Origin of the sequence: Chryseobacterium piscicola (assembly GCF_900156685.1) — a bacterium.
GTDB classification, from domain to species: domain Bacteria; phylum Bacteroidota; class Bacteroidia; order Flavobacteriales; family Weeksellaceae; genus Chryseobacterium; species Chryseobacterium piscicola.
The window spans coordinates 173,015-230,685 of the sequence record NZ_FTOJ01000005.1; the positions used below are offsets into that span (position 1 = coordinate 173,015).

General features: G+C 34.5%; 46 protein-coding genes (2 of these 46 running past the window's edge). 23 read left to right on the forward strand and 23 right to left on the reverse strand.

Going from position 1 to position 57,671, the window contains the following annotated elements:
- Window positions 1-59, reverse strand: partial view of an HU family DNA-binding protein gene (locus BW939_RS09605; protein ID WP_076451814.1) — the beginning only. Its footprint begins 229 nt before the window's first position; the window shows 59 of its 288 coding nt (coding positions 1-59); it begins with the start codon at window positions 57-59; its stop codon lies off the left edge, out of view.
- A gap of 396 nt (window positions 60-455) precedes the next feature.
- Between BW939_RS09605 and panD the strand changes: the two genes are divergently transcribed.
- Both panD and BW939_RS09615 read left to right on the forward strand, forming a co-directional pair.
- Entirely contained in the window at window positions 456-806 is a 351-nt protein-coding gene (panD, locus tag BW939_RS09610; RefSeq protein WP_056033595.1) for an aspartate 1-decarboxylase, read from the forward strand.
- Window positions 807-810: 4 nt separating this feature from the next.
- A complete protein-coding gene (locus tag BW939_RS09615) occupies window positions 811-1,890 on the forward strand; it encodes a lysylphosphatidylglycerol synthase transmembrane domain-containing protein (RefSeq protein WP_076451815.1) in 1,080 nt (359 codons plus the stop codon).
- 286 nt (window positions 1,891-2,176) lie between these two features.
- Here the strand turns inward: BW939_RS09615 and BW939_RS09620 are convergent, their stop codons facing one another.
- Genes BW939_RS09620 through BW939_RS09635 form a run of 4 tightly spaced genes read right to left on the reverse strand, consistent with a single transcriptional unit; the run spans window position 2,177 to window position 5,433 of the window.
- Complete coding sequence (locus tag BW939_RS09620; RefSeq protein WP_076451816.1) at window positions 2,177-3,517, reverse strand: UDP-N-acetylmuramate--L-alanine ligase; 1,341 nt, start codon at window positions 3,515-3,517, stop codon at window positions 2,177-2,179.
- 2 nt (window positions 3,518-3,519) lie between these two features.
- The gene (locus BW939_RS09625; protein ID WP_076451817.1) at window positions 3,520-3,960 is read right to left on the reverse strand and encodes a hypothetical protein; all 441 of its coding nucleotides are present in this window, start codon (window positions 3,958-3,960) and stop codon (window positions 3,520-3,522) included.
- 12 nt (window positions 3,961-3,972) lie between these two features.
- Window positions 3,973-4,776 carry a lysophospholipid acyltransferase family protein gene (locus tag BW939_RS09630; protein WP_076451818.1) on the reverse strand — a complete coding sequence of 268 codons (804 nt, stop codon included), beginning with the start codon at window positions 4,774-4,776 and terminating at the stop codon, window positions 3,973-3,975.
- A 27-nt stretch (window positions 4,777-4,803) separates the two neighbouring features.
- Complete coding sequence (locus BW939_RS09635; protein WP_076451819.1) at window positions 4,804-5,433, reverse strand: NUDIX hydrolase; 630 nt, start codon at window positions 5,431-5,433, stop codon at window positions 4,804-4,806.
- Window positions 5,434-5,663: 230 nt separating this feature from the next.
- Here BW939_RS09635 and BW939_RS09640 point away from each other — a divergent pair, with 230 nt between their 5' ends.
- From BW939_RS09640 to BW939_RS09665, 6 genes are all read left to right on the forward strand, one after another.
- Window positions 5,664-7,049: a hypothetical protein gene (locus BW939_RS09640; RefSeq protein WP_076451820.1), complete on the forward strand. Its 1,386-nt coding sequence runs from the start codon at window positions 5,664-5,666 to the stop codon at window positions 7,047-7,049.
- 284 nt (window positions 7,050-7,333) lie between these two features.
- Window positions 7,334-7,741 (forward strand): hypothetical protein, encoded by a 408-nt coding sequence (locus BW939_RS09645; RefSeq protein WP_076451821.1) that lies wholly within the window; start codon window positions 7,334-7,336, stop codon window positions 7,739-7,741.
- 1 nt (window position 7,742) lies between these two features.
- Window positions 7,743-8,468: a CsgE family curli-type amyloid fiber assembly protein gene (locus BW939_RS09650; RefSeq protein ID WP_084566638.1), complete on the forward strand. Its 726-nt coding sequence runs from the start codon at window positions 7,743-7,745 to the stop codon at window positions 8,466-8,468.
- 11 nt (window positions 8,469-8,479) lie between these two features.
- Window positions 8,480-8,899, forward strand: a complete 420-nt coding sequence (locus BW939_RS09655) for a curli production assembly/transport component CsgF (RefSeq protein ID WP_076451822.1) — start codon at window positions 8,480-8,482, stop codon at window positions 8,897-8,899.
- 6 nt (window positions 8,900-8,905) lie between these two features.
- Window positions 8,906-10,306 (forward strand): CsgG/HfaB family protein, encoded by a 1,401-nt coding sequence (locus tag BW939_RS09660; protein WP_076451823.1) that lies wholly within the window; start codon window positions 8,906-8,908, stop codon window positions 10,304-10,306.
- Window positions 10,303-11,802, forward strand: a complete 1,500-nt coding sequence (locus tag BW939_RS09665) for a carboxypeptidase-like regulatory domain-containing protein (RefSeq protein ID WP_076451824.1) — start codon at window positions 10,303-10,305, stop codon at window positions 11,800-11,802. Before BW939_RS09660 ends, BW939_RS09665 begins: the two co-directional genes overlap by 4 nt.
- 97 nt (window positions 11,803-11,899) lie before the next feature.
- On the opposite strand, the gene BW939_RS09670 is transcribed toward BW939_RS09665, so the two are convergent.
- The 3 genes from BW939_RS09670 to BW939_RS09685 all read right to left on the reverse strand — a co-directional run bounded on the left by BW939_RS09670 (window position 11,900) and on the right by BW939_RS09685 (window position 14,942).
- The gene (locus BW939_RS09670) at window positions 11,900-12,547 is read right to left on the reverse strand and encodes a response regulator transcription factor (protein WP_076451825.1); all 648 of its coding nucleotides are present in this window, start codon (window positions 12,545-12,547) and stop codon (window positions 11,900-11,902) included.
- Between the two features lie 183 nt (window positions 12,548-12,730).
- On the reverse strand, window positions 12,731-14,290 hold the full coding sequence (locus tag BW939_RS09680) for an Rne/Rng family ribonuclease (protein WP_076451899.1): 1,560 nt from the start codon (window positions 14,288-14,290) through the stop codon (window positions 12,731-12,733).
- 349 nt (window positions 14,291-14,639) lie between these two features.
- Entirely contained in the window at window positions 14,640-14,942 is a 303-nt protein-coding gene (locus BW939_RS09685) for an HU family DNA-binding protein (protein WP_228417445.1), read from the reverse strand.
- Between the two features lie 773 nt (window positions 14,943-15,715).
- Here BW939_RS09685 and polA point away from each other — a divergent pair.
- Both polA and BW939_RS15840 read left to right on the forward strand, forming a co-directional pair.
- Complete coding sequence (gene polA / locus BW939_RS09690) at window positions 15,716-18,550, forward strand: DNA polymerase I (protein WP_076451827.1); 2,835 nt, start codon at window positions 15,716-15,718, stop codon at window positions 18,548-18,550.
- Between the two features lie 214 nt (window positions 18,551-18,764).
- Window positions 18,765-18,941: a hypothetical protein gene (locus tag BW939_RS15840; RefSeq protein ID WP_159439263.1), complete on the forward strand. Its 177-nt coding sequence runs from the start codon at window positions 18,765-18,767 to the stop codon at window positions 18,939-18,941.
- 63 nt (window positions 18,942-19,004) lie between these two features.
- On the opposite strand, the gene BW939_RS09700 is transcribed toward BW939_RS15840, so the two are convergent.
- Entirely contained in the window at window positions 19,005-19,391 is a 387-nt protein-coding gene (locus tag BW939_RS09700) for an immunity 22 family protein (RefSeq protein WP_076451829.1), read from the reverse strand.
- Between the two features lie 549 nt (window positions 19,392-19,940).
- Window positions 19,941-20,492: a DUF4256 domain-containing protein gene (locus tag BW939_RS09705; RefSeq protein ID WP_076451830.1), complete on the reverse strand. Its 552-nt coding sequence runs from the start codon at window positions 20,490-20,492 to the stop codon at window positions 19,941-19,943.
- Window positions 20,493-20,657: 165 nt separating this feature from the next.
- On the opposite strand from BW939_RS09705, the gene BW939_RS09710 reads away from it, so the two are divergent.
- Entirely contained in the window at window positions 20,658-23,522 is a 2,865-nt protein-coding gene (locus BW939_RS09710; protein ID WP_076451831.1) for a M16 family metallopeptidase, read from the forward strand.
- Window positions 23,523-23,612: 90 nt separating this feature from the next.
- Here BW939_RS09710 and BW939_RS09715 read toward each other — a convergent pair whose 3' ends face one another.
- The 3 genes from BW939_RS09715 to ligA form a co-directional block, all read right to left on the reverse strand.
- Complete coding sequence (locus BW939_RS09715) at window positions 23,613-25,742, reverse strand: S46 family peptidase (RefSeq protein WP_076451832.1); 2,130 nt, start codon at window positions 25,740-25,742, stop codon at window positions 23,613-23,615.
- A 365-nt stretch (window positions 25,743-26,107) separates the two neighbouring features.
- Complete coding sequence (locus BW939_RS09720; protein WP_076451833.1) at window positions 26,108-26,752, reverse strand: MgtC/SapB family protein; 645 nt, start codon at window positions 26,750-26,752, stop codon at window positions 26,108-26,110.
- A 619-nt stretch (window positions 26,753-27,371) separates the two neighbouring features.
- The gene (gene ligA, locus BW939_RS09725; RefSeq protein ID WP_076451834.1) at window positions 27,372-29,372 is read right to left on the reverse strand and encodes an NAD-dependent DNA ligase LigA; all 2,001 of its coding nucleotides are present in this window, start codon (window positions 29,370-29,372) and stop codon (window positions 27,372-27,374) included.
- A 244-nt stretch (window positions 29,373-29,616) separates the two neighbouring features.
- Here ligA and BW939_RS09730 point away from each other — a divergent pair, with 244 nt between their 5' ends.
- The 8 genes from BW939_RS09730 to BW939_RS09765 all read left to right on the forward strand — a co-directional run bounded on the left by BW939_RS09730 (window position 29,617) and on the right by BW939_RS09765 (window position 42,806).
- Entirely contained in the window at window positions 29,617-32,706 is a 3,090-nt protein-coding gene (locus BW939_RS09730; protein WP_076451835.1) for a TonB-dependent receptor, read from the forward strand.
- Between the two features lie 66 nt (window positions 32,707-32,772).
- Window positions 32,773-33,519, forward strand: coding sequence for a glycerophosphodiester phosphodiesterase family protein (locus tag BW939_RS09735; protein WP_076451836.1), 747 nt, complete (start codon window positions 32,773-32,775; stop codon window positions 33,517-33,519).
- 281 nt (window positions 33,520-33,800) lie between these two features.
- A complete protein-coding gene (locus BW939_RS09740) occupies window positions 33,801-36,779 on the forward strand; it encodes a SusC/RagA family TonB-linked outer membrane protein (RefSeq protein ID WP_076451837.1) in 2,979 nt (992 codons plus the stop codon).
- A gap of 10 nt (window positions 36,780-36,789) precedes the next feature.
- Window positions 36,790-38,238, forward strand: a complete 1,449-nt coding sequence (locus BW939_RS09745) for a SusD/RagB family nutrient-binding outer membrane lipoprotein (protein ID WP_076451838.1) — start codon at window positions 36,790-36,792, stop codon at window positions 38,236-38,238.
- A 28-nt stretch (window positions 38,239-38,266) separates the two neighbouring features.
- Window positions 38,267-39,850, forward strand: coding sequence for a calcineurin-like phosphoesterase C-terminal domain-containing protein (locus BW939_RS09750; protein ID WP_076451839.1), 1,584 nt, complete (start codon window positions 38,267-38,269; stop codon window positions 39,848-39,850).
- 155 nt (window positions 39,851-40,005) lie between these two features.
- Window positions 40,006-40,719, forward strand: coding sequence for a 3-ketoacyl-ACP reductase (locus BW939_RS09755; RefSeq protein WP_076451840.1), 714 nt, complete (start codon window positions 40,006-40,008; stop codon window positions 40,717-40,719).
- A gap of 308 nt (window positions 40,720-41,027) precedes the next feature.
- Window positions 41,028-41,855, forward strand: coding sequence for a 50S ribosomal protein L11 methyltransferase (prmA, locus tag BW939_RS09760; RefSeq protein WP_076451841.1), 828 nt, complete (start codon window positions 41,028-41,030; stop codon window positions 41,853-41,855).
- A gap of 108 nt (window positions 41,856-41,963) precedes the next feature.
- Complete coding sequence (locus tag BW939_RS09765; protein ID WP_076451842.1) at window positions 41,964-42,806, forward strand: SH3 domain-containing protein; 843 nt, start codon at window positions 41,964-41,966, stop codon at window positions 42,804-42,806.
- A gap of 59 nt (window positions 42,807-42,865) precedes the next feature.
- On the opposite strand, the gene BW939_RS09770 is transcribed toward BW939_RS09765, so the two are convergent.
- From BW939_RS09770 to BW939_RS09785, 4 genes are all read right to left on the reverse strand, one after another.
- Entirely contained in the window at window positions 42,866-43,168 is a 303-nt protein-coding gene (locus tag BW939_RS09770) for an NIL domain-containing protein (RefSeq protein WP_076451843.1), read from the reverse strand.
- Window positions 43,169-43,299: 131 nt separating this feature from the next.
- The gene (locus BW939_RS09775) at window positions 43,300-43,941 is read right to left on the reverse strand and encodes a YiiX/YebB-like N1pC/P60 family cysteine hydrolase (protein WP_076451844.1); all 642 of its coding nucleotides are present in this window, start codon (window positions 43,939-43,941) and stop codon (window positions 43,300-43,302) included.
- Window positions 43,919-44,374, reverse strand: a complete 456-nt coding sequence (locus BW939_RS09780; RefSeq protein WP_076451845.1) for a DUF1801 domain-containing protein — start codon at window positions 44,372-44,374, stop codon at window positions 43,919-43,921. The genes BW939_RS09775 and BW939_RS09780 overlap by 23 nt, the downstream gene beginning before the upstream one ends.
- A 96-nt stretch (window positions 44,375-44,470) precedes the next feature.
- Window positions 44,471-47,059 (reverse strand): T9SS type A sorting domain-containing protein, encoded by a 2,589-nt coding sequence (locus BW939_RS09785; RefSeq protein WP_076451846.1) that lies wholly within the window; start codon window positions 47,057-47,059, stop codon window positions 44,471-44,473.
- A 266-nt stretch (window positions 47,060-47,325) separates the two neighbouring features.
- Between BW939_RS09785 and BW939_RS09790 the strand changes: the two genes are divergently transcribed.
- From BW939_RS09790 to murB, 3 genes are read left to right on the forward strand one after another with little or no spacing between them, the layout of a single operon-like run.
- A complete protein-coding gene (locus BW939_RS09790; protein ID WP_076451847.1) occupies window positions 47,326-48,525 on the forward strand; it encodes a pyridoxal phosphate-dependent aminotransferase in 1,200 nt (399 codons plus the stop codon).
- A 26-nt stretch (window positions 48,526-48,551) separates the two neighbouring features.
- Window positions 48,552-49,022, forward strand: coding sequence for a hypothetical protein (locus tag BW939_RS09795; protein ID WP_084566639.1), 471 nt, complete (start codon window positions 48,552-48,554; stop codon window positions 49,020-49,022).
- A 1-nt stretch (window position 49,023) separates the two neighbouring features.
- Window positions 49,024-50,037, forward strand: coding sequence for a UDP-N-acetylmuramate dehydrogenase (gene murB / locus BW939_RS09800; RefSeq protein WP_076451849.1), 1,014 nt, complete (start codon window positions 49,024-49,026; stop codon window positions 50,035-50,037).
- Between the two features lie 86 nt (window positions 50,038-50,123).
- Here the strand turns inward: murB and BW939_RS09805 are convergent, their stop codons facing one another.
- From BW939_RS09805 to tsaE, 6 genes are all read right to left on the reverse strand, one after another.
- Window positions 50,124-52,406, reverse strand: a complete 2,283-nt coding sequence (locus tag BW939_RS09805) for a cation:proton antiporter (protein ID WP_076451900.1) — start codon at window positions 52,404-52,406, stop codon at window positions 50,124-50,126.
- 374 nt (window positions 52,407-52,780) lie between these two features.
- A complete protein-coding gene (locus tag BW939_RS09810) occupies window positions 52,781-53,491 on the reverse strand; it encodes a LytR/AlgR family response regulator transcription factor (RefSeq protein WP_076451850.1) in 711 nt (236 codons plus the stop codon).
- A complete protein-coding gene (locus BW939_RS09815; protein WP_076451851.1) occupies window positions 53,469-54,239 on the reverse strand; it encodes a histidine kinase in 771 nt (256 codons plus the stop codon). Before BW939_RS09815 ends, BW939_RS09810 begins: the two co-directional genes overlap by 23 nt.
- Before the next feature lie 21 nt (window positions 54,240-54,260).
- Complete coding sequence (locus BW939_RS09820) at window positions 54,261-54,632, reverse strand: hypothetical protein (RefSeq protein WP_076451852.1); 372 nt, start codon at window positions 54,630-54,632, stop codon at window positions 54,261-54,263.
- Window positions 54,633-55,826, reverse strand: coding sequence for an alanine dehydrogenase (locus BW939_RS09825; RefSeq protein ID WP_076451853.1), 1,194 nt, complete (start codon window positions 55,824-55,826; stop codon window positions 54,633-54,635).
- A 71-nt stretch (window positions 55,827-55,897) separates the two neighbouring features.
- A complete protein-coding gene (gene tsaE / locus BW939_RS09830; RefSeq protein WP_076451901.1) occupies window positions 55,898-56,305 on the reverse strand; it encodes a tRNA (adenosine(37)-N6)-threonylcarbamoyltransferase complex ATPase subunit type 1 TsaE in 408 nt (135 codons plus the stop codon).
- Between the two features lie 158 nt (window positions 56,306-56,463).
- Between tsaE and dnaG the strand changes: the two genes are divergently transcribed.
- A protein-coding gene (dnaG, locus tag BW939_RS09835) for a DNA primase (protein ID WP_076451854.1) crosses the window boundary here: on the forward strand, window positions 56,464-57,671 show its 5' portion. It continues 754 nt past the right edge of the window; the window shows 1,208 of its 1,962 coding nt (coding positions 1-1,208); its start codon is at window positions 56,464-56,466; its stop codon lies off the right edge, out of view.

Consider the following 57,671-nt stretch of genomic DNA (forward strand, 5'->3'; position numbering starts at 1 on the left):
GCAACCTTTGTGATACCTGCGTCTTTTGCAATTGCGTCGATTAATTCAGACTTGTTCATAATTTGTAATATTAAAAGTTAGTTTGTTATAAAGCAAATTTAATACAAATTTCATATTGTGCAAATTTTTTGATAAAAGTTATTGAAATTTTCATAAAATTCAAATAATCGTTACAATATGGTAATTTTTAAATTCGTGTAAAATACGTATTTAAAGTGTCTAAAATTGTGCCAATCGCCCTGTTTGTAATGTTTTATGATTTTGTTTTATTTTATTTTCTATTTTATTAAATCCTAAATTTGTTTTAGGTGTGAAGTATAATCAGATATGATTGAATATTTACTAAAATAAATTAATTATACTTCAAAATTCGCTAATTTCTGTATACTTAAAATTAAAGTATTTGGTATACCTCAAAAACTTTCATTTCGGAAAATTATTAATAAATTTGTGGCATGTTTATAGAAGTTTTCAAATCTAAAATTCATAGGGTAAGAGTTACGGCTTCAGACCTTAATTATATCGGAAGTATTACCATCGATGAGGACCTTATAGATGCTGCTGGTTTGGTAGTAGGAGAAAGGGTTTATATTGTGAATGTGAACAATGGTGAACGTTTTGATACTTATGTCATTAAAGGTAAAAGGAAATCAGGAGAGGTTTGCTTGAATGGTCCTGCAGCGAGAAAAGTACAGCGAGATGACATCATCATCATTATAGCTTATGCTCAAATGAGCCCTGAAGAAGCAAGAGATTTCCAACCTAAAATTGTTTTCCCTGACGAAAAAACAAATCTTCTTACCTAATATAATGGAAGAGAAGAAAAAAAATACAGTCAAAAGTTTTTTAACAATTATTATTTCTCTGGGTTTTGCCGCTTTCTTTTTGTGGCTCGCTCTCAAAGATTTTGATTTTAAAACTTTTAAACAATCTATTTCTAGAGCCAATTATTGGTGGGTGGCTTTTGCAGGAGTTTTTGGCTTGTTGGCCTATTGGTTTAGAGCTGTAAGATGGAATCTTTTATTGGAGCCGATGGGTTATACTACCTCCAGCTCAAATGCGCTTTGGAGTATCTCTTTCGGATATCTAATGAATTTAACCATCCCCAGAAGTGGAGAACTGGCCCGTGCAACAGCTTTGTATGGTGTGGAAAAAGTGCCTGTAGATAAATCTTTCGGAACAATTATTCTAGAAAGAGTGATTGATTTGGTTTGCATGATGGTTTTCTTATTACTTACAGTGATTTTTAAGTTTGATGCTATTGTATCATTTTATGATTATGTAACTGCAAAAAAAGAAACGAGTACAGAAGAGCACATTCCTACTGGTTTTGAGAAGTTTTTGATGTCATTCGGAGTTCATGATTTTGCATCTTTCTATTTGGTAGTAAAAGTTTTAATTTTACTTTTAATTGTTGCAGTAATTTTTTACTTAATTAAATTTAAAAGAAATAAACTCATTAATTTTGCTAAAGGAATTTGGGACGGAATTGCATCTATTTCAAAATTAAAACAAAAAAGCAAGTTTATTTTTTACACCATTGCTATTTGGAGTTCCTATTATTTTGCGGCGTATTTGGTTTGTTTTGCTCTTCCAGAAACTTCTGATTTCAGCTTTGCAGACGGATTTTTTATTATAGCAGTGGGTACTATGGGTATGATTATTCCCGCTAGTGGTGGAATTGGCGCATTCAATTTAGCGATGCAGTATGGTTTTATGATACTCTTTATTGCCATGGGAAAAGATGGTAATCTGGGGGGAGAACTTGGTCTTACATACTCTTTTATTTCTTTGCCACTGCAATTGTTTTTAACGCTTGTGATGGGTACAATATCAATTGTTATGCTCGCAAAAGAGAGAAACCGAATGGTTGAAACAGTAGAAAATTGAAGTAGTAGAAAAGTAATACTGCGATGTTATTTTTAATAAAAAGATAAAACTTATTTCTAAAAAGTCAAAAAAAATCCTTTTCAAATACTGAAAAGGATTTTTAATTTTATAGTTAATTTTAATTAAAAACTTTAAACCGTTGAGGTAATAAATGTTTAAGATAAAAAAAATTCAGATGTTTTTTTAAGATTAGCGAAAGATGAAATAACAATGTTGTATGCTTAAATCCCGAATAGTAATCCTTCTGAATTCGTACACTTTCTTACTATTAAAAAAAACGTTGAAACTACTTCGTTAAATCAAGTCCACCGAAATTTCCCGAACTCATCATTAGAAAAACTCCGCTTGTTTTGTCTAAGCTATTCCAATATTCATGAAGGTCTTCAGCGTTGGTAAAAACTTTTAGATTTTCATTTTTAAATTTCTCTTTAATCAATTCAGGAGAAATAGCTTCCATTCTTTTGATTTTCAAAGCATCTTCAGAATAAAAAACAATTGCATCTTCTGGGCCATCCATCGCATGGTTGTACTGTTCCAAAAATTCAGGATTCAAACTAGAATAGGTGTGAAGCTCTAGGAAGGTATGTTTTTTTTCATTTTTAAATTGCTCACAAAATGCTTTTACCACAGCTTTTACTTTGCTAGGAGCATGGGCAAAATCTTTATACAAAATAGCTCCGTCTTTTCTCTCTACTTTCTCTAGACGTTTTGAAGCGCCTTTGAAACTCATGATTGCTTCGTAGAATTCTTCATCCATAATGCCTAATGTGTGACAAATATTTCTTGCACCCTCAAGGTTTAATAAATTATGAGCTCCAAAAATAGAAAGCGGAACATCGCCCATTATTTCGGTTTTCAAAAGAACTTTACCGTTGCTAATCTCGTATTCAGGAGTTTTATAAGGTATCTTTCTGAAATAATTTTCGGCATTTTCAACTACTTTTACTACTTCAGAATCTTCTTCGTTATACACCAAAACACCTCCTGGAGTAATACTTGCAACAAATTTTTTGAATTGCTCAATATAATCATCAAACGTTTTAAAAACATTAATATGATCCCATGCAATGCCGCTCAAAATTGCAATATTCGGTTGGTAAAGTAAAAATTTTGAACGCAGATCGATAGGGGATGAAAGGTATTCATCGCCTTCCAAAACCATAAAATCATTGTCTTGGGTAAGTTTTACCATACAGTCGAAGCCTTCCAATTGTGCGCCAACCATATAATCTACATCTTTCTGATGAAAATTGAGAACGTGAAGAATCATAGATGTAATCGTGGTTTTCCCATGCGATCCTGCGATTACTACTCTTGTTTTATTTTTAGATTGTTCGTATAAAAATTCTGGGTAAGAGTATATTTTTAAACCTAATTCTTTTGCTTTTGCCAATTCTGGGTTGTCACTATGAGCGTGCATTCCCAAAATAATAGCGTCTATGTCTGACGTTATTTTTTCGGGAAACCATCCCATTTCTTCAGGTAAAATACCTTTGTTTTCCAGTCTTGATTTTGAAGGTTCAAAAATAGCATCGTCTGAACCGGTTACTAGATATCCTTTATCTTTTAAAGCGATGGCTAAATTATGCATCGCACTTCCACCAATGGCAATGAAATGGGTTTTCAAAATTATTTTGTGTTATTTACGTTGTTGTCTATTATTTTTTGGAAAACTTCTACAATGTTTTCCCATTTTCTTTGGTCTACAGCCATGATGAGGCTTGCGTCTGACTTGCTTCCGGTATTTTGCCCTTTATTTACAGTAATTGTTACTGAAGCACGATCATAGATTTTTTTACGATCCTCAATTATTTTTCTGAATTGGTTATCGCTTAAAGTTTTTTCAACACTTTGAGCCTCAGCCTCAGATATTTTAAATCTTTTTTTTGTTTTTTTATCCTGAGAATGTATAGAATAATATACTTTATTGTCTTTAATTAAAAGATTTTCATAGGTTGGCATATGGCCACCGCTTTTGGAGTAGCTAAAATCAAATTCTGAAAACGCTTTTTGCGTATTACAAGAAATGAGAAAAGTCAGTATCAGTAAAACTGAGAGTATTTTTTTCATTTTTATAAAAATTTAAGGATTATTCTGCTGCGTTTTTTTAGCTGCTTTCAGCTCTTCGTCGTAAGTATGAAGCAGATTAAAATCTTCTGTTTGCTCAATAGCAGTCATGATTTTGAGAAGGATATCGTGAGAATTTTCTTTGTCGTAATCTATATCAAGAGGCGCTTTAAATTCCATTGTAGGTTTTACTCCGGTTACTTTTACACGAAGACCTTTTTTATCAAACGCTCTTCTGAAGCCATTTATTTTAATAGGGATCACAATGGGTCTTTGGTTTTTTACCAATTTTGCTGTTCCTCGTCTTCCTTGTGCAAAAGCCGCCGTTGTGCCTTGTGGAAAGGTCGCCACCCAGCCGTTTTGTAAAGCTTTCATGATATTGTCTACCTCGGTAAGATCTACCATTCTATTGACGTTTTTTCCTTCTGCTCTCCAGGTTCTTTTTACGGTAACTGCGCCGGCGATTTTAAAGATTTTAGGAAGAATACCTTTATTCATCGTTTCTTCAGCGGCTACGTAATAGAAGTCGATTTTAGGATTGAGTAGGTAGATAGGGTTTTTTATTGAATCTAAATACCCATTATTCACTGCACAAAATGCATGATACATAGCAGCAACATCAGCAAAATAGGTCTGATGGTTTGATACGAAAAGCACATTCGAATCCGGGAGGTTAACAAGATGCTCTGTTCCTGAGATTTTTAGTTTATTAAAACCATTAAATCTTCTATAGGAAACAAAACCGAGAATAAGGATAATCAACCTTTTCAAAAAATAAGGGGTTCCGAATGCATCGGTAAAGATATTTTTTTTGGCCATATTGGGTAAGCAAACGATTATGCAAAGTTACATTTTTTTAAGTAACTGGCTGAATTCACTCAATATCATTGCAGTTGCACCCCAAATGATGTATCCGTTGAAATTAATCACAGGAACTTCTTTTCCTGCTGCGGACGGAAGTGTCATCAAATCTGGTTGGTCTGGAAGATTGAGAAATGAACTGATGGGAAACTCTATTACTTCTACAGCTTCGGTTGCTTGTAGTATGAATCTAGGATTTTTTGTGGTGTACGAAATGTATGGGTATACGTAAAAATTACTTGGTGGAATGTAGATGGGCGACATTTCACGAATAATTCTTACGTAATGTTGTTCTAGACCTATTTCCTCTGATGTTTCCCGAATCGCGGTATGAGAAAAATCTCTGTCTAATTCCTCTCTTTTTCCTCCAGGAAGAGAAATCTGACCGCTATGTCTGTCATGTTTATTTTCCGTTCTCTGGATGAGCGGAAAATGCCATTCATTATCTTTTAAATATAAGACAATATTAACAGCCGCGAATTTTGGATTCTTTTCTAAAACCTGCTCGTATGTGAAAACTGGTCTGTAGGGTGGAGAAAAAACACCATGCGCATTTTCGCCATCAAGCGTTGCTTTTTTTATTTTATTTAGAAGGTCTTTTCCGAAACTTTTCATAAGCCAAATTTACTAATATATAAAAGAAATAGATAAAGAAAGTTTTCAAAAAACATACCGTATTTCCACGGTATAATATGTAATGGTTTATAGGGAGTGGGGTATGACTGAATTATTGATGTAAAGTAACTGAAATCATGATTTTTAAAATTTAGTGTTTAGTCGTGATTTTTCGTGTAGTGTATAAAAGTAGATTTGTAGAAGTTTAAAACCATAAAAAATTAAAAAAAATGAAAAAATTAGTAACCGGTGCATTTGCACTATTAGCAGGAAGTGTAATGTATGCACAGTCATACAGTAATACAAGTAACTCAACACAGGGAAGTAGCTATAACCAAGCTAACTTAACGCAAACCGGAACAAATCTATCGAGCAACATCGATCAGAAAAACACAGGTATAACAGCGGCGAATTCGCTTGCAGACGGAAACAAAGTTACTGCAAAACAGGTAGGTAACGGCGCTTCATTCGTTTTAAAACAAGACGGAATTAATAATTCCTCAAACTCTACACAAGGTATGTCGGGAGTTATCGGAACCTTAAATATGGGATCATATTATTCTGAAGTAGATCAAATGCAAAAAGGTACTAACAACCAAGTTACGGTATTGCAAACTTCTACACAGGCAGCAAGAATTGCTCAGAAACAAGATGGTAACAGCAATCAGGCTACTGCTAACCAGACGAAAGGTGTAGGTTTAATTTCAGGATTCACGCCAATCACGTCTGTTATTCAACAAACTCAGACAGGAAACAGTAATATTGCTAACGCAACCCAAGAAGGTATTTCAACAACCAATTTGGTTGCAAACAGTTACATTACTCAGATCCAGACAGGGAACAGTAACAATTTTACAGCTAACCAAAAAAGTGTTGTAGGTAATGTTGCTTCAAACTCTACAGTTTATCAGGAATCAATGGCTGGAAACACCAATACTTTGGTAGGTAACCAAGAAGGTGGTTCTAACATGATTTCTCAGATTGTAACGGGTACAGGTGGTGATTTGAATACTATGTCAGTAATACAGACAGGTTCTGGTAACTCTGCAACACAGAGAACTACAGGAGACTCAAATAGTAATAATACATTACAGACAGGAAATACAAATACAATAACAATGTCTGTACAAAACGGAGACAATAACGTTGCTCAGGTTAATCAAACAGGAGGAAACTCAAATATGTTTGAAATGATTTCTCAAACTGGAAATACAAATGTAATCACTGCAAATCAAATTGGTAACTCAAACTGGGGTAAAATTGTGCAAGATGGTGGAAATAAAATGGCGACTTTGTCTCAGCAGGGAGATACCAATAAAGCAAATATGATACAGTCTGGTGGTTCTATACAAACAGCAACAGTTACTCAATTCGGAAACCGAAATGATGTACAGACATTAACTCAGAGCGGAAATTCTCAGATTGCTGTGTTAACTCAAACAGGGAGTGATAACTTAATCACGAATCTTACGCAAACGGGTGCTTCTCACAATGCTAATATGACTCAGTCTGGTGATTGGAATTCTGCAACGTTAACTCAGAGTGCAGGAGTTTCAAGCTCACATGTCAGCATTCAGGCTGGAAATTATAATACACTTAACGTAGCCCAAAATTAATAATTGGGATGCATGTAGATTAGTGTCTTAATTGAAATTTACTTTTAAAACTAAATATAATGCATCAACATCTGTCAGGCTTCCTTTCGAAAACCACAGTGTACCACTTGTTTCGAAACTATAGTGGAAGCCAGAACAAGACAAATGTTGAGCAAAAAGATACTAATCATGCTTTGATTTACAGCAAGGTAGTGGAAATTCTATTGTAGTAACACAATCAACTATTAGAGTTTCTTCAAATGTATAGGAGAGCAATCTCCTATACATTATCTTATTTTTTTGAGATGAAAAAATTTACTTACATATCAATACTCCTTTTTCTCTGCACCTTTTTTAAGGCACAGAAAAATATATCATTCGAAGAGCTAAACTCTCAGAATGTTTTGCAGCTGTTTGGCAGTGCCAATTCTACTGTGAATGCAACTACAGGTTTCAAATCTAATGTTGTACAGATAGGGAATAATAATGAAGTACAGATCTACGACCTCAATCCTAAAAAGGTTTCTATAAGCCAGATTGGGAACGATAATAAAACTGTTTTTATTAATACCAGCAACAAACCAAGTACGGCAACAATTAATTCCGTAGGTAACAAAAACTATATAGATATGGTAGGAAGCAACAGTATCTCAGAGAAAATGAAAATCAATATCAACGACAGTAACATGATTATTTTTATAAGAAATTATTAAAATGAAGAATAAATTTTTATGGATAATCTCAATATTTTTTTTCTGTAATTTTTTCTCACAAAATAACATTGAGAAAGGGCTTAAAGCCAAAATAATTACAGAAAGCTCAGACGGTCTTTACAATATCATTGCTACAGCAGAAAACCAATCAGATTTCCATTACCCAATAAATTATATTCTGCTATCAATTAAAAGAGGAGCCACAGGAAACACTTCTTCTAATAAACAAGAAGGAAAATTTGTCGTAAAACCGAAGGAAACCTTAAAGCTTTCTGAGGTAAAAACTAATCTCGACAAAAAAGATGTTCTCAAGGTTTTTCTTTTTATCAAAAACGAAGAAAGCGATAAGATAATTTCTAAAGACAGTTTAGAGATACAACCAGATAAAATTGCTAAAAACAGTACAAAAGCAATTTCTGAAAATGATATAGAGCTATCGGGACTTACCATAGACGATACCAGAAGCAGAAACGGAAAGTACTATTACGATCAGTTTTATATGAAGTATCTTCAAACTGATGAGAAGTTTCCCGGAACCGTAAAAATCGTTGAGATACCTGGATTAGGTCAAAGTACTAGGATTTCTGTAATGTACAATGAGCAAGAGATTTACCTCTTCAATGCATCTCCGGATGAAGAAGTGATGAATCAAGAAGCTCAGACGACATTAGAGATTCTCAAAGAAATGATTCTTCCAAAGAATGAATTGTTAAGAAGTTCAACTTAAAAACTTTAATTATGAAACTCTTTTATACAACTACAATAGTATTTCTATCAGTAATTGGCTTTACCCTAAAAGCACAACAACTGGTCTACAAACCCATAAATCCCGCGTTTGGCGGAGATACATTCAATTATCAGTGGCTATTAAGTTCGGCAGCTGCACAAAATCAATTTGACAACAAAAGCACGTCATCCTTTACATCCAATTCAAATTCACTTTCAAATTTTACAGAGAGTTTAAATAGGCAGCTCTTGAGCCAGCTTTCTAGCAAACTTTTTGGCAACCAGTTTGGTGAAGGAGAGCTGAAACCGGGTACTTATGTTTTCGGATCGATGTATCTAGAGGTGACGCAAGCAAACGGAGGACTTTTGATAAAAATTCTCAATACCAGTACGGGAGAACAATCTGAAATTATAATTCCGGGACAAAACTAATTTACCATGAAAAACACATATAAATATCCCAAATTTTGGGTTGCATTTCCTATGTTTTTTTTGGTAATTATAGGATGTAATTCTTTATTAAATTATCCATCCCATAGCGAAAAATCTACTTTAGGAGAAACAACCAACTTTACTTCAAAAATTAAAAATCTCCCATTACCTACAGATAAAGTAGTGGTTGGAGTTTACAAATTCCGTGATCAAACCGGGCAATATAAAGCCGCTGAAAACGGAGCCAGCTGGAGTACAGCAATCCCACAAGGAACAACTACTATCCTTATCAAGGCGCTTGAAGACAGTCGCTGGTTTAGACCTATCGAAAGAGAAAACATAGGAAATCTCTTAAACGAAAGACAAATCATAAGATCTACAAGAAAAGAATACATGCCCAACCAAATCAACGAATCGGGAAACCTTCCGCCGCTTTTGTATGCAGGGATTATTCTAGAAGGAGGTGTGATTTCTTATGATACCAATGTGGTTACTGGAGGTTTGGGAGCAAGATATTTCGGAATCGGTGCTTCTACTAATTACAGACAAGACAGAATCACGGTTTATCTTCGGGCTGTTTCTACACAAACCGGAGAAATCCTTAAAACCGTTTATACCTCAAAAACAATTCTTTCTACAGCCATCAGTGGAAGTTTTTTCAGATATGTAGATACAGAAAAATTGATGGAAGCTGAGGTGGGCATTACCCAAAACGAACCTGTGCATTTAGCAGTTACTGAGGCTATAGAAAAGGCAGTCTATGGATTGATTGTGGAAGGTGTAAAAGACAATATATGGGGAAGTAAAGTAGAAAATCCAACTCAGTTTACTAAGATAATTGAAGATTACAATGCCGAGAAAAGCGATAATGATCTCAATGTTTTAGGTAAAAAAATAGCAGATAATCAACGTGCAAAATTTTCTATGTACGGTATGGCGGAAGCAACTCAAATAAGAGGAGATTATGTAAATCCGGAAATGCACCCTGGAGCCAAAGGCGGGATGAAATATTTTTTCAGCGACCATTTTAATATCGACGGGAACGCAAGTTATTTCATTTTCGAAAACAAAAAACTTTTTTGGAGACGAGCCATATCAGCTGATGTAAATATTGAATACCTGCTTCTTCCAAAAAGTAAATTTACACCTTATGTTTATGGTGGGGTAGGATCTGTATTTTATCGTGATAAAAATTTCTTTAAATCACAAGTGGGAGGAGGGTTAGAATATCTCGTTAACCGCACTTTTGCTCTGCGCCTAAATACTCAATATGATCTAGGATTTAATGATGATTGGGATTTCAAAGTACAAGGAACTAGAAAAGACCAAAGTGTAAGAATTGGTTTAGGCATCAATGTTTACCTCAATAGAAAAACCGCTCAACCTTTAAAAACAACGAATCCATGAAAAACATACTAAAATATTTAATGATAGTAATGCTTGGTGTATTGGCAAGCTGTAGCGAAGACCTCATAGGCGAAAGCACAAAAGGCATTATCAAAGGAACAGTGGTAAAGAAAGGAACGAATACACCTCTTTCCAATGTGAAAATATCTACAAGCCCCACCACTACCACTACTTTTACGGGAACAGACGGTAGCTTTGTGATTAACGATGCACCTACGGGAGATTATTCGGTGAAGGCAGAATACAGCGGGTATGTCACCAGTTATCAAGGTGTAAATCTCCAAAGTGAGGGGCAAACTGTAACGGTTGTTTTTGAGCTGTCGGATGATACAAGTCTCAACTCGGCTCCTTCAATACCGGTTTTAGTAAGCCCGGCAGACAATTCTACAGAACAGCCTTTGTCTTTAAATTTATCTTGGACTTCTACCGATCCTGATAACGATAGTTTGAAGTTTGATTTAATCTTAAAAAACGCGAATAATACAATAGTTCAGAACATCAACGGAATCAAAACTAAAAATTACAATGTAACCAATTTGCAGTACAACAATACTTATTTTTGGCAAGTTTCGGTTTCTGATGGGGTTAATCCGAAAGTATTTAGTGAAACAAGACAATTTAAAACTATTGTAACACCTACCAACAGATTTCATTACACAAAACGTGAAAACGGAAACTACTTTATCGTTTCTGCCAACGAATCTAATGGGAGTTTTAATTTAACGAGCGCTTCTCAAAACTCTTTCAGGCCAAGATTGAATAATGATGCCAATAGACTCGCATTTTTAAGGAATGTAGCCGGAAATTTTCAAATCTTCACCTCAAAAAGAGATGGATCAGATATAATGCAGGTTACAAACTTGCCAGCCACAGGATTTAGCAACGCTGAAATTGATTTTTCTTGGAACAAAGTTGGTAGCCAATTGATTTATGCTAATTTTGATAAATTATATCGTATCAATTCTGATGGAACGGGTCTTTCATTAATCTATTCTACCCCAGACGGCAGCCTTATTTCAGAATGTGATTGGAGTTATGACGGAAGCAAAATTGCCCTTAAAACCAATAATCTGAGTGGTTATGGTGTTAAAATTTTCATCATCAATATGTCTGGTAATATTGTTCAAAGTGTTTTGAGTGGAGTAAACGGTGGCGCTGGAGGGCTCAATTTCTCTGCCGACAGCAAAAAGCTGTTGTATACGAGAGATATTGCTGGTTTTGAAAGCATTCAGTATAGGCAACTAGATTCAAGAATTTTTATTTATAATCTTGAAGACAATACGCAACAGGATATTTCGGCTATGAGTCAAAAAATAAACGGAACTAATGATTTAGACCCGAGATTTGCTCCTAATGATGCTGAGGTTATTTTGGTTAATACTTCCAATGATAATATGTCTACCAGAAACATAGTGAAAATTTCATTAACCATGAATAATGGTAATTACCCCAGAGCTGTACTTTTCACCGATGCAGAAATGCCGGATTGGGAGTAAGTAAATCACAAATGCTTTACAGATAAAAAAAGTCAAAACCATTTTCGGTTTTGACTTTTTTTTTACATGCGATGAAATAATGATATCAAGATTGAATTTAATCTATAATATTATTCTCAAGTGCATATTTTACAATGCCCACAGAATTTCTTACATTGAGTTTTGTAAGGATTTTTTTGCGGTGAGTTTCTACCGTATTGATGCTTATAAAAAGTTTTGCAGAGATATCTTTACTGCTAAGTCCGTCGCAGATTAATTTTAATATTTCAGTTTCCCTTTTTGTTAGCGAATCTTTAATCTGGCTAGATTCGAAATTTTTTCCGTTGCTTACAAAACTGATCATTTTTTCTTTGGCATGAGCGCAAAGAAAAATATTACCCTCAATGACTGCTTGTAAACAGCATATAAACTCGTCAAAAGTACTTATATTATCAAGATAAGCTGTAATGCCTTTGTTGAATAGTTTACGGATAGAAGTTACATCATAATCATTGCCTATAATAATGATTTTGAGATGAGGATGTTTTTGTTTTATTTCTTCTGCAGCTTGGTATATTTCAGAAAGCATCATGATATTTGAACTAAACATCAACAAATTGAAGTTTCCAATATTTATGCAATCTAGAAGATTGAGGTAGCAACTACAAACCTCAATGTTGTCAACAATTTTAGTTTGTGATAAAAGTTTGGATAAGCCTTCGGCGTACAGAACGGGTTGATCAAAGATTATTAAATTTGATTTCATCTTGGTGTGTTAGAATGCTTAAAAGTATGAAAAATTATTTGAAATTCAAATTTTAATAAACATATTTCTGAAAAATAGCCTTTTTGGGGTATTTTTTTGAGTTTAAATAGAATTAAAGCAGAATATTTTTTTAAAGAAAAAGCAAAAAAAAACCTTCCAGTATGATTACTGAAAGGTTTGTTCTTAGTTTGAGTAGCTTGCAAGCTCTTCTTTTTTTGAGTTATAAACCCTATATTCAAGATACTTGAAAGAGTCTCTAGGGATTATGGTGACCCATTTTTTGTATTTTATAAACCATTTCATCTGGATGCTTTTGAGACCTTTTGTAAGGTAAGCTTCCACGAAAGGGTGTACATGAAGAAACAATTTTCCTTTTTCTTTTTGTAAAATCGTTCTCAGGGTGTCACCCATTTTTTCTACGATTACAATAGGAGCGACGATTTCTCCGTCTTTGTTAGGATTTTCTTCCTTTGTTTCAATTTGCTTTTCAGGGCGGTTTCTTTGTCTGGTAATTTGTATGAGCCCAAACTTGCTCGGAGGAAGAATTTTGTGGCGGGCTTTATCTCTCCCCATTTCTACACGCAGATGTTCGTAGAGATCTTTTCTGTGCTCAGGATTGGTCATGTCAATAAAATCTATTACGATGATTCCACCCATATCGCGCAATCTCAGCTGTCTTGCGATTTCTGTAGCAGCCATTTTATTCACATTCAGCGCATGTTCTTTGCTTGCAGAAGTTCCTAAAGTAATATTGTTTCCAGAGTTTACATCTACCACATGCAGTGCTTCTGTGTGTTCTATCACAAGATAAGCACCTTTAGAACTTGGGATATTTACATGTTTTCCGAAGCTCTGCTTCATTTGTTTTTCAACATTGTAATATTCCAAAAGAGGAATGTGCGTGCTGTGATATTGTACAATGTTTTTTCTTTCTGGGGCAATTACTTCAAGATACGCTTTCATTTCAGAAACCATTTGTTCATCATCACAAATGATATTCACAAAATCCTGATTAAAGTTGTCTCTGAGGATTGCTGAAGCTTTATCGTCTTCACTCAAGACCTTTGCAGGAACTTTATTTTTCTGAATATTTTTAAAAGTACTTTCCCATTTCTGAACCAGCTGATTCATATCATTGTGCAAATCTGCAACCTTTTTACCTTCTGCTACCGTACGGATAATTACCCCGAAACCTTCAGGCTTTATGCTGTCTATTAAGGTTTTAAGGCGGTCTTTTTCTTCGGTAGTTCTTATTTTTTTAGAAATAGAAACTTTGTTGTCGAAAGGGATGAGGACCAAAAAACGTCCGGTAAGTGAAATTTGTGTAGAAATTCTAGGACCTTTTGTAGAAATAGGTTCCTTGGTGATTTGCAGCAGAACAACGTCGTCTTTTGCAATAACCTTTTCTATAGTTCCGTTTTTGTCTATTTCTGGTTGAATCTCAAAATTCTTTAGACTCGAAGAGCTTTGGCTTTTTGAAATGCTGTCTTTCAGAAATTTTTTATAGGTGAGAAGTTGTGGCCCGAGATCTTGATAGTGAAGAAACGCATCTTTATCATAACCAATGTTTACAAAAGCTGCATTAAGGTTCGGAGCTAATTTTTTTACTTTTCCGATGAATAAATCGCCTACTACAAAGTCATTTTTGTCTTCTTCCTCATGAAGTTCGCATAGTTTTCCGTCTTCTAGCAAAGCAATTTTGGTAAAATCGTCTTCATGCGAAACCAACAGTTCTTTCTTCATTTTGTTGTAAGATAATTTTTTTAGATTGAGGAAGTGTTTTTTTTTGAAATCCTGATTTTTTAAAATTACTAATAAAATCAATATATCGTAATAAAATCTTTAAAAGATATTATTTCTTCTTCCTCCGAATCACACTTTGTACAAATAAAAATATAGTCGGTGGTTATTAAATAATTTAAAAAACACCAACTATATTATTATATTAAAAATCTCATGTGAGATTATTTTTTCTTATGTCTGTTTGCTCTTCTTCTTTTCTTTCTCTTGTGTGTCGCAACCTTGTGTCTTTTTCTTTTCTTTCCGCTTGGCATAATTTTAATTTTTTAATACGAGTTAATATTCTATTAATTTATTTTACTGCAACTTTAGTTTTTACTTTCTCCACAAAAGATTTTGATGGCTTGAAAGCAGGAATATTGTGTGCAGGTATTTCGATTGCAGTGTTCTTAGAGATGTTTCTTCCCGTTTTTGCTGCTCTGGTTTTAACGATGAATGATCCAAAACCTCTTAAGTAAACATTATCCCCATTGTACATAGAAGTTCTGATCTCCTGCATAAAAGCTTCTACAACTTTCTGTGTTTCATTCTTTTCTGTTCCCAATTTATTTGAGATGGTGTTTACCAATTCTGCCTTTGTCATTTCCTGTATAATTTTAAATTTTAGGTGTGCAAATTTAGTTAAAAAAATTGAATATTAGCAAATTAGTAAAAATATTTTTATGTTTAGAATATGAATATCTGGTAAAGAAAATGTGAAATAATCTTTAAATATTACATGTTGCGATTGTAACATCCTTTCTCTATAAAGAATCTTATGAGGTAAAGTCTGGTTTTAAGGCCTAGTTTTTCAGTTTATCTGTTGATATAAGTATTGATTGTACAGGTGTTGAAATAGATTTTTTTACCGAATTCTTTCTTATTAAACCCTTTGTAGTAAAATTTCAGCAACTGAATTTCGGGGGGAAAGAATTTGTGCTGACTGTTTTTTTTACTTGTTATCTATTGTTGTACAGAAAATGTTGCCGTGTTAATTGTTCTGTATAATCAGCAATGTGATCTAAGGTATTAGTATCGGCTTTCCTTTATTCTTATTTCTTTTATAAGAGAGCTTTTTTTTACAATAAGATATAAAAAGTATGATCCAGCAATGGTTTTTCTAATTTTTTTTTTGAAAAATAGTAATCACTATCGATTATAGAAAACCGAACAATGTAGTTTGTAATTTTGTTTATATAATGTGTACCCATAGCAACTACGGACACAATCTAAAGTAAAAGATTTTATTAGTACAAGATTACTTCAACTGTAAAGCTTTACAATTTAGCAAAGAGAAAATTAATTTATAACCAACAACAATTCTTTTTTACGTCATAAAAATCTATCCAAAACAATCCCATTTTCTTATATTTGTTGATTATTCAAAATATGGACGCAATACAAGACAAAAGGCTTTTTCTTATCGATGCTTATGCAATGATTTTTAGAGGATATTATGCGTTAATCAGGAGTCCGAGAATTACAAGCGCAGGAGTTGATACCTCTGCGATTTTTGGTTTTACAAACTCTTTGATTGAGCTAATAAGACGTGAAAGACCAACCCACTTGGCGGTGGTTTTTGATGTCGGACAAGCAAGTGTAAGAACCAACGATTTCGCTGAGTACAAAGCCAATCGTAGCGAAACCCCCGAAGCTATAAGAATTGCCATTCCATATCTTCATAGAATTTTAGTTGCTATGCATATTCCGCATTTGGGTGTAGAAGGTTATGAAGCGGATGATTTGATTGGAACACTTGCGTGCAAAGCAGAAAAAGAAGGATACACTACCTTTATGGTAACTCCAGATAAAGATTTTGCACAATTAGTTACCGATAAAATAAAAATGTATAAACCAGGATTAAAAGGAGGTGACATTGAAATTCTGGGAGTTGAAGAAGTTAAAGCAAAATACGGAATCGAAGATCCAAAACAGGTGATAGATTTCCTTGCAATGATGGGTGATGCAGTAGATAATATCCCAGGATTGGATGGTGTTGGTGAAAAAACAGCCATGAAGTTTTTGCAGGAATACGGAAATATCGAAAATCTTTTAGCCAATACAAATCAATTAAAAGGTAAGTTAAAAGAAAAAATTGAAGCCTCAGCAGAACGTGGAATTTTATCTAAAAAATTAGCCACCATTATTTGCGATGCCCCAGTAGAATTTCATCAAGAACAGTATGACCTTGAAACTCCTGATTTTATAAAAGTAAAAGAGATTTTCGATGAAATTGAGTTCACAAGACTGTATGAAAATCTTTATCGTGCATTTGCACCTGCTGAAATAGTTACTTTAAAAACCACAACGGTAGAATCTAATGCCGACAACCAAAAAACGCCAACCAGTAACCCAAGCGGTCAACTCGATCTTTTCGCAAATTTTGAAGAACTTGATCAGGCAACTTCTACCAAAGAAACCATTATAGGAAAAGATCACTTGTATCAGTTTGTAGATAATCCTAAAGCGCAGAAAATATTAGTTCAGAACCTTTTAAAACAGAAAGCCGTTTGTTTTGATACCGAAACCACTTCTTTAAACGAATTGGAAGCTGAATTGGTGGGAATGAGTTTCTCCTACAAAAAAGGTTTAGCCTATTACATTCCGCTTTCGGAGGATAGGGATGAAGTTGTAAAGACACTCGAAATTTTCAGACCTTTTTTTGAAAAAGAAGATATAATTAAGATTGCCCATAATTTGAAGTACGATTATAAAGTGCTGAAGCAATACGATATTACCGTGAAAGGTGCCATGTTTGATACCATGATTGCCCACTATCTTCTAAATCCTGATGGAAGACACGGAATGGATTATCTTTCTGAAGTTTATCTCAATTATAAACCCGTTTCCATAGAAACTATTATAGGGAAAAAAGGAAAAAATCAAGGGAGTTTCAGAGATGCAGATCTTAGAACACAGACAGATTATGCCGCAGAAGATGCAGATGTAACTTTCCAATTATACGAATTATTTTCGCCACAGTTAAAAAAAGAAAACCTCGAAGATCTTTTCTACAACATAGAAATGCCCTTAATGGAAGTTTTGGCTAAAATGGAACTCGAAGGAATTTCTTTAGATGAAAAATGGTTAGCTCAAGAAAGCATCGACCTTGAAAATGATTTAAGACAATTAGAATCCAAAATATTTGAAATTTCTGGTGAAGAATTTAATATGAATTCGCCAAGACAGTTGGGTGATGTATTGTTTGATAAAATGCAGCTTGACCCGAAAGCAAAAAAAACAAAAACCGGACAGTATGCCACTTCAGAAGATGTTCTTCAGAAACTATCCTCAAAACACGAGATTATTCAGCATATTTTAGAATACAGAACTTATCAGAAATTGAAATCAACTTACGTTGATGCCTTGCCGTCTCAGATTGATAAAGACGATAATCGTGTACATACCAATTTTTCACAAACTACGGCCGCAACAGGACGTTTGGCGAGTGTAAATCCTAATTTACAGAATATTCCGATACGTACCTTGAGAGGTCAGCAAATCCGGGGAGCTTTTGTTTCCGCTGAAGGAAAAAAAATTATCTCTGCAGATTATTCTCAAATAGAATTGCGTCTGATTGCTGAAATTTCCGGTGAAGATAATATGATAAAAGCATTTCAGGAGGGTGAAGATATTCACGCTTCTACCGCCGCAAAATTATTTAATATCCCGTTGGAAGAAGTTTCAAAAACGCAAAGAAGCCAGGCAAAAACCGTCAACTTCGGAATCATATATGGGCAAGGAGCTTTTGCTTTGGCGGAGCAAACCGGCATGTCGAGAACAGAAGCTAAACAGATGATTGAAGCCTATTTTGAAACCTATCCGAAATTGAAATTATATATGGCGGAACAGGTAAAAAAAGCCAGAGAAATAGGTTATGTAGAAACGATTTTGGGAAGAAAGCGTCATTTGAAAGATATTAATTCTGGAAACTTTGTCGTTCGTGGTCACGCGGAAAGAAATGCTGTAAACGCTCCGGTTCAGGGAAGTGCTGCAGATGTAGTGAAAATGGCAATGATTAAAATTCAAAAAGAACTAGAAAAAGAAAAGCTAAAAACAAAAATGCTGCTCCAAGTACATGATGAATTGGTTTTTGAATCTCCAATAGATGAGGTAGAAGTAGCTACAAATATTATAAAAACCGAAATGGAAAACGCTATCGAAACGCAGGTTCCCTTATTGGTAGAGGTTGGAGTAGGGAAGAATTGGCTGGAAGCGCATTAGTAATGTTTTTAAAATAACATTTATTAGAAATGTCGAGGAAATTCAGCAGAAAAATTTAAAAGTAGAAACCTACCGCATTATTAAAAACAAAACTGAGAAGGATAATGTTTTTAATAGAGCACATTTATTCATTAATGATTTTGAATTGACAATTGTAGTGCAAGCTATTAAATTTGGAATATTCAAAAGTAAGGTGATTAATTAGATGGTGGATATGAGTTTGAATCTTATAATTATCACAGATAAGTTTTTGGCTCCCATGAATGAAAAAATGATAACACAAGTTATTGATTATCAGCTTAATATTATTTTAGGATCTAATGCGGTTTTGAAAATCTACGACATTAATGAAGATATAAAAGATACATTAATGAAGTTTATTAATTCTTGAAATAGTTTGATGAATCTGGTTTCCTAAAAATAAATTATAGTATCAAAATGATACTATAAAATCCTAATATTCAAACTCAACTCCGCCCAAATACACCAAAGAAAAATCATCAGTTTCTACAGAACTAGGCTTTGGAATTTGCCCTTGGCTCACCAAAACAAGCGAGTTGATTTCAAATGTAAGATTCATATCATTGATTCTGTTGTACAATATCGGCAGCCATTGTTCGGCAAAAGAATATTCTGAAAAATGCTGGATGCTTTTTTCAAAGCCATATTCCATCAAATCCTGATCAAACCAAACAGTTTCCTGCGACTCTGCAAATTTTGATATATAGGTGTCATCAGATTCTTCTTCAATATAGTAATTCTCATCTTCATCCACAAAGTGGTAAAAATCTTCCTCCGTTTTGAAATTCCCTACCCAAAAATCTAAAATCTGTTTATTCATAAAAGTATTCTCAAAAATTTAAAGCCCAAAGATAATACTTTAGGGTTTGGTTTCAAAACAACAATCATTGACAAATTTTTATAGGTAAGAAAGCGTAGTACTTTGTTTTTTTTATTATTAATCTCATTAAAACTAGCCTCTAATATTGTGAGATAAATGTAAATTTGAAAGTGTAATGCAATGTATTTCGTACTATATTATTAAATTTTGTGATATTGATTTTGTTTAAATTAAATTCTTGTTTGGTTATTGTTAATTCTTAGTTAAATATTTTTAAATATTTTATGTTTAAAATCACAAAATATTTGTAAATTTTTGCAAATAGAGTATTGTTTGCTAAGATTATTTTTGCATCAACAAGTTTATTCTAAAAAAGATTCTAAAAACACAACAATTAGTGATTAAACTGATGTTGAATAACTGTTAAGAATCTACTTGTTTTGAGTTTTAAAGAAATGTTTTTTTAGATAAAGTTTTTAAATAATTAAAATTTATAAACTTTAGTTTTTAGTTGGGGCTGCGTTGTAGAACGCAGCTTTTTTGTTTACTTTAAACCCTCAGTATTCCTCTGAACCCTCTTGATGCATAGTATGATTGTACACCATTGTGATACAGAAAAACAAAGTTGAATCTTCTATCACAGAAAAATGCGCCACCCAATTTTCTTATGTCTTCAGGGGTTTTTATCCAACTTGATGTTTTTTCGTCAAACTGAGCCAAAGATTGAAGTTCACGATATTGTTTTTCATCCAAAAGCTCAATACCCATTTCCTCTGCAGCATTTACTGCAGAATCTTTTGGCTTGTTTTCTTTTCTTGCATCAAGCGCTTGGTGATCATAGCAAAAACTTCGTCTACCAGAAGGGCTTTCTTTTGAGCAATCGCAGAAAATGATTTCAGATTCTATTTTTATTACATCGGGTTCGCCACCTGTTTGTTCCATTTTATAGAGACTTAGAAGTTTTGCAGAATCTTTTTTGAGTTTATTCTCAATAACATTCCAACTGAGATCTTTTATTTGAAATCTGTTTTTTTCTATCCTTTTTTTTAGAATATTTAAAAACTCATGACTCTCTTTGTCTGACAATTTCTCCGTTGCCATATAGCTAATTGTTTTAAAATAAAAATTATTCAATTTTTCATCTACGTGAATTTAGTGAAATATAGCTCAAAATGGAGTCATCTTATATTGAATTTTCCAATTGATTGTGAATTACCATTGTTACTTTATCTATTATATTAAAACTTTTTTAGGTAAATTTGTTTTATGCATACAGAAAAGCAAACACAAACACCTTCTATACAAGAAGAATATAAATATAAAAGTGTAAAAGGTGACGACAATAATGTACGAATCTACATACTAAAGAATGGTTTGGAGGTATTTTTGGCTCAAAATTTTGATGCACCAAGAATTCAGACTTTTATTCCTGTAAAAACGGGTAGTAATAATGATCCGGCAGATAATACAGGTTTAGCACATTACCTTGAGCACATGATGTTTAAAGGAACTTCAAAAATTGGAACACAAGATTGGGAGAAAGAAAAGATTTTGCTAGACAAGATTTCTGACCTTTATGAACAACACAAAGCGGAGCAAAACCCAGAAATTAAAAAAGAAATCTACCGCAAAATTGATGAAGTCTCTCAGGAAGCTAGCAAATTTGCTATTGCCAACGAATATGATAAGGCAATTTCTTCTCTAGGAGCCTCAGGAACCAATGCTCATACTTGGTTCAACGAAACTGTTTATAAAAATATTATCCCAAATAACGAACTTGAGAAATGGCTTAAAATTGAAAAAGAAAGATTTTCAAGTTTAGTACTGCGACTTTTTCATACAGAGTTGGAGTCTGTTTATGAAGAGTTTAATCGTGCGCAAGATAATGATTCCCGTTTGGTAAATTATGAATTGATGGACGCTCTTTTTCCTACACATCCTAACGGACAGCAAACCACACTGGGAAAAGCCGAACATCTTAGAAATCCTTCTATGAAAGCTATTCATAAGTATTTTGAGGAGTATTACGTTCCTAATAATTATGCGCTTGTGTTGGTAGGAGATTTAGATTTTGATAAAACAATCAGATTAATTGATCAGTATTTTGGAAGTATTCCCTACCGTGAGCTGCCTGTTAAAGAGAAAATTATAGAAAAACCACTTACTGAAATCATTAAAAGAACAGTTCATAGTCCTACAACACCAAGAGTTCAGTTGGCTTGGCGTACTGATAGCTACGGTTCGAAAGAGGCGCTTCTGGCAGATATTCTTGCCAATATATTAAGCAATAGAGGAGAGGCTGGGCTTTTGGATTTAAATATTAATCAAACTCAAAAAATGCTTTGGGGGCAGGCTTATTCTTTAGGTTTAAAAGAATATGGATATTTCTCACTCGTTGCAGTGCCAAAGGAGTCTCAGACTTTAGATGAAGCTAAAGATTTAATGCTCGAGCAGCTAGATTTAATAAAAAAAGGAGAATTTCCAGACTGGATGCTTCCAGCGATTATCAACGATTTTAAACTTCAAAGAATGAAAGCGTTGGAAACTGCGGAAGGATTGGCAATTAATCTTTATGATACCTATATAAAGGGCAGAACTTGGGAGCAAGAACTCAATGAAATGGATGATTATGCTGCTATAACGAAAGAGGAAATAGTGAACTTTGCAAATGAATTTTTAAAAGAAAATTATGTTATCATTTACAAAGAAAAAGGTATTAATGAAAAACTTTTGAAAGTAGAAAATCCTGGAATTACACCTATAAAGATCAACAGAGACGCGCAATCTGATTTTCTTAAGGAAATTCTGAACGATAAAACCGAAGATATAAAACCTGAGTTTATTGATTATGAAAAGGAAATTTCTGTAGAATTAGTACATTCAAAAAAACTAAGTTGCGTTAAAAATAAATATAACGAAATTGCCCAACTGTATTTTATTTTTCCAATAGGAAGCGATCACGACAGAGATTTGGGGCTTTCTATGCAAATTCTACAATATCTTGGTACAGATCGTTTTTCTGCAGATGAATTAAAAAAAGAGTTCTACAAAATAGGCATCACAAATGATTTCAAAACAAGCACAGATCAACTTACCATTACTTTAGCAGGTCTTGAAGAAAATATTGAAGAGGGAGTGAAATTGCTTCAGCATTGGATGAAGAATGTGCAACCCAATCAAGAAATTTACAATCAGTTTGTAGAAACGGTGCTGGAAAACAGAACGGCTGTAAAGAAAGATAAAAGTAGAATCATGCAGGCACTTACCAATTACACAAAACTGGGCCCGGTATCAAGATTTACCCAAGTTATTTCAAAAGAAGAATTGGAAAGTGCAGATGTAGAAATCTATACAAAAAGGATCAAAAATATGTTTGATTATCCTTATCAAATTTTTTATTACGGAAAAAATACTAAAGAATTTAAAAACTATATTGCACAATATATCACTCCAGAAACTCTGGAAATCCCTATTAAAAAAGAATATACCGAAACAGAAACAGGCGGAAATGTGTATTTCGTAAACTATGATATGGTGCAGGTAGAAATGAGTAAAATTGCCAAAGGAAAAGATGTAGATACTACGCAGTTTGGCAAAATCAATGTTTTTAATGAGTATTTTGGTAGAGGATTGTCTTCTATTGTATTTCAGGAAATCCGAGAGAGTAAAAGTTTGGCTTACTCAGCCTATGTTTCATATTCTCCAAATTCTGAGCTTTATCATCCAGATTACGTTACTTCTTACATTGGTACACAGCCAGATAAACTGCAGATTGCAGTTGATACAATGTCTGATTTGATGTCTGAACTTCCAGAAATTCCTGCTCAGTTTGAAAACGCAAGAAATGCTGCCCTGAAGCAGATTGCTTCAACTAGAATTACAAGAACAAATATTTTCTTTAATACGTTGAGGCTTCAGAAATTAGGGGTGAATTACGATATCAGAAAAGATGTTTACAGCCAGATTGAAGATTTAGATTTTAATGAAATGAAAAATTTTTATGATAATAATGTAAAAACACTCAACTTTAATACCGCTTTGATGGGTAATAGAGAAAGCATTAATCAGGAGGCGATAGAAAAAATGGGGGTGTTTCAGGAGCTAAGTCTGGAAGATATTTTTGGATACTGATTTAATTATTCCCGGTTTTTTAATTATTTAAAAAAAATATGCTTAAAAAAACATTTTTTAAGCATATTTTTTGCGTATCAGTTAAAAAAATTACTTCACAATCTTCATCTCATCAACCAACCATTTAGAGTCGGCAAATTTATCGATGACGAAGAGAATGTATTTTGTATCAACCATAATATTTCTGCTGAATCTTGGGTCATAATTAATGTCGCTCATTGTTCCTTCCCATTGTCTGTCAAAATTTAAACCTACAAGATTTCCTTGAGCATCAAGTGCCGGCGAACCAGAATTTCCACCTGTTGTATGATTGGTTGCTGTAAAACCTACAGGAACATCACCAGACTTATCTTTGTAGATTCCGTAATCTTTCTTGTTGTACAGGTCTACCAATTTTTGCGGAACATCAAACTCGTAATCTCCTGGAACGTACTTTTCTATAACTCCCGACAAATGGGTCTGGAAATCATAAGATACAGCATCTCTTGGGCTAGAACCTTTTACTTTACCATAAGTTACTCTCATAGTAGAGTTGGCATCTGGGAAAAATTTTCTTTCCTTATCCGTTTCCATCTGCTGAGCCATAAATTTCTTCTGCAAGGCATCAATTTTAGTCTGAAGAGAAGTGTACTGTTTATCTACTGTTTTAGAATAAGTATCTTTTAAACTGTTGAAAAGAATATACATCTCGTCTTTTTTGATGGCTGTAACCAATTGATCAGGATTCGAAAATGCTTTATCAATATCTGAGGAAAGACTCGCTCCGTTTACTTCAGATCTACCAGTAATTACAGAATTTTTAGATAGATTTTCAATGGTTTGAAGATTTTGAGACTCATTTTTATACTTTTCAAATCCTGCAGGCAGATAAGTAGGAGCAGTTTTGTTGGCATACAAAGCAAGAAGTTTAGCGGTAACTTTTGCATCCAATTCTGCACTATAATCTTTGTAAAATGACGCGAGTCGATTTTTGAAAGCAACAGTGTTTTTTTCATCCATTTTCCCAGATTCTACAGCTGCAATGTAGTTTGAAAACAGGTTGGCCAGCGCAAGAGTTTCAGCATTTCTGATGGTCTCTGTATAATAAGCGTTGTTTAAAGCATAAGGCGCCTGCTCATTATAAAGTTGTGTAAGCTGATCGAGAGTTATTTTAATATCCGGGTTTTTGGAAATTAAAGTCTGCTCGTAAGTTGCTTTTTTCTGAACTGCATTCGATTTTTTCAAGCCTTCCACTTCCCCGATCCATTTCTTCCAGTAGTTGGCTACAGAAGCATATTTAGAAGCGTATTTAATTCTGGTGGCGTCATCAGCGCGCATTTTTTCGTCTAAAGTTTTCAGAGCAACATCACGCACCGCAATTCTTGCAGGATCAGTGTCTCTCATGATTTTATCTACTGCAATTGAAGGAAGATATTCTGTAGTTCTTCCCGGAAATCCAAATACAAATGTGAAATCGTTTTCTTTTTTATCTTTAATAGAAACCGGAAGGTAATGTTTAGGCACATAAGGCACGTTATCCTTAGAATATTCTGCAGGTCTGTTGTTTTTATCAGCATAAATTCTGAACATCGAAAAATCTCCTGTATGTCTTGGCCATACCCAGTTGTCTGTATCTGAACCAAATTTTCCTATACTTTGAGGCGGTGCTCCCACCAGGCGGATGTCTTTGAAGGTATCTGTTACAAAAGCATAATATTTGTTGCCGTAATACATAGATTTTACCATTACTTTTTGTCCGGGTTCAGTTTTAATAGTCGACTGAACTTTTTGAATATTGGCATTGATCTGAGCAGTTTCCAAATTAGGATTACCTTCTAGAATCTCTTTGGTAACGTCTTTTATATCCACTATGAAATCTACGGTAACTCCAGGGTTTGCCAGTTCTTCACTATTGTTTTTTGCCCAAAATCCATTAGACAACAGATCATTCTGAACCGTAGAGTGCGATTGAATTTGGCTGTAGCCACAGTGATGATTGGTTAGTAAAAGACCTTTTGGCGAGATAATCTCGGCAGTACATCCCCCGTTAAACTGTACCACTGCATCTTTGATGCTTGGTTTTTGTGTATTAAATATATCTTTGGCAGAAATTTTCATACCCAGATCCTTCATTTCCTTTTCATTAAGCTCAGTAGGGATCCACATTCCGCCGTATTGCTGTGCAATTCCCACAGAAAAACTGAAAAATGCAGAAGCAATAAGAATATTACGTTTTATCATTAGAAAATTTTTTGCCTAATTTAAGAAATTAATGCTTGGTATAAAAGCAAAAAACCTCCCGAATTTCTTTAATATAGGCTTTTACATTGCTGTAATGTTCAGTAATTAAATGATTTTTGGATAAAAAATACTAAAAATTGAAATAAATTAAGGAATTTTAATCAATATTCACATTTATTTATTGTTTTATATGATTGTCTGCAATCTGTTATTAGTGAAAATATTTTGTATTTCTTGGCCAAGTATAGGCCGTTGTATAACTTATAAACAATCAGTATTTTAAACGTCTTGTTTGCCCTTGCTTTAAATTAAACATGATAATGAATAGCGGATATTAAACAGCTTTAAAATATCAAAATTTTATTCTAAAACTGAAAAGAATTTATTTTTTCATCAGACATCATTTGTAGGATAAAATTTTCATGATTATCATTTTTTCCCGTGAGAAGCCAACTGGTGACGGAGCCTTCTTTAGAAAATTGTTGCTTAATCATAACAGATTTTAAATGATTGTCTTTAAATAATATTTTGCAATATTCTAAATCGTTTTTGTGTGAAACATTTATTTTATACTCTCGTATTTTGTGATTTTGATCAATGTAATTTTGAAAATAGGTAAGCGAACTAAGTATCAGCAATACCAAAACAGTTCCTAGAAATGACAAATAGACATAGCCCGATCCCACTGCCATTCCTATAGATGCAGTAGCCCAAATCGTTGTGGCAGTAGTGATTCCGTCAATTTTATTGTCGCCTTTAAAGATTACTCCTGCACCCAAAAAACCTATTCCCGTAATGATATTTGCTGCCAAACGATCTGGGTTATCTACGCCAATTTTAATGGAAAGAATAGTAAAAAGACAAGATCCAAAACAAACCAAAATAAATGTGCGTAGACCCGCAGATTTATTTCTGTATTCTCTTTCGGTGCCAATGCATAAACCAAGAAAAACCGAAATGAAAATAAGCAGTAATTCGTTTTGGATAGAGTGGTCTTTAAGGAAATCCATTATTATTTGTTTACATAAAATTACAATAATTATTGATAAAAAATGGCAAATTCATTTCTCTAATGTAAAATAAAATGAATTATAAAAGTGCAAAAGAAAAAAAACTCAACGGAGAAATGTATAAGGACACAAATGTATTTTTATCACAAGTAGAAAACTCTGGAGTATGCACTTCCAATTACAATGGGAATATAACAGTTATTTTGGCGCGGAGTTTAGTATGCTTTCTGGAGTTGAGATGAAAGACAACGCCATAATCTGAGCGGGAAGTGTAGTCACAAAAGATATGCCTGCCAATGTTCTGGCCGTTGGAACACCTTGTAAAGTTATCCGTAAAATTTAGAATGTTTTAATTTTTTAATTTCTTAATTTCTCCCAGATTCTGCAGCTTATTTGCATTACAACACACTCGTTCAAGTAGGTTTTATGCTGGCAAATGCGGATGGAAATGGCTTCAAAGCCAGCTTCGGAAAATTCTCAGTAAAGCATCTTCCCGACCAGCGCCGTCTGGAATGCTTGAAGAAAAATCAGAAGTAGATTTAAAACAAAACTCTCAGAAATCTAAATCTGAGAGTTTGTTTTTTATACTGCATCAAAAGTCTGAACTCTTGAGTCTTTTTTACCCAATAAGATCCAAAAACTCCTGCTCATCCAGAATCGTAATTGTCCCAATATCCTGCGCTTTTTTCAGTTTGCTTCCGGCTTTTTCGCCTACAACCAGATAATTCAGGTTTTTAGAAACAGCAGAAATATTTTTTCCGCCGTGTTTTTCTACCATTTCTTCCGCAGATTCTCTTGTGAATAATGAGAGTTTTCCGGTGAATAGAAAAGTTTTGCTTTCTAAAGTGTTGGATAAAATTTCATTAGTGTTTTCTCCTTTTTCAAGCTGAACGCCATAAGATTTTAATCTTTCAAGCATCAAAATATTTTCAGTATTATTAAAGAAATCAACGATGCTTACAGCTATCTTCATCCCAATATCTTCTACTTGGCAAAGTTCTTCCGCTGTCGCTTTTTTCAGATCATCAATTGTGTTGAAATTCTTCACCAATTTTTTGGCAACCGTTTCTCCAACGTGTTTGATGCCTATCCCGAATAAAACTTTTTCAAACGGAATTTCCTTAGATTTTTCAATTCCATCAATGATATTTTGTGCAGATTTTTCTGCCATTCTTTCTAAAGGCAGAAGTTGCTCTTTCGTTAAAGCATAAAAATCTGCCGGATTTTCTATCAGTTTTTCTCTGTACAACTGTTCAATGGTTTCTCCACCAAGATTATCAATATTCAAAGCTTTTCTGGAGACATAGTGAATCATTCTTCCCACAACCTGTGGAGGGCAGTGCAAATCGTTCGGACAAAAATGAATGGCTTGGTCTTCCAGTTTTATCAACTCTGTTCCACATTCTGGGCAGTTTTTAATGTATTCTATTTCTTTGCTTTGGGAAGTTCTTTTCTTTTCGTTCACGCCCACGATTTTAGGAATGATTTCGCCACCTTTTTCTACAAAAACAAAATCGTACTCGTGCAAACCTAGTTTTTTGATAATATCTTCATTGTGAAGTGAGGCACGTTTTACGGTTGTTCCTGCCAGCAAAACAGGTTTCAGATTGGCAACAGGTGTTATCGCCCCAGTTCTTCCGACTTGGTAAGAAACGCTTTGCAGCTCAGTTTCTACTTTCTCGGCTTTAAATTTGTACGCCATCGCCCAACGTGGAGATTTTGCTGTGTAACCCAATTGTCTTTGTTGTTTTAATGAATTCACTTTCAAGACAATCCCATCAATTTCAAAAGGAAGATGGTGTCTTTCTGTATCCCAGTAATTGATGAATTCTTTTATTTCATCAAGGTTTTTGCAAAGTTTTGCTTGGTCTGAAATGGTAAAACCCCAATCCTGAGCTTTGTGAAGCAATTCCCAATGGCTTTCTGCCGGAACTTCCTGCGAAATAAACTGGTACAAAACCGAAGAGAGCCTGCGTTTTCTTACCTCGCCGCTGTCTTGCATTTTTAAACTTCCGCTTGCTGTATTTCGTGGATTCATAAAAAGATCAAGACCTTCTTCCTCACGCTGCTTATTGATTTTATCAAAGTTTTTTCTCGTTAAATAAATTTCACCCCGCATAAAAAACTGTGCTGGGAAATTTCCGGTTAGTTTCAAAGGAATGTCTGAAATTGTTTTCACATTTGAAGTAATCTCATCACCCTGAAAACCGTCCCCACGGGTTACAGCTTGCATTAATTTTCCGTTTTCATATAAAATAGAAATCGATGCGCCGTCATATTTTAATTCGGCTACAAATTCTACGGGCTCATCAATGGTTTTAATAATTCTTTTTTCCCAATCTGCCAAGTCATCAAAATCATAAGAATTATCCAAAGAATACATTCTAAACTGATGCTGAACGGTAGGGAAATTCTTCGTAATTCCGCCACCCACGCGTAAGGTTGGAGAATTGTCATCGTAAAATTCTGGATGTTTAGCTTCCAGATCCTGAAGTTCTTTTAATAACAAATCAAATTCAAGGTCAGAAATGGTAGCCACATCCAACAGATAATAGTTGTCGTTGTGCTGGTTGAGTTCTTTGCGGAGTTGTTCTATCTTTTGCTGAATGTTTTCGGACATTGGAAAATTTATTTAAAAGCAAAAATAACCAAAGTAATTTCAATTTAAAAAAATAAGATAATTAAATAATGTGAGAATATTAAAATAGCTTAACACGCCTTAACAGTCTGATATTTCATCTGATAAAATCTGTGTTTATAATGTGTTAATATTATGTTGCAGTTTAATTAAAAAAATGTTAAAACTCCCTTAAACAAAGGGATGAGGAAGTCAGGATACCTTTGCACATCTAATTTTAACAAAAATGAAAAGAGTAAAGATTGTATTAGGATTATTGTTTTTAGGAATGGGTACTATGGCTTACGCTCAGACAACTCAAGCCTCAATAATTGGGAAAGTGAATGGCGCAGGAAACGTGGGACAAGACAAAATTAAAGTAACAATTGTAAATGAATCTACAGGCTTTAGAACAGAAACAGTAACCAATTCTAGAGGAGAATACATTTTTAAAGAAATTCCTTTGGGAGGACCTTATACGGTGATTGTAAATGATGAGAAAAGAGAAGGCTATAATGTGAATTTTGGAGATCAGGTTACGGTAAACATGAGTCTTGAGAATTCTGATGAAAAAGCTATCGGAGAGGTAGTAATCGTTGGGAATTTAAAAAACAAGATTGGAAACTTGGGTGCTGCCACAGCAATTACTGCTAAAAATATTGGAATCTTGCCTGTAAATGGTAGAAACTTTACCAACCTTACCGAATTATCACCTTTGAGTGGTAAGGGTGGAAACTTATCGGGTCAATTAGGATCCTCAACCAATTTTACGATTGATGGGATGACTGCAAAAAACCCAACTTCTGCAGGTTCTACTACAAGCAGAAGTAATGCTCCTTACTCAATTTCTATTGAGGCGGTGCGTGAATTTAAAATCACGACCAACCAATATGATGTTACATTAGGAAGAAGTGGAGGCGGAACGGTAAGCGCAGTAACAAAATCTGGAACCAATACGTTTACGGGAAGTGCTTGGGAATATTTAAGAACAGGATGGCTATCTAGTAAATACGATATCAGAGGAAATGAGCGTGTGAATGATTTTTCAACATCTCAGTTTGGGGTGTCTTTGGGCGGTCCGATTATTAAAAATAAATTGCATTTTTTTGCAGCATGGGATCATCAGATCGATTCAAAACCTTTGCTTATTGCAGATGTTCAGAGTAATGCAGATGCGTTGAGACTTGGAGTAACCAAAGAATCTTTGAACCAGGTACTCAATATCGGAAGAGCGAAATATGGTGTTGGGAATACGCCGCAATTTGGATCTTTTGATAGAGTAAGAAATTCTGATGCAGGATTTTTACGTTTAGATTGGCAGATTAATGAAAAAAACTTGCTGACCCTGAGAAATAATTTTACTTACGATTTTAATAAAAATGGATTGCAGGATAATACCGCAATTAATTTCTTTGAATCGTATGCCAATGATAAAAATTTAGATAACAGTCTCTTGATGACTTTGAGATCAAATCTAAAACCTAATTTAACCAACGAATTAAAAGCGCAATATCTATATACTTTCCAAGACAGTTATCAAAATGATGAGTTGGGCAGAACGGTTCCAAGGGCAATTGTAGAGCGTGTAGCTTCTACGATTGACGGAAAAAGTTTTACGACTAATATTCAAATGGGTGGACATCGTTTTGCTCAGGAGGGATTCAAAAATAATGTTTTCCAATTGGTAGATAACTTATATTACAATACCGATAAAATAAAATATACTTTTGGAGCAGACTTAATGTTTACAAGATCAAAATCGATCTACGGAAGTGAAGTTAACGGTAAATTCCAGTTCTTGGGAATTGATAATTTTAATAATCTTACGCCTTACAGATATTACAGAGAAGTGCCTTTGGTACAAGATACATCGGTGAAATCTAGCATTTATAATTTAGGATTGTACGGTCAGATGCAGACCAAAATTGCGAAAGGTTTAGACTTAATGGCGGGTGTGAGATTTGATTACGGAGGCTATCCTAAAGCAGAATTCAACCAAAAATTGTTTGATCAAATGGGAATAAGAACCGATAACAAAATTAAATCCTTTATCATTCAGCCGAGATTCCAGTTGGATTGGAATATGAATGAAGGAAATAAAGATTTCTTAAAATTCGGAGCAGGAATTTTCTCATCAGATATTAATAACTATATGATAATTAATAATTTGGTGTTTGATGGGAATCATTTTGCTACAGTAGATGTCAATCCTACTCAGATTGGTCTTACGCCAAATTTCCCTGGGTACAGAGCAGATTATTCTACCGTTCCTTCGCTGCAGCAATATCAGCTTCCTACGATTAACTATACCGGAAATGATGCAAAAATTCCGATTGTTTACAAAGCAAATATTTCTTATACCCATTTCTTCAACGAGAGATTAAGAGCAGGGGTTGCAGGATACATGGCTTTAGGTAGAAACAACTATTTCTATTATGACAGAAACATGGTTGCCAATCCTTATTTTACCTTGGGTAATGAAGGCGGAAGAGGTGTATATGTTCCTTTGAGCGCTGTTAATCCCGCCAATGGAACCATGAATTGGAAAGATGGAAGAATTAATAAAAACTTCGGTCGAGTTTTAGAGCTTGTGAGTGATGGTAAAGTCAATCAGTTTTCATTTGTAGTAGATACAAGCTATCGTTACTGGAAAGATGGAGAAATTACTGCAAGTTACACATGGTCAGACATTAAAGACAATACTTCATACAACGGAAATGTAGCCAACACTGCAACATTGTCTACTTTGGTACAAAGTGATCCCAGAGATTTGAGAATGTCTTATTCTGATAATCAGTTTAGAAATAAAGTGGTTGTATATGGAAACTCTCCTACAATTGCCGGATTTACTTTAGGAATCAGATATTCCGGAATTGGAGGTACACGCTTCTCTGTAACTTCCGGTGGAAACGTTAATGGGGATTTTGTAGATACCAATGATTTAGCCTATATTTTCCCAAGTCTTACCCAAACTTTAATAGATAATCCTGAAGTGGGTGATGCATTAAAAAACTATATTACAGACTACAACAACCAGATTGCCGAAAGAAATGGCGGTAAAAATGGTTTCTTCGGTGTTTGGGATTTTCGTATTGCCAAAAAAATTAAATTTGAAAAGATTGGAGGTTTCGAACTTTCTGTAGATATCTTCAATGTTGCCAATATGCTGAATAAAGAGTGGGGTGTCAATAAATCTTACGGAAATACAGCACTTTATAGAATTACAGGTTTCGATCCTATTACCAAACAATTTAAATATAACTTAAATACAAGTGGTTTAGAGCCATTGTCGGGAAATCCTTACCAGATTCAGTTAGGAGCCAAATACACGTTCTAAAAATTTAATATTATCTTTATGTAAAAGTCTTTCGGGGCTTTTACATTTAATTTTCCAATTTATATTATGAAAAATTTTATCTTAGGTTTAGCAGTTTTAAGCGCAGCATTTATGAACGCACAAACCCAAATTATCGCACACAGAGGTTATTTTCAAACCAATCCTCCAACCACAGAAAATTCATTGAAATCTCTGGAGAACGCTCAGAATCTCAAGATTTATGGAGCTGAATTTGATGTGAGAATGACCAAAGACGGTGTTGCTGTAATTAATCACGACGAGCATCACGGAAATATGGAAATTTCAGAAACAAATTTTAAAGAACTTCAAAAGCGAAAACTTTCAAACGGAGAACAGTTTCCCACTCTGAAAGATTATTTAAAGAAAGGAAAAAAAGATAAATCTTTAAAATTGATCGTAGAAATAAAGCCAGATAAAACCAAAGAAAAAGAAGATGAGTTAACAGCAAAAACCATCAAATTGATAAAAGATCTGAAACTCGAGTCACAAAGCGAGTTTATTTCTTTTAGTTTAAATATCTGTAAAGAAATTAAAAAATTGGAACCTTCATTCAAAGTTCAGTATTTGAAAGGAGAATTGTCTCCACAGCAGATCAAAAACGAAGGTTTGGATGGTATAGACTATCACTACAGCATTTTTCAGAAAAACCCGACTTGGATTTCTGATGCAAAATCTTTGGGACTAATCACCAATTCGTGGACGGTAAATGATGTTGCCATTTATGATGAACTTAAAAAACAGGGAATTGATTTTGTTACGACCAATATTCCGGAACAGTTAAAGAATAAATAACTTTTACTTTTAATTAGATTGATGTCTTGCAGTTGTCCTGTAAGACATTTTTTTTATAAAGATTCTGAAAAATACAGAGAAAGATCATAAAGTTACATCCAAAACTTTGTATGCAGTGCATTAAGCTTCATTAATGTCTCTAAATGAGTGTATGATAGAGAGATAGCTTTATTTGTTAAGATAAATTAATAAATCGTTTAATAATTATTTAAAATATGTTAAAACCTTATTAAAACCTTAGTCATAATGTCGTTATAATTTTGCGCAAACAAAAATTAGATATGCGTAAGGATACTCAAAAATTGCTTCTCTTATCCGTTTTAGGGTTGGTAAGCGTCAATATGGCGGCTCAGCAACAGATAAAGAAAGATACAGTGAAGAATATTGAAGAGGTTGTTGTTACAGCTCTCGGAATCAAAAGACAAGATAAATCATTAGGTTATGTAGCAGAAAAGGTAAATTCTGAGGTTTTTGAAAATATTCAGAACAACAACTGGGCTCAAAATCTGGAAGGTCGCGTTGCGGGTTTGAAAATTCAAACAGCAGGAGGTGGGCCTTTAGGTTCGTCTAGAATTACATTGAGGGGTGAAAAATCTTTTAATCTTGATGGTAATTACGCTTTAATTGTAGTAGATGGAGTTCCGTTAAGCAATTCAACCACTGGAACAGGAACGGCAGCTTATGGAGCAGGAACAGGAGGAGATTTGCCAATCGATTTGGGAAATGGTTTAAACAGCATTAATCCGGATGATATAGAATCTGTAACGGTTCTGAAAGGAGCTTCTGCAGCAGCATTGTATGGTTCCAGAGCGGCAAACGGAGCATTGATGATCACTACAAAATCCGGGAAAACAAAAAATGGAAAAATTAAAGTGTCTTTCAATTCATCATTAAGTTACGATTCTGTTTTAAAATGGCCAGATTATCAATATCAATACGGGCAGGGAACTTTAGCTAAGAATACTGCCGGGCAGTTTTTCTATTCTTACGGGGCTTCTGCGGATGGTGTAAGTACAGGAGGAACGAGCAGTGCTTTCGGACCAAAATTTGATGGACAATCTTATTTTCAGTATGATCCTAACCTTTTGGGCCAAAGCGCACAAAGACAATTGTGGCGACCTTATGAAGATAACATCAAAGGCTTTTGGGAAACGGGTGTTACCTCATCCAACAATGTTTCTATTGAAAACAGCAGCAAAAAAACAAGCTACAGAGCCTCTCTTACTTACCTTGATAATAAATGGATGATGCCCAATACAGGTTTCAATCGATTTAACATGGCGTTCTCATTCGATCATAAATTAACAGATAAATTCAAAATTTCAACCAGATTCAATTACGCAAATACAAAAAGTGACAACCTTCCGGGAACGGGTTACAACAATCAGTCGATTTCTTATTTTATGATTTTTCAGAATCCGAATGTTGATCTGGCTTGGTACAAACCCATTTGGAAACCAGGGCTAGAAGGCATTGATCAAATTCATCCTTTCAGCAGTTTTATTGATAATCCTTACCTCATCGCTTATGAAATGCTGAATGGTGTTGAAAAGAAAATGATCACAGGAAATATTTCCGGAACGTATGATTTTAATAAGAATTTCAGCTTATTGGTAAGATCAGGTATTGAAATGCTGGATGAAGAAAGAACAACCAAAAGACCATACAGTTCTGCTAATTATTTGAAAGGATTCTACAGAGAGCAATATATTAAGAATAATGAATTTAATAATGATGTACTTTTTACATTCAAAAAAGATTACAACAAGTTCAATGTAAGTGCGAATGCAGGTGCAAGTGTACGTTATAATGAATATGTAATGACAGATTACCGTGCAGAAGGGCTGAAAGTTGCCGGAGATTACAGTCTCAATAATGCTATTTCTCAGCTTGTAAAAGTTCCGAAACCTTATGATCAGCAGACCAATTCTGTGTACGGATTATTAAGTGTGAATTATGATAATATCGCATTCATAGACGTTACAGGAAGAAACGACTGGAGCAGTACACTTCCTACACAGTACAGATCTTTCTTTTATCCTTCTGTAAGTACAAGTTTTATTATTTCAGATATTTTTAAATTATCTAGTACGAAATTTAATTATTGGAAGTTGAGAGCTTCTTGGGCGAAAGTAGGCGTTTCTGGACTTCCTTACCAGTTACATAAATACTACACTCCGGATGATTTCATTGGCTCGGTTTTAACTCCGGGAACTTATCCCAATCCTCTACTGAAGCCTGAAGATAATACGAATATTGAAGCCGGAATGGATTTTTCTGTTCTGAAAAACAGATTGAGTTATAATTTTACTCTTTATCAGAACGATACAGACAACCAGATAATTACAATACCTACACTTTTAGAATCAGGTTATTCTAGCAGAATCATCAATGCCGGAAAAGTAAGAAACAGAGGTGTGGAAATGAGTATCAATGCAATACCTTTCAAAACTCAGAATTTCAGTTGGAATGTTTCTGCCAACTGGACGCTGAACCGAAATAAAATCCTCACATTACCAGACGAGTTTGCGGGGCAAAACTCATACACCATTTCTACCGTTGCTGGTGTTCTTTATTACAATGCAGTTGTAGGAGGGTCTTTAGGAGATTTGTATGGATTTAAACTGATGAGAAATGCCAATGGCGATGTGGTTTACGATGCTCAAACAGGGTTGCCGGCAAGACCAGACAGAGTAGAAAAAGTAGGCAATGCATTCCCAAAATGGAGAGCCGGACTTCAGAACGATTTTAAAATCAAAAATTGGCAGATCAGCTTTTCTTTCGATGGGCAATATGGTGGAATGGCTTACTCACAAACTCACCACAAAATGTCTGAACAAGGTAAACTAGAAAATACTTTGATGGGAAGAGAAAATCCTAACGGAACCATCGTAGGACAGGGCGTTGTTCTTAATCCCGACGGATCTTACAGCCCGAATACAAAAGCTGTTGGTTTAGCTGCTTACTACGGAGATTATTACCGAAGAGCCAATGTGGAAACCAATACTTTCGATACTTCATTTATTAAACTCAGAGATGCAAGAATTGCCTATTCTTTCTCTAAAGATGTGATTGCTCCTTTGAAGCTTACCGAGCTTACTTTAGCAGTTTATGGTAAAAACCTCTGGATGTGGACCAAATTTCCACTGTTTGATCCTGAAGTTGCCTCACTCAATGATTCTACAATCACGCCGGGTGCGGAAATAGGTCAGTTACCATCGGCAAGAACTGTAGGTTTTCAGGTTAATTTAAAATTTTAAAATCAAGCTCATGAAAAAAATATTTTTATCTACCGCAATTGCTTTGTCAATTTTAAGTGTTACTTCTTGTGACAGAACTTTTGAAGAAATCAATACCGATACCAGTAAAATAAAAAATCCTTCTGTAGGCAGTTTTCTGGTTCCTATTCAGTATGATATGGGATCTTACGGTTACAATAGAGCAGATGATTTTACATTTGATATTATGCAGGTCGCTCTATCTTTTCCAAATGAAGGAACTACAGTGAGCCGTTACTATCTTACAGAAAGTACAGGAAACGGATACTGGAATACAAGTTATAAATGGCTTAAACAGGTTAAAGAACTCAACGAAGCTGCCAAAAAAGAAAACAACAACAATTATCTAGCGATTTCAAAAGTTCTGAATGCTTGGATTATGGCAAATCTTACTGACGCTTTTGGTGATGTTCCGATGACCGAAGCACTTCGTCTGGAAGAAAATATAATGAAACCGAAGTACGATAAACAAAAAGATATCTATACATTCCTTTTGAATGACTTAAAAGAAGCTAACGCACTTTTTGATACTACAAAAACTTTAAGCGAAGGAGATCTTTTCTTTCAGGCAAATTCAAATGTTGCAGGAATCGTAAAATGGAAAAAATTCTGTAATTCTCTTTCTCTAAGACTTTTAACAAGAGCTTTGAAGAAAAATGGCGAATTGAATATCAATGAAAGAATTGCTGAAATTGTAAACAATCCTACTGTTTACCCTATTTTTCAAAGTATTACAGACGGAGCCGTTTTAGATATTTCGGGAATTGCACCATTAATGCCACCCATCGCAAGACCACAAGATTTTACGGCATACCGTGCTACAGGAGAGTTTTTCACTCAGACTTTGGTAGACAATAATGATCCAAGACTGAGTATGTTTTTCACGCAGGCAAAATCTATCCCCGGAAATGCGAATATTGGTTACAAAGGCGCGCCTTCTGGTTATGCCTTGGGAACTTCATTCAATTACCAACCTTCCAATCTTAATCAAAATTTAGCAAAAGCTCCGCTTAAAATTTTAGTGATGCCTTATGCAGAGTTGCAGTTTGTTTTATCTGAATTGGCATTTAAGGGCATTATATCCGGAAATGCACAGACTTTCTACGAAAACGCTGTAAAAGCAACTATTGAACAGTGGGGAAGTACAATGCCAACAAATTATTTTGCAAATCCTAAAGTAGCTTACAATGGTACTTTAGAAAGAATTATGCTTCAGAAATACGTAGGATTGTTCTTTGTAGATCATCAGCAATGGTATGAGCAGAGAAGAACAGGATTCCCGGTTTTACCAAACAACGGAGGTCTTTTCAATAACGGAAAAATGCCACAGAGAATGCCTTATCCTACCGTTACAAAAGTTCAGAACTATGATAATTATATTACTGCTTCACAAAATATGGGCGGTGATAATATCAATACCAAAATGTGGTGGAATCAGTAATTGAAATTCAATAAAAAATAAAAGTAAAATGAGCATAAAATTCTTAGTACCAAGTTTATTAATCTCGGCAATGGCATTTTCTCAAACATCTGTTTCAGGATATGTGTTTGAAGATTTAAATAAAAATAATAAAAAAGAAAACCGCGAAAGAGGAGTTGAAAACGTAGCCGTGTCCAATGGAGCGCAGGTGGTATTAACTGATAAAAACGGAAGGTACAGCTTACCGATTCAGCAAGATCAGACTATTTTTGTAATCAAACCTTCTGGTTTTAAATTGCCTTTAAATTCAAACAATCTTCCACAGTATTATTATCAGTACAAACCAAAAGGTTCACCTGAAGATTTCAAATATAAAGGTGTTTTACCAACGGGAGCGCTTCCAAAGGAAATTAATTTCGCTTTAGAAAAACAGGAAGAAAGCAAAAATTTTGACATCCTTGTTTTCGGAGACCCACAACCTTACACAGAGAAAGAATTAGATTATTTCAAGAGAGCAATTGTAAATGAAGTAAAAGGTACGAAGAAAAATGCCGTTTTCGGAATTAGTTTGGGTGATTTGGTGGGAGATAATTTAAGTTTACAAAAGCCTTACGCAGATGCGATGAAAGAGATTGGGCTTCCGTGGTACAATGTAATGGGAAATCATGACATGAATTACGAAGCAAAAGAAGATATTCTTTCAGATGAAACTTTTGAGTCCAATTTCGGTCCTGCAAATTACTCTTTCAACTATGGGAATGTGCATTTTATGGTTTTAGATGATATTTTATATCCCGATCCCAGAGACGGAAAAGGATATTGGGGAGGTTTCCGTGAAGATCAGATTCAGTTTATCCAAAATGATCTAAAGCTTGTAGACAAAAATAAACTGATTGTAGTGTCTTTTCATATTCCTTTGGAGCATACCAATGAAGACAACTTCAGAAATACAGACCGCCAAATATTATTTGATGCACTTTCACCGTTTGCAAATGCATTGCTCTTATCAGCGCACACACACATTCAGCAACAGATTTTCTACGGGAAGCCTCAAGGCTGGAAAGGTGAGAAAGATCTTCATGAATATAATGTAGGAACTACTTGCGGCGATTGGTGGTCCGGAACTTCAGACGAAATAGGGTTGCCAACTTCTACGATGAGAGATGGTACTGCAAAAGGATATTCTTTTATCAGTTTTAATGACAATCAGTATAAAGTAAAATATAAAACAGCTGGAAAACCAGAAGATTATCAAATCAAATTATACCTTCCGAAAGTGATTCCTTTTCCTTCAAAAACTTCAGCCAAAGTAGTGGCAAATTTCTTCATAGGAAGCAAAAAAGACAAAGTGGAATATAGAATAGACAATGGCAAATGGACAGTTATGGAATATAACGAAACGATTGATCCCAATTTTGCCCAGTCCGTTTTTAAATGGGACACCACGCAAGAGCTTTTCCCGGGAAGAAGACCATCTAATCCGGATTTGTCAAAACATATATGGATTGGCGGATTTGGGAATAAGCTCACTCTGGGAAAACATACAGTGGAGGTAAGAGCTTCAGATATGTATGGAAATCAGTTTACAGCTTCAGAAAATTTTGAAGTAAAAGACAAGATTGTTATTCCTTAATTTTAATACTTATAGTTACTTTCTAAAACCGGCTTACTTGTAAGCTGGTTTTATATTAAATAGAATTTACTAATCATCTTATTTACTTAAATCAAAATAATAAACGTTTGTTTAAAAAAATGGTTTCGTAAATTTGTGCCATCAAAAATTGAATAATGAATTTAAAAGGAAAAAATGCCATCGTTACTGGTGGAGGAAGAGGTTTGGGTAAGGCTGTAGCTTTAATTCTTGCCAATGAAGGCGTAAATATAGGTATTACAGGAAGAAATGAGGAAAACCTTAAAATGACTGTTGATGAAATTCAAAAATTGGGAGTGAACGCAACTTACGCTGTCTTCAGTATAGATAACGAAATACACGTAAAAGCAGGTATAGAGTCTATTGCAGAACAATTGGGAGGCGTAGATATTTTAATAAACAATGCAGGAATTGGAGATTTCGGTTCTATTGAAGAAATGCCATCCGAAGTTTGGGAACAGGTTATTAAAACCAATCTTTTCGGAGTATATTATGCAGCAAAAGCAGTTTATCCTTTTATGAAAGCAAAAGGGGAGGGCGATGTTATCAATGTAGCTTCTACTGCAGGTTTGAAAGGAGGTCCCAATATGTCGGCTTATGCAGCATCAAAAGCGGCCGTAGTTTCTCTATCTCAATCCATGATGGCAGAATGGAGAAAGCAAAACATCCGCGTTGTTACTTTAACGCCTAGTACAATTGCTTCAGATATGTCGATTGATGGAGGTTTAACAGACGGAAATCCGGATAAAGTCCTTCAGCCGGAAGACTTCGCAGAATGGGTAAGAGATATTTTGAAAATGAACAGACGTGCTTTAATTGCAAATGGTTCTATTTTTTCTACAAACCCCTAGCTGAGAAGTTAGATTTTAGAAGTTAGAAATTAGTTTTATAAATGCCGAATTTCTCTTTCTCTTAAGTACTTTAAGTACTTGGTTTTCATGAAACAAAAAGATGAAGGTTAGTTAAAAATACGCAATTCTTCAACTACAAATAATAAAATCAATGGAAGCGGACTTTAGTCCGCTTTTTTTTTGTGTCAATAGATCAGCTTTAGCCAAAACCTTATGCTCTTACTGTTTTATCTAATCTTAATGATTAAATTTATTAATCTTTCAATTTATAATTTTTTAAATATTTACTTTTGCAACAAATTACTCACATGCAAAATTATTTAGAATTCGATTTCAAAATTTCTCCGCTTCAACCTTGGAGTGATATATTAATGGCTGAACTTATTGAGATAGGTTTCGACAGTTTTACCGAAGAAATTAATGGTATTTTGGGATATATTCAAAAAGATTTGTTTACAGAAGACGAGTTGAAATCTCTGCCGCTTTTTCAGAATGAAGAAGTGAAAATAGAATATACTTTCACGGAAATGCCCAATATCAACTGGAACGAAGAATGGGAAAAGAATTTTGAACCCATTAACATTGATGATAAAGTTTTAATAAGAGCAGAGTTTCATGAATCTGTTCCGGGAATGCACGAAATTATCATTCAGCCAAAAATGTCGTTCGGAACGGGCCATCATCCAACAACACACTTGATGATTCAGCAAATGATGGATATTGATTTTAAAGACAAAAAAGTATTGGATATGGGCTGCGGAACTTCGGTTTTGGCTATTTATGCAAAACAAATTGGAGCCGGAGAAACCAAAGCGATTGATATAGACGAATGGTCAGTTGAAAATTCAAAAGAAAATGCTGTAAGAAACAACGTAGAATTGGATATTGAACTGGGAACTGCAGACAATTTAGGAAAAGAAAATTATGATGTAATCTTAGCCAACATCAACAGAAATATTCTTATCTCAGATATTCCTACCTATGTTTCTGTTTTGAATAATGGTGGAAAATTATTGCTGTCTGGTCTTTGTTTCTTCGATGTAGACGATATTTTGGAAGTTTGCAGAGAAAATAATATTGAACTCAAAAAACAAATTCAGAGAGAAGAGTGGGTAAGTCTGCTTTTGGAAAAATAGACTTCTATATATTGTGCAGGTTTAATGATGTAAAAAATATTTTGTGATATTTATTCTTTTAATTATAGTAATAAATACGCTTTTCTTTCAACTTAAATTTAAAACAAAATGAGAAATTTTCTGACTTTAGCCCTTGTGTGTTTTGTTCAATTTTTTTTTACACAAGATGGTGATTATGTCTATGCAAATGGCATTTTTCAATTTGAGGAAAACAAAACGCAGAAAATTTTTACAGATTGGTCCAGAGTCCGCCAGTCTCCAGATGTGAATGCAAAGATTTTGGATTCGCTTCATACAAATAAACAGATTTTAATTCTGAAAAAGGAAGAACAGATATTAAAATTAGGTGAGAGAGCTGCTAATTGGTACAAAATATCATATCAAAAAGAAGATCAGAATTTTGAAGGTTTTCTTTGGGGTGGAAATCTCTCCGTGGGATTTAGAAATAAAAATGGATACGATTTTCTGTTTGGTATAACTAAAACAATCAATAAAAAAAATCCTGATTTTGATGGCTCATTTCCTCAGAATTATGCATCTATCAAGGTTTTGGAAGGATATGTTCTTTTGGATGAAGTTCCCTTTGAAACCGGTTCTGGCGAAAGTTTGAGCTACGGAACTTTTGTAGTGGAAAGCAATCATAAACTTAAAGATGTAGATTTCACTTTAAAAGCGATGGTTTCTGGTGAGGCTTGTGGTATTGCAAGTTATGATCAGTATGTTCTGTTTAGAGATAAAAAACTCATTGCACTGCCTCAACTGATGAATGTGGGCGATGCGGATGTATATTATCATTCAGAAAAGTTTATTTTTCCTAATGACAAAGGGGGAATTCCCAATACCTTCGTTTTTAAAATGGAAGAAATGGAAAAGGACGAAAAAGACCGCGAGAAATTTAAACGTGCTTCAAAAACCTACCTTTGGAACGGAAATTCTTTCAAAGCAAAATAAAAGCGCTCATTTCATCTAGAAATAAACGCCTTCATCAAAATTATATGGAATTTGCTAAATTAAAAATACTTCTTGCATAGGTATTCTACATTGGTATTCAGTAACTTATTTTTATTGAGAAAATATTCTAAATTTTCAAACTCTTCCTTAGTGGTGTTCAGATAAAGCTGGAACGAGCCAAAATCATTTCCGTTGAAGTATTCTACATTTGCATTTACAACCTTGTAGTGCACCCCCATCTCATTATAGATTGCATTAAGGAGAATATCAAATTTCATTTTCCCATTAAGCTCTATTTCCAAAATAAGTTCTTTATGGTTAATGTTGTGTTTCTGTGGCAGAAATAGTTGCTTTGTAATCATGGCTCAATTATTTTTAAACAGGCTCTTAAAAGACAAAACAAAAATAGTAAAAATAAATAGTCTACAAAATTAATAGACTAATAGTTTTTAATTTTAACATAAAAAATGCAGATGATAGTTTTTTTATGGTTTTACAATTCTTTTATTCTCATGATTTTATCAGAACTAGCCAATCCGTTCGGGTTGCAGCCCAATTCACCTTCAGGAACTTTAATGTTTTTGTTATCGTAAAAATTTTGCCAAAATGTATTGGTTTCCCCGGTTTTGGGATCGATGAAAGTCATGGGTTCAAGCTTGAAAATTTCATCTTTTCTAAAAGCTCTTTCGATAAAATCTGAGCAATAGAATGAGTTTTCGTCTAAAATATAATTGAAATTATAAGGTTTTCCAAGCATTGAATCTGCCATCAATAAAGCATTTGGAATACTTTTCATGAATTCCGGTTTCATACGGTAGATTATAATATTCTGCTGATCTTTTTTCTGATCTTTAATAAAATCATTTAAATTTTGCCGGTTCGATCCTTTTTTCGGCGAAGCGTGAAGCACAGAAAACTTTCCGTTTTTAATTTCTAAAATTCCGATGTGATCAAATTTCTCATCCTTATTTTTTTGGGTAACGTTATTAATTGCTCCAGATAATCCTGAATTTTTTGCCGTTACAAAAAGTAAATCTCCATTTCGTAATTCATTTTTCACTGAAGATGAGCAGTTTATAATAGTGAGAATTGCTGCTAAAAGGAAAATAAATTTAGCGTTTAATATTTTTTTCATAAAGATCAATCCAATTTTGTACGGTCATTTTTTTGATTAATTCGGCAACTAAATCAAACGGAATTTCATTATTGTGTTTAAATCTTATACAAGATTTCCCCATATCAAGTTTTCTTTTAGAATATTTTGGAAATTCTTCTGTAAACCAAGTCAATATATCATCATTGGCGTACATTCCCATGTGGTACAGCGCAATAAAATTTTTCTGAGATGCCAAAGCGATAAATGGAAGCGATTTCCCCGGAGTACAATGATAACCAGCGGGATAAGTTTCCAAAGGAACATTCCAAGTAATCATACCGCTGCTCAGGGTTTCTTCAAAACCATCAGGTAAATTTTTTTTAATGGTATTATAGAGTTTTATGAAAGCTTCTTGTCTTTCTTCGGGAATTTGAGATAAATATTCTGCTATAGAATCTGCAGGTATTTGCATAATTGATTTTTTTTATTCAAATAAACAAAATTTAAATTAAACAAAAACGGCTGTACAGATATGCACAGCCGTTTAAAATAATAATTCAAAAAAAATTTATTTTTTAATGATTTTCACGCTTTTTTGTGATCCATCATTGAAATACATATTCAGTAAATACAATCCTGAGTTCAGAGAACTTAAATTAATTTCTTTACCAGGGTTCTCAATAGTTTTAAGATTTCTGCCGGAAACATCTGTTACTTTTAATGTTTTGATGTCTTTAAACTCGGAAATATTAATCAAATCAGTAAAAGGGTTTGGATAAACTTTTACATTCTTTTTAGCAGAAGAAATCTCATTAGTAGCAAGCAAAGGATTTTGTTTTACTTCTACATTATCCAGCAACACATCATCGTAAAAATAACCGTTTCCGCTGACATTTTTGTTCACGTTAAATCTTACCTGAATGGTTGCTCCTACGTAAGACGCAGGCAGGGTAATGCCAACTGGTCTCCATATATTTGCATTAGATTTCTCAGAGAAAAAGTTTACCCATCCATTTCCGTCATTTACTTCAACAGTTAAACTGTTATCATCATAAGTAGATGGTGAAACGGTTGTTGAGGTTGATGTTGAATGATTTTTGAACCATTCAAACGAAATATACGGTGATGTAAGACCAGCTAAACTGATTGGTGGTGTAAGTAGGTAAATGGTATTGGTTCCGGCACCAGTGTATGGCGAGCTGGCGTCTACCCAAGCGTAAGTTCCTGCAGCTCTTCCGTTATTGGCTAAATTTGCTCCGTAATCTGCAGACCCTGAAAATTTCCAAAGCAAAGTGGCTGATGTTGATGATGGGTTAGTATTTGTCCAGCAATTGGGCATATTTCCACTATCAAATGCCATTGTAAAAGGTGCGTTCAAAGTAGCACAGGCTGTTGTGAAAGTTGCCGGTCCGTACCAAGTGCTTTTATCTGTGGTACTGCATGCAGACCTTATCCATACAAAATAAGTAGAGGCGGGAGAAAGTCCACTCAAAGGAGCTGTAAGAGTTGTACTTGTTCCCAAAGCTGCTGTAGCAGATGTGGGTGCAGTATTGTTTGTAGAATAGTAGTATTCATAACCAACGCCTGGTGCGGTGGCAGGAGCATTCCAGGCTATGCTTGCGCTATTCGTGAGTATATTTGATGATGACAGAGCGGAAGGAACAAAGCAAGTAGGCTTAGGTTCCCAATATACATCATCCCAATAATAAGATTTTGCATCTGCTGTATTTTTTATTGCAAGTCTTGCATTGGCAGGTACAGATGACGGTATAATCACGCCATATTCTGTATCAGCAGCAGTGTACGCTGTATTGTTAATGCTTAATGCCTGTAGAAGCACAAATGTAGATGCGTCAGCAGGGTTTGTTACATATCCTACATTCAGAGTGCCTGTTGCTGCAGAAACTTTTGCTTTCAATCTTAGCCAGTTTGTTCCGGCATTTACATTAGAAAATTCTGGCAGTACAACCACGCTTGTTGCCTGTGATGCTGTACTGTATTGATAAATGTTTCGCGTACCTGAAGCAGGAGCTGAAGCAGAAATTGTCATAGAGCCAGTGGTGCCAGCTAATCTTACCCAGCAATCTGGTACTATATTACCTGTTGTATAAGAGTCAAAGTTTTCTGCCATAGAAGTCACAGGGCCACATAATGTTTTGAATGTTCCCGAGAAAGACCATACGCTTTGCGCTGTTGCGGAACTGCAGTTAGCTCTTACCCAATAGTAATATGTGGTATTAGAGTTTAAGCTGGATATTGTAGTTGAATTTCCTGCAATTCCAGTTAGGTTTGGTGTTGATAAAGTGGTAGGTGCTGTATTGGTTGTACTATAAAATATATCGTACGCAGTAGCAGTAGTACCGTTTGCGGGCGTCCAAGAAATTGCTGCGGTGCTTGGTGTAAGTGTACCTACAGCATTCAATGCTGGAGGCGCACAATCTGAATAGGCATCTGCAGAAAGAGCAAAAATATTAGAATGACCCTGAGCGCTCGATGTTTTTGTAATCGTTACGCTTTGGATTGGTTTGCTCTGGTTTGCTGGATCAATGTTTAATATATTTTGATAAAGTCTGGGATTAGTACCACTTCCGGATTCAAGTACATCGTTGGATCGGTTGATTCTTCCAAATCCCTGAACTGCAAACCCTGCTGTATTATACCAGTCTGCAATTACCACTCCTGTGATAGTTTGAGATGTGTTGTCTGTGAAATTTACGACTACTGTTACGGTAGATGTACCGCTTCCTGTTGTTGCGAGCAAATAGAGTTTGAATGCCGCTTTCGGCGTTGCAAAAACCAATGTTCCGCTGTCATTTTGATTAGAAAGCTTCAGAGAGTTGTTGGCGCTGTAATTTGCTAAAGTATAGCTCAGTCCTGGTGTTGTAGTAACTACACTATTAATTGTTTGATTAACAGGCAGACCGTATGTAAGGGCTGGGCTGGTTATTGTTGACTGGAAATCCTGTGAAATAAATGTAAAAGAAACTCCGTCTACATCAGTACTTGTTGAGGAAAGCGATGGGCCAACACCATTTGCAATTACATCTGCATTAAAACCTGATGCAATAGGCATTGTTTGATAGTTCTGTGCAGATGTGTAGGAGCTTATGGCAATACCCAACACACCCAGCACAAGAGCTGGTTGAAGTTTTTTCATAAATACAGTTTTTTTAAGTTTAATGTAAAACTATGAAATAAATCAATACAGATGGTTTTTTATTTAAATATTTTTAAATAAAATATGGATAATATTAAGATATATTTAAATTGTAATCAGTTGCATTGGTTTATTTTAAATTATTTTTGAGTTATTAACGTTTTTATCGTAAATAGAATTTAATGCTTATTATTTGCTTTCTCAATCATATAAAATCGTATGATGATAAAATATTTTATTATTTTTGCTGATACAAATTCTAAATAATGCCAAACATCTCAAACAGAGCTCAGAATATGCCGGCGTCACCGGTTAGAAAGCTGGTTCCATTTGCTCAAAAAGCAAAACAAAACGGTACAAAAGTATATCACTTAAACATCGGTCAGCCCGATATTGAAACCCCGGAAACAGCACTCAAGGCTTTAAAAAATATTGACCTTAAAGTATTAGAATATGCTCTTTCTGAAGGGAATTTAGAATACAGAACTGCACTTAGAGACTACTATCATTCACTGGATTTCACAGATCTTACACCAGATAATTTTATCGTTACCAATGGAGGATCTGAAGCTTTGAATTTTGCAATCTCTACTCTTTGCGATGATGGTGATGAAGTAATCATTCCTGAACCTTATTACGCCAATTATAATGGTTTTACAAGCACATTTAATGTAAATGTTGTAGCTGTTCCTTCTACCATTGATACGGGTTTTGCTCTTCCTCCAATTGAAGAGTTTGAGAAAAAAATAACGGCAAAAACAAGGGCTATCATAATTTGTAACCCGGGAAATCCTACTGGTTATCTTTACACCCGTGAAGAACTTCAGAAATTAGCAGAAATTGCCTTAAAATACGATATCGTAATTATTTCTGATGAAGTTTACAGGGAATATGTTTATGACGGAAAACAGCCAATTTCAATGCTGGCTTTTCCTGAATTAGCAGATAACTGTATCATCATAGATTCAGAATCCAAAAGATATTCAATGTGTGGTGTAAGAATCGGTTGTCTGGTTACTCGCTCAAAGAAAATTCATGATGCGGCAATGCTTTTTGCGCAAGCGAGATTAAGCCCCGTTCTTTTAGGTCAAATTGCAGCTACTGCAGCACACCAAAACGATGGAGCATACATCAGAGCAGTAAGAGAAGAATATACCCATAGAAGAAATGTCTTAGTAGAACAGTTGAACGCTATTCCGGGAGTAATTTGCCCAAAACCAAAAGGTGCTTTCTATTGCGTAGCTGAGCTTCCGGTAGATGATACTGAAGTTTTTGCACAATGGCTTCTAGAAAAATATACAAATAACGGCGAAACTATTATGGTTGCTCCTGCGGGAGGTTTTTACTCTGATCCAGAATTAGGAAAAAAACAAGTGAGAATAGCTTACGTTCTTAAAGAGCAGGATCTTCGCAGAAGTGCCGAAATTCTTAGAGATGCACTTGAAAAATACAATTCCGAAAGATAAATTTTGATTAAAAATAAATATCAGCAATGAAAATATCTGGTTTGAAAATCTTCTTTCCTATGCTTTTATTGCTGATTTTTTCTTGTTCTGAAAAATCAAAATCTGAAAGAAAAACAACAGGTGAGGAGACTATACAGTACGTCATCTTTTCTAAAGTAGGAGGAAGAGGTGGAAATTATAAAACCATTAAGATTACTCAGGATTCCATAGTTTTATCTCTCGGAAATACTTCAAAAAACGATCATAAAACTTGGAAAAAGGCATTGTCAGATAAAAATCAAGCAGAAATCTTCGGAAAATTGAAAATAAATCAGCTTGCCTTTATAAAAAGCTCTGAAAGTGTTCAGGTAAAAGAGGAGGCAGATGAAACTTTTCAAATCAAAACCAGTCGTACGTCCTATGTTTTTGTAAATGCTTACAACGACGAATACAATTATCGCCAGCTCAAAAACTTTAAAATTCACCTCGAAAAAATTATTCCCAGAGAATACCAATAAAATGGAAAAACAATTTTCATTACAATCTTTTAATACCTTCGGTGTAGAAGCGAAAGCTAACTATTTTGCAGAGGTAAATTCTATAGAAGAATTAATCCAAACCCTGCAACTCTACAGCTCTACAAACCTCCAAATTCTTTTCCTCGGTGGCGGAAGCAATATTCTTTTCACAAAAGATTTTGAAGGAGTGGTTATCAAATTAAACTTAAAAGGAATTTCTGAGGAAATTTTAAATGATAATGAAGTGCTGGTTACTGCAAAAGCAGGTGAAAACTGGCATGAATTTGTGCTTCACTGCTTAAATAAAAACTATGGCGGACTAGAAAACCTTTCTCTTATTCCGGGAAACGTAGGAACATCTCCCATGCAGAATATTGGTGCTTACGGAACTGAAATTAAAGATGTTTTTGTAAGCTGCAAAGTTTTAAACCGTGAAACAGGAGAGTTGAAGGTTTTTGATCTCGAAAAATGCAGATTTGGTTACAGAGATTCTATTTTTAAGCAGGAAGAAAAAGGAAAATATGTAATACTTGAAGTTAGTTTTAAATTAACAACGCAGCAGCATACAATCAAAACTGAGTATGGAGTAATTAAAACTGAACTACACAATTTAGGAATAGAAAATCCCACCATTCAGGATGTTTCCAAAGCAGTTATTAATATCCGACAAAGCAAACTTCCTGATCCTAAAGAATTGGGAAATGCCGGAAGTTTCTTTAAAAATCCCACGATTCCTTTGGTTCAATTTGAAGATTTAAAATTAAAATTTGAAAATATTCAGGGCTATCCGAATGGAGATTTTGTAAAAGTTCCTGCCGGCTGGCTTATCGAGCAATGTGGGTGGAAAGGAAGGCAGATAGGAAATGTTGCATCACACAAACTTCAGGCTCTGGTAATCATCAATGCAACCGGAAATGCAACCGGAAAAGAGATTTTCGATTTTTCGACTGAAATTATTAATTCAGTAAAAGAAAAATATGGTATTGAGCTGGAGCGCGAAGTGAATATTATTTAAAATGATGATATTTACTTTTAAAATAATAAAAAAGCATTCTTTTAATAGGTTAAAAGAATGCTTTTTTATTAATGGTAAACAAAAGATTAAGGATTAGAAATAATCAAAGTGGAAGGGATGTCAGATAACCAGAGGCTTTTAGAATCAATCAGTCCGCGCCAGCTTTTTTTGCTAATCAGCATCAGGTTCTGAGCTTGCAGAAAATCTTTTTCAATTTGTTTTTCGTTGTATAAAGTAATGTGATTTGGAGCCACTTGTTCGATGCTTCTGATGAGCTCTTTCACCTCAATGTTGTTCTTTATCTGCCCTGCAATATCTAGGATAATAATCTGAGAATTGTTATTATTAATCAGTCTTTTTGCGTATTCTAGCAGATAAAAATCACTCAAATTAAATATTGGAATGAAAACTCTGTCTGCAGAAGCAAATTTTCTGTTTACCAAAACACCCACGGGGATATTGGTATTATCCAAAATCTGCAAAGTAGAATCATCGAACGGAGAATTATTAAAAATATTGCTTTTTCCTTTTACGGTATTGAGTAGTTTTTCAGGATTAATAATTTTTGTGGTAAAACCGAGAAGTCTTCCGAGCAAACTTCCTTCATACATTGATTTCCCGAGCATAATTAAAAGAAGATCGTAATTTCCTTTATTTGAAATGCTTGTAAGGTCATTTTCTATATCAGTAGAAACTTTAAAGAGTGTTGTTACTTCAAGTGAAAGCTCCTTTGAAGTTTCAATGACGTTTTTAAACTGTTCTTTTTCGAAATCTTCTATATCAAAAGCGTGCAGTTCGTCTACAGGAGCAATATTCATGGCGGTAATATTCTTGTTACTATGCATTTTGCGGCTGAGATTATCGGCGAGTTTTAGCAATGTACTTCCAGATTCCGGAGTTTCAAAAGACAGAAGAATTCTGTATTTCGCATCATTTTCGTCATTTTCTTCCTCTTCCAATGAAGATTTATTTCCTTTAAATAAATAATTAATGAGATCAAGACAAGGTCCGGTCATAAACGTGGTAAATAATGCCATGATGACGAGCATTGCAAACAATTCTGGTCCTAAAACGCCTAAATCATATCCTATGTTCAATACAATCAGCTCTGTCAGTCCTCTTGTATTCATCAAAGCACCAATTGTAAGACTGTCTTTCCAGCTTAATTTTAAAAATCTGGCCGTTAAAGCACTTCCTACAAATTTTCCTATGACGGCGGTAAGTATAATAAATCCACCTATTTTCCAGAGATGTAAATCATTTAATAACCCAATTTGTGTTCTTAAACCCGTGAATACGAAGAATAACGGAAGCAATAAAACTAAAGCAACATCTTCAATTTTTTCTATGAAAAGGTTTCGGAATTTCACGTTTTCCGGCATTATTGCACCCGCCATAAAAGCTCCAAACAGGGCATGTATTCCGATAACTTCTGTTGCGTACGATGAGATAATCAATATTAAGAAAAACACGGCTACTAAACCTTTGCTTATAAAACCTTTACCTTTTTGAGATTCTGCAATTCTATGTAAGAATGGTCTCACCGCTTTAATCATGATAAAAACATACACAATCGCCAAGATAATTACGAAAATAGATCCTGAAAAAGATCCTGCTTTTACCACCGCAATTACGGCTGCCAAAATACACCATGCAGTGATGTCGTCGGCTGCTGCACAAGTGATAACAACGGTTCCAATTTTAGTTTTATGAAGGTTTCGTTCTTGTACAATTCTTGCAAGAACCGGAAATGCGGTAATGCTCATTGCAATCGCTATAAATAAAGCAAATGAACTGAACTGAATTCCTTCCGGCGCAAACTCTTTATAAATAAAATAAGACAAACCAACTCCCAATGCAAAAGGTATGATTATACTTGCGTGGCTGATTACAACTGCATCGTGTGCTTTTTTTCTTAAAACACTCAAATCGAGTTCCATTCCTACGATGTACATGAAGAGAATTAAACCAATCTGACTTAAAAACTGTAAATTTCCTAAGGATTCTTTCGGGAAAATAAATGCTGAAAGTTCGGGAAAATAAAAACCAAAAAGGGAAGGCCCTAAAACAATACCTGCAATCATTTCGCCGATAACGGAAGGTTGTTTTAGTTTAACGCAGATCCAGCCGAATAGTTTTGCCACCATGATTATGGTAACAATTTGTGTAAGCAAAAGTGCTAATGGATGATGCAGATTAGATAAAAAAGAATCGGTAAATGTTTCCCACATCGTATTTCCGGTAGCTTTGTTTACCGGAATTTTTTCTCCAATTTCAAGGGTTTTTCCTTCTACAAAAAAACAATACATCAATGCCGAGAAAAAGATAATCGTCGCTACATAAAAAATAATATTTCTATATTTCCCCATAATCATTAGTCATTTTATTAAAGTGCAAATTTCATAAGAATAAACGGATGTTTGAACTCTGTTTTTTTGAAATGTAACAAATACTAAAAATAATGTAATGAAAACTATTTTGACGCAAGAAGAAAAACGATTTCTTTTACCTGATGACCAATAATGAAAGACTCAGGAAGTGAAAATTTATATAATAGATGTATTTTTTTTTGAATACTTCCAATGCTTAAAAATCTAAAATTTCGGATATTGGCTGCCTATTAATGTATTGATGATTTTAAAAAAGAGTGCTAAACGAGCAGTAGTGATAAAATCCGTATGAGCTTCGTGTTGATATTACAGGATTATTATGAAAAGCAGACAGTGATAAAATCTTTCACACGCTATTTCCCAAACATTTCCATTATAGAATTTCGGTAAGTTTCGCCAATTTGCAGCTTCAAAAAATGATCTGATCCTGTAGAAATAGTCGTGATAATTTCGTTGGTAGATAAAACTTTTACAGAAGACAAAGCAATGATTTCTTTTTTGTTGACTTGTGCAAAATCTTTCGGCGGAAGCATTTCCAAAAGAGATTTGAAATTGAGGTTTTTAAGGACAATTACCGTTCCGTCTTTCAGTATAATATCTTTATCGCGGCTGTCGATTTCGGAGGTTTTGATGTAAGAAATCTGTTCAGTGAATATTGTAGATTTACCGATGTTGGTATTCCATTCTATGAATTCTTTTTTGTGAGTTTTTGTTAAAATAATTTTAGCTTTTTCGAATGCCTGTATCAGTCTTTCAATTTTAATTGGTTTTCTTACATAATCCACCACATTCAAATCATAGGCTTCGGCTGCGTATTCTTTATAGGCTGTCGTAAAAATAATTTTTTTGGAACCTGAGATAAGCTCGGCAACCTGTAAACCTGTCATTCCTGTCATTTCAATATCCAAAATACAGAGATTGCAGTCTATGTTTTCTATTTCGCTCAGGAAGATTTTAGGGTCATTAAAAGCCTTTACCACTTCTACATCTTCTATTTGTTCGCACAAGAGTTTTAGGTAGCTTATTGCCAGCAATTCATCATCAAGAATAACGCATTTTATCATAGAATTTGCCTAAATTGATTGTTAATTCTGCCGTGAAGACACCGTTTTTTGAATTTTTCTGAAGGGTGTAAAAATTATTATAAATCATTTTCAATCTCTGATCTAGAGACTGACTTCCGAACCCGCTGTGGTCTTTATGAAGAATGGTTTTCAAAGAAGCTTTATTGCTTACTTTCATAGAAAATATTCCGCCATTAAGCTCCATTTGAATAGAAATAAATGAATCTTGTGCTAGAAAATCGGTATGTTTAAAGGCATTTTCAATTAAATCAACAGAAATAAGCGGGGCAAAAACTTTTTCCTCAAAAACAGAATCAGATTTATCAATTTTAGATTTAATTCTGAAATCAAAAAGCGGGTTCACCTTTATTTTATTGATTTCGATGAGGCTTATAGCAAAACTCAATTCCTCTTTCGGACTCACAAATTTGTTATTGCTTTCATAGAGAATATAGTCTAAGACATTCGCCAGTTTATCGAGTGACATATAGGTTTGGTAGGCGTGAGACTGTACAGAATTCAGAATGTTTTTAAATAAATGAGGATTCAGCTTCGTTCCGATGTGTTCTAATTGTACTTCATTCAGTCTATTTTGAATGAGTTTATTGCTTTCAGAAAGCTTGATGTTTTTATTCTTTAAATGCTGATTTCGGCCAAAAAGATAAATACTTAAACTCAAAAATAAAAATAGGATAAAAACTACAATAAAAATCAGATAGTCTTGAATCAAGTAGAGATTGTCTTCCATTCTGGAGGATATTTAAACAGTCTATTTAAGCTTTTTCAAAGAATTCAAAACTGCTTTTTCTGCACATTTTTCAAAAGTAATCTCAAACTTAGGATTTTTCTCAGGATAGGTCAGTAAGTAGCTTGGGCAGGGTTTTTTCTGCGTATTGCTGCGGTCAAAATCTATTTTTCCTAGAGTAATGATACTGTCTTTTAGAAATTTTTCTTCCACTTTTAAAGCCATCATTTCAGCTTTAAAGTTATCGGAATATTGAAATTCTTTAGAAAGTGTTTCGGCAATGACGCGGCTGTTGGGCAAATAACCGCTACAGCTTGCACCTTTGGCATTTAAAACAAAAAATACGATGATAAAACCGGGAAGAAGCCCGATTGTGAAAAATTTTATTTTTTTCATTTAGAAAAGTAAAAGATTGATATCATGATAAGTAAGCCCAAAACGGTCGCAAATCACTTTTTTTGTATGTCTACCTTTGTACATATAAAGGCTCTGTTTCATTTCGTTTCTTTTGTGAAGCATATTTTCAAAACCACCTTCTTCATCATAATTTAAGATATAAGACAAGAAAAAATTAGAGATAGCTTTGGTTGTTGTACGCGGCATTTTTGAGGTAAGATTCGGTAATCCACAGTGAATAACGCCGTGTTTTATGATATAAGGATCATCCATTGTAGTAAGCTCAGATGTTTCTATTACTTTTCCGTTATCGATGGTAATATCTATTATAACAGTTCCTTTTTTCATGTTTGCCACCATTTCTTCGGTCACAATTGGCATCATATTCATTCTCGGTAATGCCCCGATTACTACATCTGCACGTCTCAATGCTTTTTTAAGTTCTTTCGGATCTATGATTGACGTTGGCACTCTGCTGTCAACCAACGTGTGAAGTCTTCTTAGTTTTGATAGTGAGTTGTCGAAAACCCTAACGCTGGCTCCCAGTCCTATAGCGGCTTTTGTTGCAAATTCTCCTACAATTCCAGCTCCTATAATGACTACTTCTGCTGGTCTTACACCAGTAATTCCGCCAAGCATCAAACCGTTTGAAAGCGCTAAAAGTTCTGAGGCATATAAAATAGAAACCGTACCCGCAATTTCGCCAATTAATCTTACAAGAGCCAATTGTTTGTATTCGTCTGAGATAAATTCAAAAGCAATGGCATTTATTTTTTTCTCCGCAAGTCTGCAGAAATAATCTTTGTCTCTAAGGTTAATCTGTAATGCTGAAACCAAATAAGTATTAGGTTTTAAGTACTCGATTTCTTCGTCAGTTGGCGGATTTATTTTTAATACTAAATCTTGCCCAAAAGCCTCTTTCGCATCGTTGGTAATTCTTGCTCCAGATTCAGAGTATTGAAGATCGGTAAAAAAAGATCCTTGTCCGGCACCAGCTTCTATAATGATTTCGTGGCCGTGTTCTACCAAAACCTGTACCGCATCTGGGGTAATGCAAGTACGCCTTTCGTTGAGGCAAGTTTCTTTGGGAATTCCTATACTAAACTGTTTACCTTTTTTGATGACCTCAAGTTTTTCTTCTTTAGGCATCAGATCTTCTTCTGTAAACGGAGTAAAAATATTGGTGGTGCTCATTTTTCGGGATGGATTTTGACTGACAAAAAATTAAAAATCAGTCGGTTTCACAAGGCAAATATACAGAATATTTATTCGAATTCAATTTCTCTTGTCTCGCCGTTATTTTCAATATTCATGGTATGAAAGCCAAGTCCGTGAAGTTCTTCTTCATACACTTCAGGCCATTCTATAATGCAAAGAAAAGAGTTGTCTAGATATTCTTCAATGCCAATGTCATACACTTCTTCAATGTTTTTTAAACGGTACAAATCAAAGTGAAATACTTTTCCTTTAGGAGAATCGTATTCATTCACAATAGAGTAAGTGGGAGAGTTGACCTCGTCTTCACTGCCCAAATTTTTCATTAAGATTTGTGTAAATGTGGTTTTCCCTGCGCCTAAATTTCCTTTTAATAAAAGAATATTGTGCTTCAATTGTGGCAAAATTTCGGCGGCCACATCCTGCCATTGTTCTAATTTTCTGATCTCGAAATGCATGTAGTTTATTTGAGGCTGTAAAATTAGCAAACGTTTTGCTCTTTCAAAACTTTTCATTCAGGAATACTTAAAGCTTTGAAAATTTAATCATTTTTAAGTGTTTACAGAATTAGATTTGATTATAAAAATACAACTTAAATTTGCCTATTTTTGCCTAAATGATTTCCAAGCAAACGATAGACAAGATATTTTCCACAATCCGGGTAGAAGAGATTGTGGGCGAGTATGTGCAACTGAAAAGAGCGGGATCAAACTTTAAAGGTTTGAGTCCGTTTCATGAAGAAAAATCACCCAGTTTTGTAGTTTCTCCGAGCAAGCAGATCTGGAAAGATTTCTCAACAGGGAAAGGCGGTACAGCGATTTCTTTTTTAATGGAAATTGAAAACTTCACTTATCCTGAAGCACTTCGTTATGCTGCCAAAAAATATGCAATAGAAATAGAAGAAGACCGCCAGGAATTCTCTGAGGAAGCGAAAATTGCACAGACTGAAAGAGATGTTCTTTATAAAATACATGAGATTGCCAATGACTATTTCCAGAATATTTTGTGGGAAAATGAGGAAGGAAGGTCTATAGGTTTGTCTTATTTCCGAGAGCGCGAGCTGAAGGATGATATCATCAAAAAATTTCAGTTGGGATATTCTCCCGAAAAGAAAAATTCATTTACAGAGTTTGCTTTAAATAAAGGGTATTCAAAAGAAATTTTAGAGAAATCTGGGCTTTCTATTTTTCCTGAAAATTCCCCAGCAGGAATAGACCGTTTCCGTGAGCGAGTGATGTTCCCAATTCATAGTTTTTCGGGAAGGGTTTTGGGTTTTGGTGCCAGAATTCTCAGAAATAATATTAAAACTGCCAAATATCTCAACTCTCCAGAGACCGAGATTTATCACAAATCGAATGTTCTTTATGGTTTAAACCAAGGTAAACAAGCGATTTCTAGGAAAAATATCTGTCTTTTGGTAGAAGGTTATATGGATGTTATCTCCTTGCATCTTTCGGGAATAGAAAATGTGGTGGCGAGCTCTGGAACTTCTCTTACGACGGAGCAAATTAAACTCATCAAAAGACTTACTGAAAACGTAACGATTTTGTTTGATGGCGATAACGCGGGAATAAAAGCAAGCTTCAGAAGTATAGATATGCTTTTGGCAGAAGGTATGAACATTCGTGTTTTGCTTTTTCCGGAAGGCGACGATCCCGATTCTTTCGCAAGAAAACATCCTCAGGAATATGTAGAAAAATTTATTGAAAACGAGGCTACAGATTTCATTGATTTTAAAGCGGAAATTCTTCTTAAAGATGCCGGCACAGATCCTATAAAGAAAGCTGAAGCCATCAGAAACATTGTGAAATCGGTTTCGTTTGT

Coding starts and splice junctions, on each gene's coding strand:
- BW939_RS09660 (WP_076451823.1), top strand. CDS start 8,906: ATGAAAAACACATATAAATATCCCAAATTTTGGGTTGCATTTCCTATG.
- BW939_RS09805 (WP_076451900.1), bottom strand. CDS start 52,406: ATGGGGAAATATAGAAATATTATTTTTTATGTAGCGACGATTATCTTT.
- panD (WP_056033595.1), top strand. CDS start 456: ATGTTTATAGAAGTTTTCAAATCTAAAATTCATAGGGTAAGAGTTACG.
- BW939_RS09615 (WP_076451815.1), top strand. CDS start 811: ATGGAAGAGAAGAAAAAAAATACAGTCAAAAGTTTTTTAACAATTATT.
- BW939_RS09810 (WP_076451850.1), bottom strand. CDS start 53,491: ATGATAAAATGCGTTATTCTTGATGATGAATTGCTGGCAATAAGCTAC.
- BW939_RS09770 (WP_076451843.1), bottom strand. CDS start 43,168: ATGATTACAAAGCAACTATTTCTGCCACAGAAACACAACATTAACCAT.
- BW939_RS09650 (WP_084566638.1), top strand. CDS start 7,743: ATGAAGAATAAATTTTTATGGATAATCTCAATATTTTTTTTCTGTAAT.
- tsaE (WP_076451901.1), bottom strand. CDS start 56,305: ATGCATTTCGAGATCAGAAAATTAGAACAATGGCAGGATGTGGCCGCC.
- BW939_RS09715 (WP_076451832.1), bottom strand. CDS start 25,742: ATGATAAAACGTAATATTCTTATTGCTTCTGCATTTTTCAGTTTTTCT.
- BW939_RS09630 (WP_076451818.1), bottom strand. CDS start 4,776: ATGGCCAAAAAAAATATCTTTACCGATGCATTCGGAACCCCTTATTTT.
- BW939_RS09785 (WP_076451846.1), bottom strand. CDS start 47,059: ATGAAAAAACTTCAACCAGCTCTTGTGCTGGGTGTGTTGGGTATTGCC.
- BW939_RS09670 (WP_076451825.1), bottom strand. CDS start 12,547: ATGAAATCAAATTTAATAATCTTTGATCAACCCGTTCTGTACGCCGAA.
- BW939_RS09780 (WP_076451845.1), bottom strand. CDS start 44,374: ATGCAAATACCTGCAGATTCTATAGCAGAATATTTATCTCAAATTCCC.
- BW939_RS09825 (WP_076451853.1), bottom strand. CDS start 55,826: ATGAGCACCACCAATATTTTTACTCCGTTTACAGAAGAAGATCTGATG.
- BW939_RS09705 (WP_076451830.1), bottom strand. CDS start 20,492: ATGGCAACGGAGAAATTGTCAGACAAAGAGAGTCATGAGTTTTTAAAT.
- BW939_RS09710 (WP_076451831.1), top strand. CDS start 20,658: ATGCATACAGAAAAGCAAACACAAACACCTTCTATACAAGAAGAATAT.
- BW939_RS09625 (WP_076451817.1), bottom strand. CDS start 3,960: ATGAAAAAAATACTCTCAGTTTTACTGATACTGACTTTTCTCATTTCT.
- BW939_RS09640 (WP_076451820.1), top strand. CDS start 5,664: ATGAAAAAATTAGTAACCGGTGCATTTGCACTATTAGCAGGAAGTGTA.
- BW939_RS09730 (WP_076451835.1), top strand. CDS start 29,617: ATGAAAAGAGTAAAGATTGTATTAGGATTATTGTTTTTAGGAATGGGT.
- BW939_RS09790 (WP_076451847.1), top strand. CDS start 47,326: ATGCCAAACATCTCAAACAGAGCTCAGAATATGCCGGCGTCACCGGTT.
- BW939_RS09635 (WP_076451819.1), bottom strand. CDS start 5,433: ATGAAAAGTTTCGGAAAAGACCTTCTAAATAAAATAAAAAAAGCAACG.
- BW939_RS09775 (WP_076451844.1), bottom strand. CDS start 43,941: ATGAAAAAAATATTAAACGCTAAATTTATTTTCCTTTTAGCAGCAATT.
- BW939_RS15840 (WP_159439263.1), top strand. CDS start 18,765: ATGAGTTTGAATCTTATAATTATCACAGATAAGTTTTTGGCTCCCATG.
- BW939_RS09750 (WP_076451839.1), top strand. CDS start 38,267: ATGAGCATAAAATTCTTAGTACCAAGTTTATTAATCTCGGCAATGGCA.
- BW939_RS09815 (WP_076451851.1), bottom strand. CDS start 54,239: ATGGAAGACAATCTCTACTTGATTCAAGACTATCTGATTTTTATTGTA.
- BW939_RS09655 (WP_076451822.1), top strand. CDS start 8,480: ATGAAACTCTTTTATACAACTACAATAGTATTTCTATCAGTAATTGGC.
- BW939_RS09645 (WP_076451821.1), top strand. CDS start 7,334: ATGAAAAAATTTACTTACATATCAATACTCCTTTTTCTCTGCACCTTT.
- polA (WP_076451827.1), top strand. CDS start 15,716: ATGGACGCAATACAAGACAAAAGGCTTTTTCTTATCGATGCTTATGCA.
- BW939_RS09765 (WP_076451842.1), top strand. CDS start 41,964: ATGAGAAATTTTCTGACTTTAGCCCTTGTGTGTTTTGTTCAATTTTTT.
- BW939_RS09720 (WP_076451833.1), bottom strand. CDS start 26,752: ATGGATTTCCTTAAAGACCACTCTATCCAAAACGAATTACTGCTTATT.
- BW939_RS09745 (WP_076451838.1), top strand. CDS start 36,790: ATGAAAAAAATATTTTTATCTACCGCAATTGCTTTGTCAATTTTAAGT.
- prmA (WP_076451841.1), top strand. CDS start 41,028: ATGCAAAATTATTTAGAATTCGATTTCAAAATTTCTCCGCTTCAACCT.
- ligA (WP_076451834.1), bottom strand. CDS start 29,372: ATGTCCGAAAACATTCAGCAAAAGATAGAACAACTCCGCAAAGAACTC.
- BW939_RS09680 (WP_076451899.1), bottom strand. CDS start 14,290: ATGAAGAAAGAACTGTTGGTTTCGCATGAAGACGATTTTACCAAAATT.
- BW939_RS09820 (WP_076451852.1), bottom strand. CDS start 54,632: ATGAAAAAAATAAAATTTTTCACAATCGGGCTTCTTCCCGGTTTTATC.
- BW939_RS09755 (WP_076451840.1), top strand. CDS start 40,006: ATGAATTTAAAAGGAAAAAATGCCATCGTTACTGGTGGAGGAAGAGGT.
- murB (WP_076451849.1), top strand. CDS start 49,024: ATGGAAAAACAATTTTCATTACAATCTTTTAATACCTTCGGTGTAGAA.
- BW939_RS09665 (WP_076451824.1), top strand. CDS start 10,303: ATGAAAAACATACTAAAATATTTAATGATAGTAATGCTTGGTGTATTG.
- BW939_RS09740 (WP_076451837.1), top strand. CDS start 33,801: ATGCGTAAGGATACTCAAAAATTGCTTCTCTTATCCGTTTTAGGGTTG.
- BW939_RS09700 (WP_076451829.1), bottom strand. CDS start 19,391: ATGAATAAACAGATTTTAGATTTTTGGGTAGGGAATTTCAAAACGGAG.
- BW939_RS09735 (WP_076451836.1), top strand. CDS start 32,773: ATGAAAAATTTTATCTTAGGTTTAGCAGTTTTAAGCGCAGCATTTATG.
- BW939_RS09795 (WP_084566639.1), top strand. CDS start 48,552: ATGAAAATATCTGGTTTGAAAATCTTCTTTCCTATGCTTTTATTGCTG.